General features: G+C 67.8%; 47 protein-coding genes and 2 pseudogenes (2 of these 49 only partly in view). 13 read left to right on the top strand and 36 right to left on the bottom strand.

Annotation, left to right across the window (positions count from 1 at the left end; translation table 11 throughout):
• On the bottom strand, window positions 1–1,167 hold the 5' portion of the coding sequence (locus JCM7685_RS16105) for a putative DNA modification/repair radical SAM protein (RefSeq protein WP_074969702.1). 66 nt of this gene lie to the left of the window's left edge; only the first 1,167 of its 1,233 coding nucleotides appear in the window; the start codon lies at window positions 1,165–1,167; its stop codon lies beyond the left edge, outside the window.
• 127 nt (window positions 1,168–1,294) lie between these two features.
• Between JCM7685_RS16105 and JCM7685_RS16100 the strand changes: the two genes are divergently transcribed.
• The 3 genes and pseudogenes from JCM7685_RS16100 to JCM7685_RS20415 all read left to right on the top strand — a co-directional run bounded on the left by JCM7685_RS16100 (window position 1,295) and on the right by JCM7685_RS20415 (window position 2,209).
• Window positions 1,295–1,777, top strand: coding sequence for a pyridoxamine 5'-phosphate oxidase family protein (locus JCM7685_RS16100; protein ID WP_074969629.1), 483 nt, complete (start codon window positions 1,295–1,297; stop codon window positions 1,775–1,777).
• A 79-nt stretch (window positions 1,778–1,856) separates the two neighbouring features.
• Window positions 1,857–2,000 (top strand): annotated as a pseudogene (locus JCM7685_RS20840) (hypothetical protein); the annotation flags it as partial.
• Window positions 2,001–2,056: 56 nt separating this feature from the next.
• Window positions 2,057–2,209 (top strand): hypothetical protein, encoded by a 153-nt coding sequence (locus JCM7685_RS20415; RefSeq protein ID WP_231964729.1) that lies wholly within the window; start codon window positions 2,057–2,059, stop codon window positions 2,207–2,209.
• 183 nt (window positions 2,210–2,392) lie between these two features.
• On the opposite strand, the gene JCM7685_RS16090 is transcribed toward JCM7685_RS20415, so the two are convergent.
• From JCM7685_RS16090 to JCM7685_RS16080, 3 genes are all read right to left on the bottom strand, one after another.
• Window positions 2,393–3,649 (bottom strand): glycerate kinase type-2 family protein, encoded by a 1,257-nt coding sequence (locus JCM7685_RS16090; RefSeq protein ID WP_100526142.1) that lies wholly within the window; start codon window positions 3,647–3,649, stop codon window positions 2,393–2,395.
• Window positions 3,646–4,620 (bottom strand): HpcH/HpaI aldolase/citrate lyase family protein, encoded by a 975-nt coding sequence (locus JCM7685_RS16085; protein ID WP_074971151.1) that lies wholly within the window; start codon window positions 4,618–4,620, stop codon window positions 3,646–3,648. The genes JCM7685_RS16090 and JCM7685_RS16085 overlap by 4 nt, the downstream gene beginning before the upstream one ends.
• 108 nt (window positions 4,621–4,728) lie before the next feature.
• Complete coding sequence (locus JCM7685_RS16080) at window positions 4,729–5,373, bottom strand: response regulator transcription factor (RefSeq protein ID WP_074971153.1); 645 nt, start codon at window positions 5,371–5,373, stop codon at window positions 4,729–4,731.
• A gap of 188 nt (window positions 5,374–5,561) precedes the next feature.
• On the opposite strand from JCM7685_RS16080, the gene JCM7685_RS16075 reads away from it, so the two are divergent.
• From JCM7685_RS16075 to JCM7685_RS16045, 7 genes are all read left to right on the top strand, one after another.
• Window positions 5,562–6,809: an aminotransferase class V-fold PLP-dependent enzyme gene (locus tag JCM7685_RS16075; RefSeq protein WP_074971149.1), complete on the top strand. Its 1,248-nt coding sequence runs from the start codon at window positions 5,562–5,564 to the stop codon at window positions 6,807–6,809.
• A 27-nt stretch (window positions 6,810–6,836) separates the two neighbouring features.
• Entirely contained in the window at window positions 6,837–8,033 is a 1,197-nt protein-coding gene (locus JCM7685_RS16070) for a malate--CoA ligase subunit beta (RefSeq protein WP_074971147.1), read from the top strand.
• Entirely contained in the window at window positions 8,033–8,914 is an 882-nt protein-coding gene (sucD, locus tag JCM7685_RS16065) for a succinate--CoA ligase subunit alpha (protein WP_074971145.1), read from the top strand. The genes JCM7685_RS16070 and sucD overlap by 1 nt, the downstream gene beginning before the upstream one ends.
• Window positions 8,915–8,926: 12 nt before the next feature.
• Entirely contained in the window at window positions 8,927–9,898 is a 972-nt protein-coding gene (locus JCM7685_RS16060) for a 2-hydroxyacid dehydrogenase (RefSeq protein WP_074971143.1), read from the top strand.
• Window positions 9,898–12,564 carry a phosphoenolpyruvate carboxylase gene (locus tag JCM7685_RS16055; RefSeq protein WP_074971141.1) on the top strand — a complete coding sequence of 889 codons (2,667 nt, stop codon included), beginning with the start codon at window positions 9,898–9,900 and terminating at the stop codon, window positions 12,562–12,564. Before JCM7685_RS16060 ends, JCM7685_RS16055 begins: the two co-directional genes overlap by 1 nt.
• 13 nt (window positions 12,565–12,577) lie before the next feature.
• Window positions 12,578–13,870: a serine hydroxymethyltransferase gene (gene glyA / locus JCM7685_RS16050; RefSeq protein ID WP_100526141.1), complete on the top strand. Its 1,293-nt coding sequence runs from the start codon at window positions 12,578–12,580 to the stop codon at window positions 13,868–13,870.
• Between the two features lie 224 nt (window positions 13,871–14,094).
• A complete protein-coding gene (locus JCM7685_RS16045) occupies window positions 14,095–15,486 on the top strand; it encodes an ammonium transporter (protein ID WP_231964728.1) in 1,392 nt (463 codons plus the stop codon).
• 37 nt (window positions 15,487–15,523) lie between these two features.
• Here JCM7685_RS16045 and JCM7685_RS16040 read toward each other — a convergent pair whose 3' ends face one another.
• The 7 genes and pseudogenes from JCM7685_RS16040 to JCM7685_RS16010 form a co-directional block, all read right to left on the bottom strand.
• Entirely contained in the window at window positions 15,524–16,168 is a 645-nt protein-coding gene (locus JCM7685_RS16040) for a helix-turn-helix domain-containing protein (protein WP_074971297.1), read from the bottom strand.
• Between the two features lie 110 nt (window positions 16,169–16,278).
• Window positions 16,279–17,162 (bottom strand): annotated as a pseudogene (purU, locus tag JCM7685_RS16035) (formyltetrahydrofolate deformylase).
• A gap of 131 nt (window positions 17,163–17,293) precedes the next feature.
• Window positions 17,294–18,193 carry a bifunctional methylenetetrahydrofolate dehydrogenase/methenyltetrahydrofolate cyclohydrolase FolD gene (gene folD / locus JCM7685_RS16030; RefSeq protein ID WP_100526140.1) on the bottom strand — a complete coding sequence of 300 codons (900 nt, stop codon included), beginning with the start codon at window positions 18,191–18,193 and terminating at the stop codon, window positions 17,294–17,296.
• The gene (locus tag JCM7685_RS16025) at window positions 18,190–18,738 is read right to left on the bottom strand and encodes a sarcosine oxidase subunit gamma (RefSeq protein ID WP_074970156.1); all 549 of its coding nucleotides are present in this window, start codon (window positions 18,736–18,738) and stop codon (window positions 18,190–18,192) included. The genes folD and JCM7685_RS16025 overlap by 4 nt, the downstream gene beginning before the upstream one ends.
• Window positions 18,731–21,661 carry a sarcosine oxidase subunit alpha family protein gene (locus JCM7685_RS16020; protein ID WP_083412918.1) on the bottom strand — a complete coding sequence of 977 codons (2,931 nt, stop codon included), beginning with the start codon at window positions 21,659–21,661 and terminating at the stop codon, window positions 18,731–18,733. The genes JCM7685_RS16025 and JCM7685_RS16020 overlap by 8 nt, the downstream gene beginning before the upstream one ends.
• Window positions 21,658–21,951 carry a sarcosine oxidase subunit delta gene (locus JCM7685_RS16015; protein ID WP_062563803.1) on the bottom strand — a complete coding sequence of 98 codons (294 nt, stop codon included), beginning with the start codon at window positions 21,949–21,951 and terminating at the stop codon, window positions 21,658–21,660. Before JCM7685_RS16015 ends, JCM7685_RS16020 begins: the two co-directional genes overlap by 4 nt.
• Window positions 21,952–21,961: 10 nt before the next feature.
• The gene (locus tag JCM7685_RS16010) at window positions 21,962–23,212 is read right to left on the bottom strand and encodes a sarcosine oxidase subunit beta family protein (RefSeq protein ID WP_074970154.1); all 1,251 of its coding nucleotides are present in this window, start codon (window positions 23,210–23,212) and stop codon (window positions 21,962–21,964) included.
• 128 nt (window positions 23,213–23,340) lie between these two features.
• Here JCM7685_RS16010 and JCM7685_RS16005 point away from each other — a divergent pair, with 128 nt between their 5' ends.
• Window positions 23,341–24,309, top strand: coding sequence for a GlxA family transcriptional regulator (locus JCM7685_RS16005; RefSeq protein ID WP_074970152.1), 969 nt, complete (start codon window positions 23,341–23,343; stop codon window positions 24,307–24,309).
• Here the strand turns inward: JCM7685_RS16005 and JCM7685_RS16000 are convergent.
• From JCM7685_RS16000 to JCM7685_RS15970, 7 genes are all read right to left on the bottom strand, one after another.
• A complete protein-coding gene (locus JCM7685_RS16000; RefSeq protein WP_074970150.1) occupies window positions 24,297–25,340 on the bottom strand; it encodes a heme-dependent oxidative N-demethylase family protein in 1,044 nt (347 codons plus the stop codon). The genes JCM7685_RS16005 and JCM7685_RS16000 overlap by 13 nt on opposite strands.
• A 9-nt stretch (window positions 25,341–25,349) precedes the next feature.
• Window positions 25,350–26,279, bottom strand: coding sequence for a PDR/VanB family oxidoreductase (locus JCM7685_RS15995; protein ID WP_074970148.1), 930 nt, complete (start codon window positions 26,277–26,279; stop codon window positions 25,350–25,352).
• A complete protein-coding gene (locus tag JCM7685_RS15990) occupies window positions 26,279–26,878 on the bottom strand; it encodes a dimethylamine monooxygenase subunit DmmA family protein (RefSeq protein ID WP_074970146.1) in 600 nt (199 codons plus the stop codon). Before JCM7685_RS15990 ends, JCM7685_RS15995 begins: the two co-directional genes overlap by 1 nt.
• A gap of 74 nt (window positions 26,879–26,952) precedes the next feature.
• Window positions 26,953–28,092 (bottom strand): aminomethyltransferase family protein, encoded by a 1,140-nt coding sequence (locus tag JCM7685_RS15985; RefSeq protein ID WP_074970144.1) that lies wholly within the window; start codon window positions 28,090–28,092, stop codon window positions 26,953–26,955.
• A 63-nt stretch (window positions 28,093–28,155) separates the two neighbouring features.
• Entirely contained in the window at window positions 28,156–29,967 is a 1,812-nt protein-coding gene (locus JCM7685_RS15980) for an APC family permease (RefSeq protein ID WP_211657852.1), read from the bottom strand.
• Between the two features lie 277 nt (window positions 29,968–30,244).
• Window positions 30,245–32,608, bottom strand: coding sequence for a DUF1989 domain-containing protein (locus tag JCM7685_RS15975; protein WP_074970142.1), 2,364 nt, complete (start codon window positions 32,606–32,608; stop codon window positions 30,245–30,247).
• Window positions 32,609–32,668: 60 nt separating this feature from the next.
• Window positions 32,669–34,009 carry an NAD(P)-binding domain-containing protein gene (locus tag JCM7685_RS15970; RefSeq protein WP_074970140.1) on the bottom strand — a complete coding sequence of 447 codons (1,341 nt, stop codon included), beginning with the start codon at window positions 34,007–34,009 and terminating at the stop codon, window positions 32,669–32,671.
• 165 nt (window positions 34,010–34,174) lie between these two features.
• On the opposite strand from JCM7685_RS15970, the gene JCM7685_RS15965 reads away from it, so the two are divergent.
• Entirely contained in the window at window positions 34,175–35,458 is a 1,284-nt protein-coding gene (locus JCM7685_RS15965) for an ABC transporter substrate-binding protein (RefSeq protein ID WP_170848969.1), read from the top strand.
• Here JCM7685_RS15965 and JCM7685_RS15960 read toward each other — a convergent pair.
• The 18 genes from JCM7685_RS15960 to JCM7685_RS15875 all read right to left on the bottom strand — a co-directional run bounded on the left by JCM7685_RS15960 (window position 35,442) and on the right by JCM7685_RS15875 (window position 54,784).
• Complete coding sequence (locus JCM7685_RS15960; protein ID WP_074970137.1) at window positions 35,442–36,089, bottom strand: FadR/GntR family transcriptional regulator; 648 nt, start codon at window positions 36,087–36,089, stop codon at window positions 35,442–35,444. The two genes, JCM7685_RS15965 and JCM7685_RS15960, sit on opposite strands and share 17 nt — an antisense overlap.
• Before the next feature lie 185 nt (window positions 36,090–36,274).
• Window positions 36,275–37,579, bottom strand: coding sequence for a type III glutamate--ammonia ligase (gene glnT, locus JCM7685_RS15955; protein WP_074970135.1), 1,305 nt, complete (start codon window positions 37,577–37,579; stop codon window positions 36,275–36,277).
• Window positions 37,580–37,646: 67 nt separating this feature from the next.
• Complete coding sequence (locus JCM7685_RS15950) at window positions 37,647–38,972, bottom strand: FMN-binding glutamate synthase family protein (RefSeq protein WP_074970133.1); 1,326 nt, start codon at window positions 38,970–38,972, stop codon at window positions 37,647–37,649.
• Between the two features lie 11 nt (window positions 38,973–38,983).
• Window positions 38,984–39,667 carry a GltB/FmdC/FwdC-like GXGXG domain-containing protein gene (locus JCM7685_RS15945; RefSeq protein WP_074970131.1) on the bottom strand — a complete coding sequence of 228 codons (684 nt, stop codon included), beginning with the start codon at window positions 39,665–39,667 and terminating at the stop codon, window positions 38,984–38,986.
• Between the two features lies 1 nt (window position 39,668).
• On the bottom strand, window positions 39,669–40,556 hold the full coding sequence (locus tag JCM7685_RS15940) for a class II glutamine amidotransferase (protein ID WP_074970129.1): 888 nt from the start codon (window positions 40,554–40,556) through the stop codon (window positions 39,669–39,671).
• A gap of 309 nt (window positions 40,557–40,865) precedes the next feature.
• The gene (locus JCM7685_RS15935) at window positions 40,866–41,774 is read right to left on the bottom strand and encodes an RDD family protein (protein ID WP_083412916.1); all 909 of its coding nucleotides are present in this window, start codon (window positions 41,772–41,774) and stop codon (window positions 40,866–40,868) included.
• On the bottom strand, window positions 41,771–42,805 hold the full coding sequence (locus JCM7685_RS15930; RefSeq protein ID WP_074970127.1) for a stage II sporulation protein M: 1,035 nt from the start codon (window positions 42,803–42,805) through the stop codon (window positions 41,771–41,773). Before JCM7685_RS15930 ends, JCM7685_RS15935 begins: the two co-directional genes overlap by 4 nt.
• A complete protein-coding gene (locus JCM7685_RS15925; protein WP_074970125.1) occupies window positions 42,802–44,106 on the bottom strand; it encodes a DUF58 domain-containing protein in 1,305 nt (434 codons plus the stop codon). Before JCM7685_RS15925 ends, JCM7685_RS15930 begins: the two co-directional genes overlap by 4 nt.
• The gene (locus JCM7685_RS15920; RefSeq protein ID WP_074970123.1) at window positions 44,106–45,056 is read right to left on the bottom strand and encodes an AAA family ATPase; all 951 of its coding nucleotides are present in this window, start codon (window positions 45,054–45,056) and stop codon (window positions 44,106–44,108) included. Before JCM7685_RS15920 ends, JCM7685_RS15925 begins: the two co-directional genes overlap by 1 nt.
• Window positions 45,025–46,350: a hypothetical protein gene (locus tag JCM7685_RS15915; protein ID WP_074970121.1), complete on the bottom strand. Its 1,326-nt coding sequence runs from the start codon at window positions 46,348–46,350 to the stop codon at window positions 45,025–45,027. The genes JCM7685_RS15920 and JCM7685_RS15915 overlap by 32 nt, the downstream gene beginning before the upstream one ends.
• A complete protein-coding gene (locus tag JCM7685_RS15910; RefSeq protein WP_074970119.1) occupies window positions 46,343–47,089 on the bottom strand; it encodes a hypothetical protein in 747 nt (248 codons plus the stop codon). The genes JCM7685_RS15915 and JCM7685_RS15910 overlap by 8 nt, the downstream gene beginning before the upstream one ends.
• Window positions 47,082–47,522 (bottom strand): DUF805 domain-containing protein, encoded by a 441-nt coding sequence (locus JCM7685_RS15905; protein WP_074970117.1) that lies wholly within the window; start codon window positions 47,520–47,522, stop codon window positions 47,082–47,084. Before JCM7685_RS15905 ends, JCM7685_RS15910 begins: the two co-directional genes overlap by 8 nt.
• A 154-nt stretch (window positions 47,523–47,676) precedes the next feature.
• Complete coding sequence (locus JCM7685_RS15900) at window positions 47,677–49,200, bottom strand: phospholipase D-like domain-containing protein (protein WP_074970115.1); 1,524 nt, start codon at window positions 49,198–49,200, stop codon at window positions 47,677–47,679.
• A gap of 699 nt (window positions 49,201–49,899) precedes the next feature.
• Window positions 49,900–50,697, bottom strand: a complete 798-nt coding sequence (locus JCM7685_RS15895; protein ID WP_074970113.1) for a pyrroline-5-carboxylate reductase family protein — start codon at window positions 50,695–50,697, stop codon at window positions 49,900–49,902.
• Window positions 50,694–51,737: a quaternary amine ABC transporter ATP-binding protein gene (locus tag JCM7685_RS15890; protein ID WP_074970111.1), complete on the bottom strand. Its 1,044-nt coding sequence runs from the start codon at window positions 51,735–51,737 to the stop codon at window positions 50,694–50,696. The genes JCM7685_RS15895 and JCM7685_RS15890 overlap by 4 nt, the downstream gene beginning before the upstream one ends.
• Window positions 51,730–52,617, bottom strand: coding sequence for an ABC transporter permease (locus tag JCM7685_RS15885; RefSeq protein WP_074970108.1), 888 nt, complete (start codon window positions 52,615–52,617; stop codon window positions 51,730–51,732). The genes JCM7685_RS15890 and JCM7685_RS15885 overlap by 8 nt, the downstream gene beginning before the upstream one ends.
• Window positions 52,618–52,690: 73 nt before the next feature.
• Window positions 52,691–53,692: an ABC transporter substrate-binding protein gene (locus JCM7685_RS15880; RefSeq protein ID WP_074970107.1), complete on the bottom strand. Its 1,002-nt coding sequence runs from the start codon at window positions 53,690–53,692 to the stop codon at window positions 52,691–52,693.
• A 453-nt stretch (window positions 53,693–54,145) separates the two neighbouring features.
• Window positions 54,146–54,784, bottom strand: coding sequence for a TetR/AcrR family transcriptional regulator (locus tag JCM7685_RS15875; protein WP_074970105.1), 639 nt, complete (start codon window positions 54,782–54,784; stop codon window positions 54,146–54,148).
• Between the two features lie 144 nt (window positions 54,785–54,928).
• On the opposite strand from JCM7685_RS15875, the gene hpbA reads away from it, so the two are divergent.
• Window positions 54,929–56,098 carry the 5' portion of an N-methyl-L-proline N-demethylase HpbA gene (gene hpbA / locus JCM7685_RS15870; RefSeq protein WP_074970103.1) on the top strand. It continues 867 nt past the right edge of the window, so 1,170 of the gene's 2,037 nt are visible here — the first part of the coding sequence; its start codon is at window positions 54,929–54,931; the stop codon falls past the right edge of the window.

The following is a 56,098-nucleotide window of genomic DNA, read 5'->3' as shown; positions in this document are numbered from 1 at the left end:
CGCGCCGGGCGACCAGCCGGGGACCATGATGAAGGGCCGGGCCTTCCTGACCAGCGCCCCCATCCACGCCAGGTCCTCGACCCGCAGCGCCCGGTCCCGCCGCGCGGCCAGGATGCGCTCGACGATGCGGATGCCGAAGCCCGGCACCCGCAGCAGCATCTCGCGCGGGGCGGCGTTCACCGCGACCGGGAACAGCGCGCGGTTCTGCAGCGCCCAGGCCAGTTTCGGATCCAGTTGCAGGTCCAGGTGTCCGCCCGGCGCGGCGGTGCCGATGTCCTCGGCCGTGAAGCCATAGAAGCGAAGCAGCCAGTCGGCCTGATACAGCCGGTGTTCGCGCATCAGCGGCGGCTTGACCAGCGGCAGCGCGGCCGAGGCGTCGGGGATCGGGCTGAAGCCGGAATAATAGACCCGCCGCAGCCGATAGCCGCTGTAAAGCCGGCTGGCGCTGTCCAGGATCGCCACGTCGTCCGCGCCATCCGCGCCGACGATCATCTGCGTGCTTTGGCCCGCCGGGGCAAAGCGCGGGGGCTTGCGGCCGGTATGGGTCCGGTCGCCGGCCGCCTCGGTCTCCAGCCGCACCTGCGCCATGGCGGTGCGGATGGTCTGCGGCCGCTTTTCGGGGGCAAGGCGGCGCAGGCTGGCGTCCTGCGGCAGCTCGACGTTGATCGACAGCCGGTCGGCATGAAGCCCCGCTTCGCGGATCAGTTCGGGCGACGCCTCGGGGATGGTCTTGAGGTGGATATAGCCGTGAAAGCCGTGGTCCTGCCGCAGGCTGCGGGCGATGCGGACCATCTCGGCCATGGTCTGGTCGGCCGAGCGGACGATGCCCGAGGACAGAAACAGCCCCTCGATATAGTTGCGGCGATAGAATTCCAGCGTCAGCGAGACCACCTCCTCGGGCGTGAACCGTGCCCGCTCGACGTTGGAGGAGACACGGTTGATGCAATAGGCGCAGTCGAAGATGCAGAAATTCGTCAGCAATATCTTCAGCAGCGAGATGCAGCGCCCGTCCGGCGTATAGGCGTGGCAGATGCCGCTGCCCCCCGACGAGCCCAGCCCGCCCCGGCGCGCATCCCGGCGTTGCCCGCCGCTCGATGCGCAGGAGGCGTCGTATTTCGCGGCGTCCGCCAGGATGGCGAGCTTGTCTTGCAAGATGCGTGGGGCCATGCCGCCAGCTTCCATGTTCCCATTTTGTTCGTCAAGCGTGTCGCCGCGTCGCTAAACAAATGCTAAATCCGCGCCAAGGAACCGCCGCCTTCGCCGCCCGTTGAGCCGGCAACGAAAGGAGGTCGCGATGACCGATCACGAAGAACAGGCCGACCGGTTCTGGGACCGGCTGGAAAAGGTGAATTCCGGCATGCTGGGCCTGGTCGAGGCGCCGCGGCTGGTGCCGATGTCGCATTATGCCGACCGCGAAGGCCGCGCACTGTGGTTCATCACCGCCAAGGGCACCGATCTGGTCCAGGCGGTGGCGGGCGGCGGGAAACCGGCACTGCATGCGGTCGCTGACGAATCCGGCGGGCTGTTCGCGCGGCTGGACGGCACGCTGGCGCTGTCCGACGACCGCGCAAAGCTGGACGAGCTGTGGAACTCCGTCGCCTCGGCCTGGTTCGAGGAAGGCAAGCAGGACCCGGACTTGCAGCTGATGCGGCTGGACCTGGCCGGGGCCGAGATCTGGCTGACCGGCGGCAGCATGCGCTTCCTCTACGAGATCGCGAAGTCCAAGGTCACCGGCGCCAAGCCCGACATGGGCGAGCATTTCGCGCTGAGTTTCTAGCCCGCGCCCTCGTCGCCGCACCGGCCACAGGTCGGCGGCTGCAGGCGGCGGCCGTGTAAACAGGGCCCGCGCCGATGCGCTGGCCGATAAACTGTTGCCGCAGGTGGCGGCGCGGCTGGGCATCCGGCCCGACCTGTCGCGCACGGTGCGGGCCGCCGGTGCCAGCTACGGCCGGCTGGCCGCCGCGACGGTGGCCGCGCGCCGCCCGGACGCTTTCGGCAACGTGCTGTCCATGCCGGGGCCGTTCTGGTGGGCGCCCAAGGGGGTCGCCCGCGACGCATGCCTTGGGTCGTGCAGCAGGTCGCCCGACGCGAGCGGCTGCCGATCCGCTTGTTTCTGGCCGCCGGCCTGTGCGAGACCGGGCGCTGCGACTTGGCGGGCATCCTGGAAGCGTCGCGTATCCTGCGCGACATGCTGCGCATCAAGGGCTAGGCGGCGGACTGGCGCAAATATGCCGGCGGCCACGACGACTGGGTGGGGCGCGGCACCTTCGCCGACGGCATGATCGCGCTCTTCGGCGAGTATGGCGGTTTTCGCCGCGACGGGAATGATCCGCTTCGGCATTGCGCCGGCGGGCCGGGAAGCACCCCGGGCCGTCGGTGCAATGCCGGGCGATCAGTTCAGCAGCATCACCTGGACATCGGCGACATTGGTGCCGGTGGCGCCGGTCAGCAGCAGGTCGCCGGCGGCAGCCAGCGCCGCGTGGCTGTCGTTGTTGGCCAGCAGCGCTTGCATGTCCTGCCCCGCGGCCGCGATCCGGGCCATGGTGCCGCCGTCGACCAGCCCGCCGGCCGCATCGGTGGGGCCGTCGCGGCCGTCGGTACCGCCGCTGAGGAAGGTCCAGTCGCCGCTCCAGTCGCGCATGGCCTCGGCCAAGCGCAAAGCCAGCTCCTGGTTGCGGCCGCCCTTGCCGGTGCCGCGCAGGGTCACCGTCGTCTCGCCGCCGAAGATCAGCGCGGTCGGGCGGTCGGCCGGGGCCTCGCGCGCGGCGCGCACGATCTCTGCCGCGGCATCCGCCACGTCGCCGACCAGCCGATCCGAGACGATCCGCGCCGTCCAGCCGGGGGCAACCGCATCGCGCATCGCCTGCAGCGATTGCTCGTTGCTGCCGATCAGATGGTTTTCGGCCGCCGGAAGCGGCGCGGCGGTTTCGGGCGTTTCCAGCAATGTCCGCACCGCGGCAGGCAGTTGCTCCAGCAGCCCGTGCCGCGTCAGCAGCGCCAGCGCATCCTGCCGCGTCCCCAGCGGCGGTGTGGTCGGGCCCGAGGCCACCGCGCCCAATTCGTTGCCGATCACGTCCGACAGGATCAGACCGGTCACCGGGGCAGGGGCGGCATGGCGCAGGAAGCCGCCGCCCTTCAGTTCCGAAAGCTGCTGGCGGACCAGGTTCATCGCGGTGATGTCGAGGCCGCTGGCCAGCAGCAGCCGGTTCACCGCCTGCTTGTCGGCCAGGGTCAGCGGTGCCCGTGGTGCCGGGATCAGCGCCGAGCCGCCGCCCGAGATCAGCGCCAGCACCCGGTCCGCGGCGCCGGCCGCGTCCAGCAGCGCCAGGATCTCGCGGCCGGCCTGCAGGCCGGATTCGCTGGGCACCGGGTGGCTGGCGGTCAGGACCCGGGCGCCGGGAACGGTGGTCTCGTTGCCCTCATGCGTCACCGCCAGCGCGGTGACGGGGCCGCGGACATGTTCCCTGGCCTCGGCCAGCATGGCTGGTGCGGCCTTGCCGACGGCGATCAGTGTGCTGTGGCCCGCCACCCCGGGATCGGGGTGGCGCTCGAAATGCCGACGCACGGCCAGGGCCGGGTCGGCGGCGGTGACGGCGGCGGCGTAAAGCCGCCCCGCCAGCGCCCGCATCTCGGCAAGGCCGACGCTCACGCCGCGATCTGCCGGGCTTTGGCGACCAGCACCTCGGCCTGGCGGATCGAGGCATAGTCGATCAGCCGGCCGTCCAGCGACACCGCGCCCTTGCCCTCGGCCTCGGCCTTGGCCATGGCGTCGAGGATGCGCTGTGCGCGCTCGACCTCGGCGGCCGAGGGGCTCATCACCTCGTTCGCCAGCGCGATCTGGCTGGGGTGGATCGCCCATTTGCCCTCGCAGCCCAGCACCGCGGCGCGATAGGCGGCCGCCTTGTAGCCATCGGGATCCGAGAAGTCGCCGAAGGGGCCGTCCACCGGCCGCAGCCCGTTGGCGCGGGCCGCCACCACCATGCGCGACAGCGCGTAATGCCACATGTCGCCCCAATGGACCTGGCGCGAGCCGTCGGCCAGCTTGTCGGTCAGCACCGAGTAATGCTCGTTCACGCCGCCGATCACCGTGGTGCGGGCGCGGGTCGAGGCGGCGTAATCGGCGACGCCGAAATGCAGGCTCTCGTTGCGTTTCGAGGCCGCGGCGATCTCGTTGATGTTCTGCATCCCCAGCGCGGTCTCGATGATATGCTCGAAGCCGATGCGCTTTTTATAGCCCTTGGCGTCCTCGATCTGGGTCACCAGCATGTCGACGGCATAGACGTCGGCGGCGGTGCCGACCTTCGGGATCATGATCAGGTCCAGCCGCTCGCCGGCCTGTTCGACCACGTCGACGACGTCGCGATACATGTAATGGGTGTCGAGCCCGTTGATTCGCAGCGACATGGTCTTCTTGCCCCAGTCGAGCTCGTTCAGGGCCTTGATGATGTTCTTGCGCGCCTGCGGCTTTTCGTCCGGCGCCACCGCGTCCTCGAGGTCGAGGAACACGACGTCTGCATCGGATTGTGCAGCCTTTTCAAACATGTTCGGCTGGCTGCCGGGAACCGCCAACTCGCTGCGGTTCAGACGAGCCGGGGCGGGGTCGATGGGAAAGAAACTCATGGCAAGATGCCTCCTATCCGGGTAAAGTTCGCGCAAAGGAAAGAATATTTCTATTTCCTGTCAAGAAATAAAATTTCTGACAAGGAGAAAAGTCCTAGACGACGTCTCCTATCCCCGCGCATTCCCCCCCTGTTGCTGCGAGTAGAAAAAGGCGATCGCCTGAGCCCGGCTTTTCACCGCCAGCTTGTCATAAAGGTTCGACAAATGGAACTTCACCGTATTGGGGGAAATTCCCAGCTCTTTTGACATTTCGCGGTTGGTCATGCCTCGGGCCAGGGCGGACAGCATGTCGGTCTCGCGCCGGGACAGCGAATGCAGCGGGTTCCTTTGCAATTCGCGCACGTCGAGAAAGGGAAACACCATCCGCCCGGCGGCGACGGCGACGCAGGTGTCCAGCAGCGCCTCGACCGGTCCATGGCGCGAGACGAAGCCCGCCGCGCCCGCGCCCATGGCCGAGATGTGGCCCTGGCTGGATTCGCGGGCATAGACGATGATGCGGGGCGCGTCCTCCTGTTCGCGCAGCTGTTCCATCAGCCGGGCGCCGCCCATTTCCGGCAGGTCCCAGTCGACGATGCCGACCCGGGCGGGCACGCGGCGGGCGGTGGTCAGGAAGCCCTCGGCGGTGGCGGATGTCGCCAGCAGCGAGAACCGCGCGTCGCGCTCGAACACCTCGGACATGGCGGACAGGACCAGCGGATTGCTGTCGGCCAGAATCACCGGAATTGCGGTTTCGGTGCTGCGCACGGTCCGCATCGGCCGGTCCAGACCCGAACCGGCGCCCTGGGGCGGCAAATGCTGGCCCATATTCTTCCTCCCTATACATTCGGGTAGGTTTTGCCCCGCCCGAATGGATACCTCAATGCAGCATAATCTTACGTTGTGAGACATGTCCAGAACATGTTTCGTTCCGTTAAACAAACTTGCACTGAAGGAAATTGCGCATGACCGAAGCGACGATCTTTCCGCAGCTGGAAATCCCCAACACATTGGCAGCAGGCCCGGGACCCGGCAATACCGACCCGCGCGTGCTGCAGCGCTTTGCCAGCGCCGGGGTGGCGGACCACATGCAGCCCGATGTCCTGCGGGGCATGATCGAGGCCAAGCTGATGCTGCGCGAGGTGATGGGGACCAAGAACGTCTACACCTTCGGCGTCGCCGGCACCGGCTGGAGCGGGCTCGACGTCCTGTTCAGCGCCGTCCAGCCCGGCGACAAGGTGGTGGCCTTCGTCAACGGCACCTTCTCGGGCATCGACGGGCTGACGCTGCGCATGAAGGCCGCCACGGCCGAGGAACTGGCGGCATCGCCGCTGGACCCGAAACCGGCCTCGGTCGTCGTGGTCAACGTGCCGCACGGCCAATCCGTCACCGGCGAGATCGTCGAGGCGGCGCTGGCCGAGCACAAGCCGAAATGGGCGATGATGGCGCATTGGGAAACCGGTTCGGGCCGCATCAACGACATCCAGGGCTTCTCGGAAGCCTGCCAGAAGCATGACGTGATGGGCCTGATCGACGCGGTGTCGTCGCTGGGGGTCGAGGACTTCCGCATCGACGACTATCCGGGCGTGGCCGGCTGGGCCTCGTGCCCGCAGAAGGGCATCTGCTGCCTGCCGCTGACCTATGCGCCGGTGTCGTTCAACGACCGCTATATCGACAGCCTGCGCAAGACCGGCACCCGGACCTTTGTCCATCACCCGATCCTCGAAGCCCGGCACTGGGGCATCATCGACGGCAAGGACGTGGAAAAGGGCACCTATCACCGCACCCACAGCGCCTATGCCGTCGCCGCCTTCCACGAGGCGCTGCGCATCCTGCTGCAACAGACGGTCGCCGGCCGCGCCAAGTCTTATGCGTTCCACGAGGCGGCGCTGCGCGATGCCGTCACCGCCATGGGCTGCGAGGTCACCTCGAACATGACCTCGCTGGTGGTGCTGAACCTGCCCGGCGCGCTGGCGGGCCGCGAGGCCGAGCTGGTGCAGGCCTGCCGCGCCAAGGGCTTCGGCATCTGGCCGACGCTGTCCGAGCCGGTCCAGGTCCGCATCGGCATCCTGAACCTGCTGAACCAGCAGTCGATCACCGACATCGTCACCCGCTTCGCCCAGGCCCTGAAGGACTTCGGCGCCGAGGTCGACACCGACGCGGTCCTGAAGAACCTGCAGAAACACTACGACACCGCGGTTGCCGCCGAATAAGGCCGTAACGGGGAGGGAGGAGAACTTATGGATATCCACGAATATCAGGCCAAGGAACTGCTCAGCAAGTTCGGGGTGGGCATTCCCACCGGCGCATTGGCCTATAGCCCGGAACAGGCTGCCTACCGGGCGCGCGAGATGGGCGGTGACCGCTGGGTGGTCAAGGCCCAGGTCCATGCCGGCGGCCGCGGCAAGGCCGGCGGCGTCAAGGTCTGCAGCAGCGACAGCGAAATCCAGGACGTGACCGAGAACATGTTCGGTCAGAAGCTGGTGACGCATCAGACCGGGCCCGAGGGCAAGGGCATCTACCGCGTCTATGTCGAGGCCGCGGTGCCGATTCTGCGCGAGATCTATCTGGGCTTCGTCCTGGACCGCGCCAGCCAGCGGGTGATGATCGTCGCCTCGGGCGAGGGGGGGATGGAGATCGAGGAGATCTCGGCCGACAAGCCCGACAGCATCGTCCGCGCCGCGATCGAACCGGCGGTCGGCCTGCGCGAATTCCAGGCCCGCGAGATCGCCTTCGCGCTTGGCATCAAGCCGGCGCTGATCCAGCAGATGGTGCGCACGCTGATGGGCTGCTACCGCGCCTTCCGCGACCTCGATGCGACCATGGTGGAAATCAACCCGCTGGTGGTGACCTCGGACGACCGCATCCTGGCGCTGGACGCCAAGATGACCTTCGACAACAACGCCCTGTTCCGGCACCCGCAGATCAGCGAGCTGCGCGACAAGTCGCAAGAGGACCCGCGCGAATCCCGCGCCGCCGACCGCGGCCTGTCCTATGTCGGGCTGGAGGGCAACATCGGCTGCATCGTGAACGGCGCCGGCCTAGCCATGGCGACCATGGACACGATCAAGCTGGCCGGTGGCGAGCCCGCGAACTTCCTCGACATCGGCGGCGGCGCCACGCCCGAGCGGGTGTCCAAGGCCTTCCGCCTGGTGCTGTCGGACAAGAACGTGCAGGCGATCCTGGTCAACATCTTCGCCGGTATCAACCGCTGCGACTGGGTGGCCGAGGGCGTCGTCAAGGCGCTGCGCGACGATCCGGTGGACGTGCCGGTCATCGTCCGCCTGGCCGGCACCAATGTCGAAGAGGGGCAAAAGATCCTGGCCCAGTCCGGCCTGCCCCTGATCCGCGCCACCACCCTGATGGAGGCCGCCGAACGCGCCGTCGCCGCATGGCAGGCCGACGTCAAGAAGAACTCGAACCTGAGGGCCGTCTGATGAGCATTTTTCTGGATCGCGAAACCCGCGTCATCGTTCAGGGCATCACCGGCAAGATGGCCCGCTTCCACACCAAGGAGATGATCGACTACGGCACCAATGTCGTGGGCGGCGTCGTGCCCGGCAAGGGCGGCGAGACCTGCGAGGGCGTGCCGGTCTTCAACACCGTCAAGGAAGCGGTCGAGGCGACCGGGGCTCAGGCCTCGCTGGTCTTCGTGCCGCCGCCGGCTGCCGCCGACAGCATCATGGAGGCCGCGGACGCCGGCATCAACTACTGCGTCTGCATCACCGACGGCATCCCGGCCCAGGACATGATCCGCGTCAAGCGCTACATGTACCGCTATCCGAAAGAGCGCCGCATGATCCTGACCGGCCCGAACTGCGCCGGCACCATCAGCCCCGGCAAGGCCATGCTGGGGATCATGCCCGGCCACATCTATATGCAGGGCCATATCGGAATCATCGGCCGCTCGGGCACGCTGGGCTATGAGGCGGCGGCGCAGCTGAAAGAGCTGGGGCTGGGGGTCTCGACCTCGGTCGGCATCGGCGGCGACCCGATCAACGGCTCGTCCTTCCGCGACGTGCTGGAGCATTTCCAGAACGACGACGACACCCATGCCATCTGCCTGATCGGCGAGATCGGCGGGCCGCAGGAAGCCGAGGCCGCCGACTACATCCGCGAGCATGTGACCAAGCCGGTCGTGGCCTATATCGCCGGCCTGACCGCGCCCAAGGGCCGCACCATGGGCCATGCCGGCGCGATCATCTCGGCCTTCGGGGAAAGCGCTTCGGAAAAGGTCGAGATCCTGTCGGCGGCCGGCATCACCATGGCCGAAAACCCGGCGGTGATCGGCCAGACCATCGCCCGCGTCCTGCAGTAAACGGAGGCACAGATGGTGAAACCTCGGGTTCTTGTCACGCGCCGCTGGCCCGCAGCGGTCGAGGCGCGGCTGTCCGAACAGTTCGACGCACAGCTGAATCTTTCCGACAAGCCGCTGGCACCCGAGGATCTGCGGGCAGCATTGCGGAAATACGACGCAATCCTGCCCACCGTCACCGACAAGATCGGCGCGCCCGCGCTGGAGGTGGACAAGCCGCAAACGCGGATTCTGGCCAACTACGGCGTGGGCTACAGCCACATCGACCTGGAACAGGCGGGGCGGCAAGGCATCGTCGTGACCAATACCCCCGACGTGCTCAGCGAATGCACCGCCGACCTGGCGATGACGCTGATGCTGATGGTGGCCCGCCGCGCCGGCGAGGGCGAGCGCGAGCTGCGCGCCGGCCGCTGGACCGGCTGGCGGCCGACGCATCTGGTCGGCACCAAGGTCACCGGCAAGACGCTGGGCATCGTCGGCTATGGCCGCATCGGCCAGGAAATGGCCAAGCGCGCGCATCACGGCTTCGGGATGCGCATCCTGGCCTACAACCTGCACCCGGTCGCGCCCGAGGTCCTGGCCCGCTGCGACGCCACCCAGGTCGACAGCATCGACGAACTGCTGCCGCAATGCGATTTCGTGTCGCTGCACTGCCCGGGGGGCGAGGCCAACCGCCACCTGATCAACGCGCACCGGCTGAACCTGATGCGGCCGAACGCCTATCTGATCAACACCGCCCGCGGCGAGGTCATCGACGAGATGGCGCTGTCGCATGCGCTGTCCTTCGAATCCATCGGCGGCGCCGCGCTGGACGTCTTCGACGGAGAGCCGAACATCAATCCCACGCTGAAGAACAGCGGCCGGCTGGTGATGCTGCCGCATCTGGGCAGCGCCACCCGCGAGGCGCGCGAGGCGATGGGCTTCCGCGTCCTGGACAATCTCGAGGACTTCTTTGCAGGACGCGACCCCCGCGACAGGGTGAACTGATGCAGGGGCTTCATCGCATCGGGCCGCGCCCGTCGGACGAGACCGTGGACGCCTATGCCGAAAGGCTGCGGTCCGAACTGCGGGAATTGTGGGGCAATGTCATCGACCGCCGCGCGCCGGGGATCCTGCCGCTGCTCTCGGGCGAGACGGTCGCGCTGCCGCAGGGCGCGGATGCCACCGCCTGCCTGCAGGCGCTGAACATCTGGTTCCAGCTGCTGAAGATCATCGACGAAAACGTCGCCACCCGCGCCCGCCGCATGGTCGAGACCCGCGAGGGACCCGCCGCCGTGGAAGGCAGTTTCGCCCGGGTGCTGGCGCATAGCCCGCAGATGCCGCCGGAAAGTTTCTGGCGCAACGTGCAGGACCTCAACGTCGGCCCGACGCTGACGGCGCATCCGACCGAGGCCAAGCGCGTCACCGTGCTGGAAATCCACCGCCGCATCTATCGCGGGCTGGTCGCGCTGGAAACCGACCGCTGGACGCCGCGCGAAAGGGCGCAGCTCTTCGCCGATCTGGAAAGCGAGATCGACCTCTTGTGGCTGACCGGCGAATTGCGCCGCCAGCGTCCGACCCCGGTCGACGAAATTGAATGGGGCCTGCAGTTCTTCCGCGACAGCCTGTTCGATGCGGTGCCGAACATGGTGCGCCGCTTCCGCGACGCGGTCGGCCCGGAATACGGCAGCGCCGAAGAGGCCGGGCCGCTCTTGCGGTTCCACTCCTGGATCGGCGGCGACCGCGACGGCAATCCGCATGTCACCACCGAAACCACCCGCACCGCGCTGGAACTGGGCCGCGCGGCGGCGCTGGACCGCTGCCGGCAGGGCCTGGACCTGGCCGCACGGCAGCTCAGCATCAGCAGCGCCATCGCGCAGCTGCCCGACGAGGCGCGCGCGCTGCTGAAGGCGGTGATCGACGCCGCCCCGCCGCCCGAGGGCCAGCAGCACCGCAATCCCGGCGAGCTGTTCCGCCAGGCGATCAGCGCCATCGGACGCCGCATCGCCGCGACCGCGGCGGGCGCCGGCCCGGCCTATGCGCATGTGCGCGACTATATCGCCGAGCTGCGGCGGGTCGAGGACGCGCTGATGGCGATCGACGCCGACGGGCTGGCCGAACGGCTGATCCGGCCGCTGCGCTGGCAGGCCGAGGTCTTCGGCTTCCGTACGGTGACGCTGGACGTGCGGCAGAATTCCTCGGTCACCACCCGGGCGCTGGCCTCGATCTGGGGACCCGAAACGCCGGAATACGGCACGCCGGAATGGTCGCAGCGCCTGCGGGCCGAGATCGTGCAGGAAGAGCTGCCGGCCCTGGACCCGGCCGCGCTTTCGGCCGAGACGGTCGAATTGCTCAGCCTGCTGGACCTGATGCGGACCACCCGCTTCGGCGTCGACCCGCTGGGCATCGGCCCGTTCATCCTGTCGATGACCCGGTCCTGCGACGACCTCCTGGGCGTGTTCCTGCTGGCGCGCTATGCCGGCTTCGGCCCGGAACGGCTGGACCTGCGCGTCGTGCCGCTGTTCGAGACCATCGGCGACCTGCGGGCCGCCCCGGTGATCCTCGACGAGCTGTTGCGGGTGCCCGTCGCCCGCCGCAGCCTGGAGATCGAGGGTCGCCGCATCGAGATCATGCTGGGCTATTCCGACAGCAACAAGGACGGCGGCTTCCTTTGCGCCAGCCGCGAGCTGGAAAAGGCGCAGCGCAGCATCACCCGCGTGCTGGCCGGTCACGGTCTGCAGCCGATCTTCTTCCACGGCCGGGGCGGCTCGGTCAGCCGCGGGCAGGCGCCCACCGAACGCGCCATCGCCGCCCAGCCCGCCGGCACCATCAACGGCCGGCTGCGCACCACCGAACAGGGCGAGGTGGTGTCCTCGAAATACGCCAACCGCGGCACCGCGCAATATGAGCTTGAGCTCTTGGCCTCGTCGGTCATGGCGCAGTCGCTGGCCACGGCGGTCGAGCCGGTGCGCCCCGAGTTCAACGATACGCTCGAAGCGCTGTCGGATCTCAGCTGCACCACCTATCGCGGGCTGCTGAATCGGCCGGGCTTCATCGACTATTTCAACCAGGCCAGCCCGGTCGAGGAATTGACCATGCTGAAGATGGGCTCGCGCCCGGCCCGCCGCTTCGGCGCGCAAAGCCTGGACGACCTGCGCGCGATCCCCTGGGTCTTTGCCTGGTCGCAGAACCGGCACCTGATCTCGGGCTGGTACGGCTTCGGCTCGGCCATCGCCACCTTCCGCCGCTTCCACCGGGCCGAGGGCGACAAGCTCTTGCGCCGCATGGTCCAGGACTCCGGCGTCTTCCGCCTGATCGTGGACGAGACCGAGAAATCGCTGTTCCACGCCGACATGGCGGTGGCGGCGCAATACCGGGCGCTGGTCGGCGACGGCGCGGTGGGCGACGACATCTTCGGCCGCATCCGCCAGGAATACGAGGACAGCTGCGCCGCGGTGACGTTCCTGAACGGCGGCAGCCCGATCGGCGCGCGCTTCCCGATCATGGCGACCCGCTTCGACCGGGTTCGGGCCGACCTGGACCGCGTGCACGACCTGCAGATCCGGCTGCTGCGCGACAACCGCGACAATCGCGACCAGACCGGACAGGGCGTCCCCGTTGCGCTGATGCAGACGATGAATTGCATTTCCGCCGCGCTCGGCTGGACAGGATGAGGAGAGAGACAGCATGAACGAACAGAATCGGACCGGCTTTTTCACCGAGGCACTTGACAGCCGCGACCCCGATATTTTCGGTGCGATCCGGCAGGAGCTTGGCCGCCAGCGCGAGGAGATCGAGCTGATCGCGTCCGAGAACATCGTCTCGAAGGCGGTGCTCGAGGCGCAGGGCTCGGTCCTGACCAACAAATACGCCGAAGGCTACCCCGGCAAGCGCTACTACGGCGGCTGCCAGTATGTCGACATCGTCGAGGACCTGGCCATCGAGCGCGCCAAAGAGCTCTTCGACTGCGGCTTCGCCAACGTGCAGCCGAACTCGGGCAGCCAGATGAACCAGGCCGTGTTCCTGGCGCTTTTGCAGCCGGGCGACACCTTCATGGGGCTCGACCTCAATTCGGGCGGCCACCTGACCCACGGCTCGCCGGTCAACATGTCGGGCAAGTGGTTCAACGTCGTCAGCTACGGCGTGCGCCAGCAGGACCAGCTCCTGGACATGGAGGACGTCCGCAAGAAGGCGCATGAGCACAAGCCCAAGCTGATCGTCGCCGGCGGCACCGCCTATTCCCGGATCTGGGACTGGGCCGAGTTCCGCAAGATCGCCGACGAGGTCGGGGCCTATCTGATGGTCGACATGGCCCATATCGCGGGCCTGGTCGCCGGCGGCCAGCATCCCTCGCCGCTGCCGCATGCCCATGTCGTGACCACGACCACGCACAAATCCCTGCGCGGCCCGCGCGGCGGCATGGTGCTGACCAACGACGAGGCCATCGCCAAAAAGATCAACGCGGCGGTGTTCCCCGGCCTGCAGGGCGGCCCGTTGATGCATGTGATCGCGGCCAAGGCGGTGGCCTTCGGCGAGGCGCTGCGCCCGGGCTTCAAGGATTACGCCGCGCAGGTGGTGAAGAACGCCCAGGCCATGGCCGACGAGCTGATGAAGGGCGGCATCGACATCGTTTCGGGCGGCACCGACAACCACCTGTGCCTGGCGGACCTGCGTCCGAAGGGCGTGACCGGCAAGGCGACCGAGGCGGCGCTGGGTCGGGCGCACATCACCTGCAACAAGAACGGCGTGCCCTTCGACCCGGAAAAGCCCTTCGTGACCTCGGGCATCCGCCTGGGTGCGCCGGCGGGCACGACGCGGGGCTTCGGCGAGGCCGAGTTCCGCCAGATCGCGCGCTGGATCGTCGAGGTGGTCGACGGGCTGGCGGCGAACGGCGAGGACGGCAATGCCGCGGTCGAGGCCAAGGTGAAGGCCGAGGTCGAGGCGCTCTGCGCCAAGTTCCCGCTCTACAGCGGCATGTGATCGCGCCTGCCCACGGCAGGACGCACCATAACGCCGGCCCCCAAAGGGGCCGGCGTTTCGCGTCGAGGCCGGCCGCAGATTGCCCTGGGAAAGGGCAGCGTGGCGCGCTGAAAGGCAGAGCGGCGCTATTCTTTCCAGGACCGCAAATTCATCGGCAGGAAACTTTCCCATCGCGCCCGCACGCCCATCATGGGGCAACGCACATTGCCATGATGGGAATCGCCATGACACTGAAGAAATCCCTGCCGGCGGCTCTGCCCGTCGCCCTGCTTCCCGCCCTTGCCCGCGCGCAGGAGGTCGCGCCCGCGCCGAGCGCCGGGGACACCGCCTTCGTCGCCACCTGTGCGCTGGTGGTGATGCTGATGATGTTGCCCGGGCTCGGGCTGTTCTATGCCGGCATGGCGCGGTCGAAGAACGTGCTGTCGGTGCTGACGCATATTTTCGCTTCGGTCGCGCTGATCGCGGTGCTGTGGATGGCATACGGCTATTCGCTCAGCTTCGACGAGGGCGGGCTGAACGCGGTGATCGGCGGGACGGGCAAACTGTTCCTGGCCGGAGTCACGCCGGACAGCATGGTCGGCACCATCCCCGAATACCTCTATGTGCTGTTCATGCTGATGTTCGCGGCGATCACGCCCCCGATCATCGTCGGTGCCTTTGCCGAGCGGATGAAATTCGCCGCCGTGCTGGTGTTCATGGCGGTCTGGCTGACGATCAACTATGTCCCGATGGCACATATGGCCTGGGGCGGCGGCTGGGTCTTCGACATCGGCGTGCAGGACTTCGCCGGCGGCAATGTCGTGCACCTGAACGCCGGGATGGCGGCGCTGGTCTGCGCGCTGGTGCTGGGGCCGCGCCGGGGCTACGGCACCACGATGATGGCGCCGCACAACATGACCATGACCTATACCGGCGGCGCCATGCTCTGGGTCGGCTGGCTGGCCTTCTGCGGCGGCTGCGCGCTGGCGGCGAACGGGTTCTCGGCGCTGGTGATGCTGAACACCATGCTGGGCGGCGCCGGCGGTGCGCTTGGCTGGATGGCGGCGGAATGGCTGCATCGCGGCCGGGCCAGCACCTTCGGCCTGCTTTCGGGCGCCATCGGCGGGCTGGTCGCGATCACCCCGGCTTGCGGCTTCGTCGGACCGGCCGGGGCGGTGGCGGTGGGCTTCCTGACCGCGCCGGCCTGCGTCTTCGCTGTCGAGGGGGTCAAGCGCCGCTTCGGCTATGACGACAGTTTCGACGTCTTCGGCGTGCATGGCGTCGGCGCGGCGGTCGGCGGCGTGCTGACGGTGGTCTTCGCCTCGCCGGTGCTGGGCGGCCTCGGCTACCCCGAGGGCCGCAGCCTGATGACCCAGATGCTGCCGCAGCTGGCGATCATGGGCTTCAGCATCCTGGTGTCGCTGGCCACCACCTGGATCGCGCTGAAGATCGCCGGCGCCCTGGTCGGGTTGCGCGTCGACGAAGAGGCCGAGTTCGACGGACTCGACACCTCGGAACACGGCGAGGTCGGCTATCGGCTGGGCGACGGCACCTATGCCGGCGCGGCGGTGCAGGCCGGACCCGTGGGCCATGCCGCGCCCGTGCCGGCCGGCGCCGCGGCCAGGACCGCCGGCTAGGGGGCCCTCAGGCCGGGGCCGGGCAGTGCGCCCGGCCTCACTTGCTCTGCGGATAGGTGATGATCGACAGATAGCGCGCCGGCAATTCGTTCAGCTCGACCGGTCCGTGCGGCGCATCGGCGTCGAACAGCAGCGTATCGCCCGGCTCCAGCCGATAAGCCTGGTCGGCGTGGCGATAGGTGACGACGCCCTCGAGCATGTAGAGCAGCTCGATCCCCTCGTGCTGGAAGGTCTGGAAGCGGTCGCTCTCGGTCGTCAGCACGATCATGTAGGGTTCGACCACCACCCCCGAGTTGTTCGAGCCGATATGGCCCAGCAGGTGATACTGGTGCCCGGCGCGGGTGCCCGCGCGCTCGATCTCGACGCCCTGGCCGGATTTGACATGCATGGCCCCGCGCGGCTCGGCATAGCTCGAGAACAGCTGGATCAGCGGCACGCGCAAGGCATTGGCCAGCGCCTGCAGGGTGCCCAGCGACGACGAGATCACCCCGTTCTCGATCTTGGACAGCATGCCGACCGACAGCCCGGTCTGCGCCGCCAGGTCGGCCCCGGTCATGCGCTGCCGCTTGCGCAATTCGCGCACCGCCCGACCGATGGCCACCTCGAGGTTCTTTTCCGAAATGTCGCGCAGGGCATGAGGGTCCTGCGACAGCTTCATCTGGCTGACCGATTTCCTGGCCATCTCCGACCTAGTCCCTTTCCTGCGAGGAAAGCCGGACTCTGCTGAGGATTGCGCCGAATTGCAATCCTCAGCTTCCGAATGACTGGTCCCTGTGCCGGAAAAGTTTCTTTTCACCCCATGCGCTCGGAGGCGTAGGAGCCCGGGGAGGGGGGAAGACGACGGTCTTGTTGCCGTTGAGGAAGACGCGGCGGTGGATATGGGCGTGGATGGCGCGGGCCAGGACCTGGCTTTCCACGTCGCGGCCCAGCGAGACGTAGTCCTCGGGCGACTGGGCGTGGGTGACGCGGATGATGTCCTGCTCGATGATCGGGCCCTCGTCCAGGTCGGCGGTCACGTAATGGCTGGTGGCGCCGATCAGCTTCACACCGCGCTCGAAGGCCTGCTTGTAGGGGTTGGCGCCCTTGAACGACGGCAGGAACGAGTGGTGGATGTTGATGATCCGCCCCGACATCTCCTTGCACATCTGGTCCGACAGAACCTGCATGTAGCGCGCCAGCACGATCAGCTCGGCGCCGCTGTCGCGCACGATGCGCAGCTGCTCGGCCTCGGCCTGGGGCTTGTTCTCCTTGGTGACCTTGATGCAATGGAACGGCAGGTCGTGGTTCACCACCACCTTCTGATAGTCCATGTGGTTGCTGATCACCGCCACGATGTCGATCGGCAGCGCGCCGATGCGCCAGCGGTACAGCAGGTCGTTCAGGCAGTGGCCGAAGCGGCTGACCATGATCACGACCTTCATCTTCTCGGTCTCGTCATGGAAGGACGAGACCATGTCGAAGCTTTCCGAGATCTCGGCGAAGTCCCGGCGCAGCTCCTCCAGCCCCACGCCCTCTTCGGAGAGGAAGCTGACGCGCATGAAGAACTGGTCGTTCTCCATGTCGTCGAACTGGCTGGAATCGGTGATGTTGCAGCCCTTCTCGGCCAGATAGCCCGAGATGGCGGCGACGATGCCGCGCTTGGTGGCGCAGGCGACGGTCAGGCAGTATTTGGTCATTGCTTTCTCCACTGTCCCGGGCACCGGGCCCGGCTTCTTTTGTGCACAAATATCCCGGGGGAACGCGGCTGCGGCCCCATCGAGGGGCCGCAGCCGCGTGGGGGCGGAGCCCCCGGGCCCCCCGGCAGGTCTCAGGCGACGGTTTCCTCGGTGCCCACCAGCTCGGGGTCGGGCAGGCCGTTGGCCCGGCAGCAGGCGGTCAGCGTATTGGCCAGCAGGCAGGCGATGGTCATCGGCCCGACGCCGCCCGGCACCGGGGTGATGGCACCGGCGACCTGGGCGGCGCTGTCGTAGTCGACATCGCCGACCAGCCGGGTCTTGCCGCCTTCCTCGATGCGGTTGATGCCGACGTCGATCACCGTGGCGCCGGGCTTGACCCAGTCGCCGGGGATCATCCGCGGCCGGCCGACGGCGGCGACCAGGATGTCGGCGCCGCGGCAGACCGCGGCCAGGTCCTTGGTGCGGCTGTGCGCGATGGTGACGGTGCAGCTTTCCTTCAGCAGCAGTTGCGCCATCGGCTTGCCGACGATGTTCGAGCGTCCCACGACCACCGCGTTCAGCCCCGCCAGATCGCCCAGCCGGTCCTTGAGCATCAGCAGGCAGCCCAGCGGCGTGCAGGGCACCATGCTCTTCTGCCCGGTGCCCAAGAGGCCGACGTTCAGGATGTGGAACCCGTCCACGTCCTTCTGGGGGTCGATGGCGTTGATGACCGCCTCGGCGTCCATGTGGCCGGGCAGCGGCAGCTGCACCAGGATGCCGTGCACGGCCGGGTCGGCATTGAGCCTGGCGACCAGCGCCAGCAGTTCCTCTTGCGAGACAGAGGCGTCGAGCTTGTGCTCGAAGCTTTCCATGCCGGCCTCGCGGGTCTGGATGCCCTTGTTCCTGACATAGACCTGGCTCGCCGGATCCTCGCCCACCAGAACCACCGCAAGCCCGGGAACGATCCCCCGCGCCTTCAGCTCCGAAACCGAAGCCGCAACACGGCCCCGAACCCCAGACGAAAACAACTTCCCGTCAATGATATCGCTCATGCCATTTCCTCTTGGCGTTCGGCGGCCTCGACCAAGGCGTGCCAGATGGTGCCGGCGGCCGAGCGCATGCCCAGCAGCGCAAGCCGGTCCGCCGCGCGGCGGATGACGAAGACGCTCATGTGGTGAAACCCGGTGCGGGTGGCCGCGCCGGGTCCGAAGCGCGCCGGATCGACGTTGACCAGCTTCGACAGCAGCGCCAGCAGCGCGGGCTCGGGCGCCTGGATCTCGAAGGCGACGAAACCGTCGGTCTGCTCGGTCACCGAGCAGCCGGGCGCGGCGAGAAGCGCCGCCACGTCCTCGGCGGCGCGGCCCGGGAATTCGACCATCCACTGGTCCGGCCCGGTCCAGAAGGCGGCGATGCCGCCGCCCTCGGCCCAGCCGCCAGGGCCGGGCAGGGCCAGGCCCAGGTCGGGCGCGGTGCCGCCCCGGCGCAGGGCCAGCGAGGCCAGGCCCAGCTCGGCGTTCTCGGTCAGGGTCACGGCCCCGATCCGGCGGGATTGCGGCACCGCCGCGCCCAGGGCGCAGATTGGCGTGAGATCAGTCACGAAGGCGTCCTCCTTCGGGGTCAACGAAATGGGCCGAGACCACGCGCAGGCGCACGGACTGACCTTGCAGCGGGTTGGCGGCGACGACCACCTGGCCCATGCGGGCGGCGCCGTTCACCAGATAGCCCAGCCCGATGCCGCTGCCGACATGGGGCGAGAAGCAGGCCGAAGTGATCCAGCCCTGGTCGTTCCAGGTGTCCTGGACCGCGCCCTCGGCAAAGAGATGCGCGCCGGCGACCACGGGATCCGAGGCGTTGACCGGCTGGAAACCGACCAGCACCCGCTGATCCGCCACCATGCCCTCGCGCCGCGACAGCACCGCGCCGATCGAGTCCTTCTTGGTCGAGACCATCTTGCCCATGCCCAGCATCTGCGCGGTGGTCTGGCCGTTCAGCTCGTTGCCGGCGGCGTGGCCTTTCTCGATGCGCAGCACCCCGAGCGCCTCGGTGCCGTAGGGGGTCGCGCCCAGGTCGGCCCCCTGCTGCATCATCCGCTGCATCAGCGCATTGCCATAGCGCGCCGGCACCGCGATCTCATAGGCCAGTTCGCCCGAGAAGCTGATGCGGAACAGCCGCGCCCGCAGACCGCCGCAAACCGTCAGGTTGGCGCAGGCCATGAAGGGGAAGGCCTCGTTCGACAGGTCGAACCCGTCCACGACGCGTTCCAGCAGCTTGCGCGCATTCGGACCCGCGACCGACATCTGTGCCCAGGCGTCGGTGGTCGAGATCAGCTGCACGTCCAGCTCGGGCCAGAGGCATTGCCGGCAGAACTCCATATGGCGATAGATGGTGCCGGCGTTGGCGGTGGTGGTGGTCACCACATACTGGTCCTCGGCCAGCCGGGCGCAGGTGCCGTCGTCCCAGGCGAAGCCGTCCTCGCGCAGCATCAGCCCATAGCGGACCATGCCGACCTTCAGCGACTTCATCGCATTGGCATAGACCCTGTCCAGGAACTCGCCGGCATCGGCGCCCTGCACGTCGACCTTGCCCAGCGTGGTCACGTCGCAGATGCCGACGCCCGCGCGGGTGGCCAGGACTTCGCGGTCCACGGTCTGGCGCCACTCGGTCTCGCCCTTGCGGGGGAAGTATTGCGCCCGCATCCATTGCCCGACCTCGACGAAGACCGCGCCCTGCGATTTCGCCCATTCATGCGTGGGCGTCAGCCGGCGGGGACGGAAATGCGCGCCGGTGTCGCCGCCGCCCAGGGCCGACATCGCGACCGGCGTATAGGGCGGGCGGAAGATGGTGGTGCCGGTCTGGTTGATCGACTGGCCGGTCAGCTCGGCCATCACGGCAAGCGCGGTCACGTTCGCGGTCTTGCCCTGGTCGGTCGCCATCCCGAGCGTGGTCCAGCGCTTCAGATGCTCGACCGGGCGCAGGTTTTCCACATAGGCCAGCTTCACGTCCTTGACGGTCACGTCGTTCTGGAAATCGACCCAGGCGCGGCCCTTGCCGGGCACATGCCACAGGGGTTGCAGGTTCAGCCCCGCGTCCTCGCCCCGCGGCAGGTCGGGCAGATGCGCCGAGATGCCGATGTCGGCCAGCGCCGCCACCGCCGCCTGGGCCCCCGAGGCCAGCGCCTGCGCGGTCGAGCCCTTGCCGGCTGCGGCGCCGGCGATGGACAGGCCCGCGACATTGCCGTCCTCGGCCAGGAAGGCCTGCGCGGCCTCGTTCCAGACCGGCCGGCCGCGATGGTGCGAGGCGATGTGCAGGTTCGGGTTCCAGCCGCCCGAGACGCCGAGCGCGCCGCAGTCGATCCATTCCGCGCGGCCGTTCTGCGTCACCTCGATCTTGGTCAGGCCCAGCCGGCCCTTGCTGTCGGTGACACGGCCGCCGGCGATGGTGCGGTAGCTGCCCAGCGACTGGCCGCCGCTGCGCGAATCCACCACCGCCGCGATCTCGACCCCCTTGGCGGCCAGGTCCTGCGCGGTGCGGTGGCCGTCGTCGTTGTTGGTAAAGATCGCGACCCGCTTGGCCGGGCTGACCGCCCAGCGGTTGGCATAGGCCCGCATCGCGCCCGACAGCATCACGCCGGGCCGGTCGTTGTTGGCGAAGGGGATGTGGCGCTCGGTCGCGCCGGCGGCCAGGATCGCGCGTTTCGAGGTGATGCGCCACAGCGTCTGCCGCACCCGGTTGCCCGGGGTGGGCAGGTGGTCCGAGATGCGTTCCAGCGCGCCATAGATGCCGTGGTCGAAGGCGCCCCAGACCGTGGTGCGGCGCATGACGCGCAGGTTCGGCAGGCTGGCGAACTCGGCCTCGACCTCGGCGATCCATTCGGCCGCCGGCCGGTCCAGCGGCGCGCTTTCCGACAGCAACCGGCCACCCAGGCGGAAATCCTCGTCCGCCAGGATGACCTGCGCCCCGGCCCGCGCCGCGGTCAGCGCCGCCGCGATCCCGGCCGCGCCGCCGCCGATCACCAGCAGGTCGCAATGCAGGAAGCCCGAGTCATAGGCATCGGGATCGGCCTGCATCGACAGGCTGCCCAGCCCCGCCGCGCGGCGGATCGCCGGCTCGTAGAATTTTTCCCAGAAGGCGCGCGGCCACATGAAGGTCTTGTAATAGAACCCCGCCGCGAAGAAGGGCGACAGCAGGTCGTTCACCGCCAGCAGGTCGAAGCCCAGCGAGCCGACGTGGTTCTGGCTGCGGGCGTCCAGCCCCTCGAACAGCTCGATCACCGGGGCGCGGGTGTTCGGCTCCTGCCGGTTGCCCTGGCGCAGTTCGACAAGCGCGTTCGGCTCTTCCGAGCCGGCCGAGAAGACGCCGCGCGGGCGGTGATACTTGAAGCCGCGGCCCATCAGCCGGACATCGTTGGCGAGCAGGGCCGAGGCCAGCGTGTCGCCGGCATGACCGGTATAGGACTTGCCGTCGAAGGTGAAGTTCAGGCTGCGGTTGCGGTCGATCAGACCGCCGGAAAGCCGGGTCATGCCGCACCGCCTTTCGCCATCGCCAGCTTCACGTCGCGGGCCAGTTCGGCGCCCAGGATCTCGTGCGTGACGGTGTTGCGGGTGACGACCAGCCAGCTGCGGTCGCCCTGTTCGTGGAACCACAGCTCGCGGTGGACGCCGGCCGGGTTGTCGCGCAGGTGCTGGTATTCATAGAAGCGCTGCGGCGCGTCGGCGGCCATGCCGTCGGGACGCTCCAGCAGGGTGGCATCGCCGAGATACGAGAACTCTTCCGAGTCGCGCAGGCCAAGCAGGGGATGGGGGATCAGCATGTCATGGCCCTCAATGCAGATTGGGCGTGGCGCCCATGCCTTTTTCGTCGATGGGATAGCCGCGCGCGAACCGGTCCAGCCGATAGGCCTTGGCGGTGTCGTGCGGCGTGTCGGTGGCCAGAAGATGCGCGAAGGCATAGCCGCTGGCGGGCGTGGCCTTGAAGCCGCCGTAGCACCAGCCGGCATTCAGATACAGGCCCTCGACAGGCGTCTTGTCGATGATGGGCGAGCCGTCCATGGACATGTCCATGATGCCGCCCCAGACCCGCAGCAGCCGCGCCCGGCCGATGGCCGGCATCAGGGCCATGCCGCCCTGGGCCACGTCCTCGATCACCGCCATGTTGCCGCGTTGGGCATAGGAGTTGTAGCCGTCGATGTCGCCGCCGAAGACCAACCCGCCCTTGTCGGACTGGCTGACGTAGAAATGCCCGGCGCCGAAGGTGATGACGCCGTCGATGGTCGGCTTCAGCCCCTCGGAGACGAAGGCTTGCAGCACGTGGCTTTCGATCGGCAGGCGCATGCCCGCCTGGGCCATGACCCGGCCCGACGAGCCCGCCACCGCCACGCCGACCTTGCCGGCGGCGATATAGCCGCGCGAGGTCTCGACGCCGCGGATCTTGCCGCCCTCGATGCGGAAGCCGGTGACTTCGCAGTTCTGGATCAGGTCCACGCCGGCCAGGTCGGCGCCGCGGGCATAGCCCCAGGCGACGCCGTCGTGGCGCGCCGTCCCGGCCCGGCGCTGCAGCAGCCCACCCTTGATCGGGAAGCGCGCATTGTCGAAGTTCAGCCAGGGATACATGCGCCGCACGCCTTCGCGGTCCAAGAGTTCCGCATCGGCCCCGGCGAAGATCATGGCGTTGCCGCGGCGGCGGAAGGCGTCGCGCTGCGCGTCGGTGTGGCACAGGTTCAGGATGCCGCGCTGGCTGACCATGGCGTTGAAGTTGAATTCCTGCTCCAGGTTCTCCCAGAGCTTCATCGAGAATTCATAGAACGGCTCGTTGCCCGGCAGCATGTAGTTCGAGCGGATGATGGTGGTGTTGCGCCCGATGTTGCCCGAGCCGAGCCAGCTTTTCTCAAGCACCGCGATGCGGGCCTTCTTGAAGGTGGTGGCCAGGTAATAGGCCGTTGCGAGGCCATGCCCTCCGCCGCCCACGATGACATAGTCATAAGCGGGCTGGGGATCGGGATTGCGCCAGATCGGCTTCCAGCCCTTATGGCCCGTCAGGGCCTCCTTGATGACGCGAAAACCCGAATATCTCACGGTGTCAGCACTCCGATTCGTCTTTCCTCACAGGAAAGATACGCTGGATTTTGCGCCACATTTGTCTTGGAAGGACAAATTATTGCCTTTACGGGACAGTGACGATAATTTTGTGGCAAGAGGACCCCATGCAAGACGAACCGCTGCGAATCGGCTTCATCCTGACGCCGGAATATTCCCTGATGTCGCTGACCGCGGCGGTCGAACCGCTGCGGGCCGCGAACCAGCTGGCAGGCCGGACGCTGTATCGGCCCAGCTATCATTCGGTGCCGGGGGGCTTTGCCGCCTCGACCTCGGGCGGCGGGTTCGACACCGCCACCCTGCCCGAGCCCGCGGGCCTGGACCTGGCGCTGGTCGTCGCCGGCGGCAACCCGCTGCGCTATGACGACCCGGCGCTGGCGCGGGGGCTGCGGGCGCTGCAGGCGCGCAAGGTCCGGCTGGGCGGCATCTCGGGCGGGGCCGCGATCCTGGCGCGGCTGGGGCTGATGGAGGGCCGGCGCTTCACCCTGCACTGGGCCCATATCGATGCACTGGCCGAGCATCGGCCGGACCTGCTGATCGAGCGCGCGCTCTACGTCATCGACCGCGACCGCTACAGCTGCGCCGGCGGGGTCGCGGCGCTGGACATGATGTGCGCGCTGATCGCCCGCGACCATGGCGCGGGTTTCGCCCGGCAGGTCGCCGAATGGTTCATCCACCCGCGCGCCCGCAATGCCGACGAACCCCAGCAATCCCCGGTTGCCGAACGCTTCGACCTGCGCCACCCTCTGCTGGCCCAGGCCGTGGACCTGATGTTCAGCCACCTGGCCGACCCGCTCTCGCCCGAGCAGATCGCGGCGCAGGTCGGCTGCAGCCCGCGGCAGTTGCAGAGGTTGTTCAACGATCAACTGGGGTCCTCGATGATGGAATTCTATCGCGAGATGCGGTTGCGCAAGGCGGATGAGCTGGTTCAGCAGACGGCGCTGTCCATGCTGGACGTGGCGCTGGTGACGGGGTTCGCCAGCGCCGCCCATTTCTCGCGGTCCTATGCGGCGCGGTTCGGGATGCCCCCGACGCGCCGCAGGCAGGCCGCCCGGCGGCGGGATCAGTCCGGGTAGATGCCGGGCGAGGTCGGGGCGCCGTCGTCGAATTTCGACAGGTATTCGACGATCAGCGGCTTGTTGACCAGGAAACCCTTGTAGGTCGCCAGGTCGTCCGGCACGTCGCGGATCACCCGATGCAGCCGGCGGCCCCATTTCGGCACCGTCACGATGTCCTGCAGCGCGCAGAGATAGCAGCGGATCGGGAACAGCAGCCCGTTCGAGCGCGGCAACCGGAAGAAGGTCTGCAACTCGACGCGCAGGAACTGCTTCTCGCCCACGTTTTCCGGCGTCAGCGTCCGCTTTTCCGGGCCCCATTCGGGATAGGTCTCGGGGCTGGTGTCCAGGCGCGGGTTCACGGTCATGGTCCAGTTCAGCCGGCGCGCCGGGCTGTCCTGCTGGACGTTCAGCAGGAATTTCAGCGCGCGCTGGAAGATCCCCATCTCGGCCGCGCGCGGCACCGGCGCGTGCCATTCGAAGAAGTTCATGCCGATGTCGAAATCCAGGCTCCAGTCGGCCTGCGAGGTCACCATGCCGGCATCCATCCACAGGTTGTTCTCGCGCTGGTCCAGCACGGCGAAATCGCCCTGGGTCTGGCGGGTGATGTATTCCAGCGGCCCATAGGGCAGGGTGCTTTCGTCAAGAAAGGTAAACGTGTCGTCGATGCCCAGCGGCTTGTTCACCCAGCGCCAGCGGTCGCCGTCGCGGTGCAGCTCGAACAGGTCCGGGTAATCCTCGGATTTCGAGACCATGATCAGTTCCAGCACGTCCCAGCCCGCAAGCGTCATGTGCGGCAGCGACTGGCAGCGGCCGGGGTCGCGGGACAGGGTGATGGCACGATCCTCCATCTCGGACACATAGTGTTCGTCCACGTCGAAACGGCTCTGGAACACGCTGTGGTCGGGGCCGGCGGCGCGATGCGGCTCCATATTGACCGAATACATGTATTCGTCGCGGTCGAAGGGGAAGGGAAAGCGGCGGATCGCGGCGGGCGAATTGTGATAGCTGTAGTCGCCGCGGAAGGTTTCCTTGTTGAAGGAAATGGTCATCGGGTCCTCCTATCGGTCGATGGTCAGAAGCTTGCCCCGGAAACGCGAGACGCAGGGCATGATCTTGCGATCCCGCTCCTCGGGTTCCAGCCAGTGGTCGTGGTGGTCGATGGTGCCGTCGCAGGCGACCACATCGGTTTCGCATTGCCCGCAGGCGCCGCCCCGGCACAGCCAGGGCGCGTCGATGCCGGCGTTTTCAAGGGCTTCCAGCAGGCTTTCATGCGCGCCGACGGTCAGGGTGCGGTGGGAGCGCGCGCAATGCACCTCGAAGGGCTCGCCGGGGGCGGGGGCCAGGAATTCCTCGGAATGCAGCGCATCCCTGGGCCAGCCCAGCGAGGCGGCGCTGTCCAGCACCGTGGTGATCATCCGGTCCGAGGCGCAGACGTAAAGATGCGTGCCCAGCGGCTGCGAGGACAGCAGCGCGTCCAGGTCCAGGCGCGAGCCCTCGGCGCTGACATGGGCATGGACGCCCTCGGGCAGCAGCGGCAGCGCGGCCAGCTCGTCGCGCTCGCGCACGGCGTAATGCAGCTCGTAGGCGGCGCCCAGCCGGGTCAGTTCGCGGATCTGGGCCAGGAAGGGGGTGATGCCGACGCCCCCGGCGATCAGCAGGTGCTTGCGGGCCATCAGGTTCAGCCCGAACAGGTTCACCGGATTGCCGATGTTCATCACCATGCCCGGCTGCGCCTGCTCGTGCATGAACAGCGAGCCGCCCCGGCCCTGGTCCTCGCGCTGCACGGCGATTTCGTAGCCCGAGCCGTCCTCGGGGTCCGAGATCAGCGAATAGGCGTTGCGGCGCAGGATGTCGCCGTCCTGCATCTCGACCATGACATGGGCGCCGCCGGAAAACAGCGGCAGCCGCGCGCCCTCGGGATGTTCGAAGCGGAAGCGGGTGATCCGGGGCGAAAGCGCTTCCTTGGCAGTCAGTTTCAGCGGTTGCATTACAGGCGGATCTCCACGGGTTCGGGCACGTCGCCGGGGGTTTCGGCGTCGATGCAGACGCCTTGGAAGGCCCCCAGCCGGCGCGAGAAATGGTCGCGCACATACAGCGCGCGGCCGCAGCCGGGACAGGTATAGGGGTCCACGGTCACGTCCTCGGCGATGGTCTTGCAATGGACGCATTGCATCCGGCGCGCGGCGGTGCCGCGATGCTCGCCCTGGATGGCGCCCAGCGGCAGGCCGGCGGCCAGAAGCTGCGCCTGCGCCTGTCCGATCAGCCCCTCGGAGCCGGCGAGAAAGGCTTGCAGCCCCATCTCGGCCCGGGCCAGGACCTGGCCCAGGGCGGGGGATAGCGCGGCGGTCGAGGCGATCTCGACCAGGCTGGCCGGATTCAGCGCGCGCAGCGCCGGGGCCATCGAAAACCCGTCCTGCACATGCAGCACGGTGGCCTTGGGCATCAGCTCCGGCGCCTTTTCGGCAAGGGCGACCAGCGCCGCCGCGCCCGCGTCATCGACGATCATCACGGCGCTGCGGCAGGGACGCGGTTCCAGCGGCGCATAGACCGGACGGCTGGTATAGGGGGTTGTCGGCGGCGAAGTCATTCCGTTGGTCCCTGGCAGGTTCAGCTAAGGTGCGGGGGCGGTCGGCCGCCCCCGGGTTGCTTGCGGCGCGCGCGTCAGCCCTTGGCGGTGCGGCGCTTCTTGTCCGGGTCGAAGAAGGGCATCGGCGCCGTGGTGGCCGCGATCTCGCCATGGGTGGCGCAGTTCACGGTCAGCTTGGTGCCCTCGTTCGCGCAATCGACCGGCAGGCGGGCGATGGCGACGTTCCACTTGTTCAGCGGCGAATACATGGCCTGCGTGACCACGCCGACCTGCTTGCCGTCGCGCATCACCGGGGCGCCGTTGCCGGGCACCTTGTCGCCTTCCAGCTTCAGGCCCCAGATCTTGAAGCGCTCCTTGCCCTTCAGCCGATAGTGCTCGTCCGCGCCGCGGAAGCCGGTCTTGCCGGGCGAGACGGTGAAGTCCAGCCCCAGTTCCCACAGCGTATCCCCGCCCGGCTGGTCGTCGAACGGATAGGCGTCCGAGTTGTCGTAGGGATAGAACAGCAGGTAGCTTTCGGTCCGCAGCAGGTCCAGCGTGGTGAAGCGGCAGGGGATGATGCCCATCTCCTTGCCCTCTTCCAGGATGCGGTCCCAGACCTCGCCGGCGTCCTGGCCGCGCACGAAGATCTCGTAGCCGCGCTCGCCGGTGTAGCCGGTGCGCGAGATCATCACCGGCTTGCCGAAAAGCGAGGTCTGCATATGCGCGAAATAGGGCAGGTCGCGGATGCCGGGCACATGCTTTGCCAGATAGTCGACGGCCAGCGGGCCCTGCAGCGACAGGTCGTGCAGGTTGTCGTCGGTGCGCATCGCCACGTCGCGGCCGTTGGTATAGGCGGCCAGCTGCTCATGGCCGGCGCCGGCGCCGTGGACCACCATGAAGGCGTTCGGCCCGGTGCGATAGATCACGCAGTCGTCGATGAACTTGCCGCCGTCGTTCAGCATGCAGGCATAGACCGAGCGGCCCGGCATCAGCTTTTCCACGTTGCGCGTGGTGGCGCGCTCGATCACATGGCTGGCGGCCGAGCCGACCAGGTGCAGCTTCTTCAGGCCCGAGACATCCATCAACCCGGCTTTGGTGCGGATCGCCATGTATTCGGTATCCGGGTCGCCCGAGGTATAGGACCAGGCGGTGCCCATGCCGTTCCAGTCCTCGAGCTGGGAGCCCAGGGCGCGGTGGCGGTCGGCGAGCATCGAGAAACGCCAGGAATTCGTCATGTCTTCTCTCCAGTTTTCAGTCGTTTGCGGCGGGACCGGCAGACGGTCCCGCCGGGTTTCGGATCATTCGGGCAGCTGGAAGAACCAGTTGCTGAACAGCACCACGCAGGCGCCCGCGATCAGTGCCAGATAGGGCAGGATGCCGGCGCGGCGCGGGCCCAGGTCGCCATGGTCGGTCAGGCCCAGGTCCTCCATCGCCTCGCGCGGGAAATGGCCCTTGTCCTGGACATAATGGCGGAACCAGAACACCGGCAGGATGAAGCTGGCGAAGATCAGCCCCGACCACAGCGCGCCGGAATAGCCCCAGACCTTGGCGCCGGCGCCCAGGAACATGGCGTTGACGAAGGCCAGGCAGGTGTTCAGCCCGATCAGGAAGGTCGGCGCCTTCCACGGCCGTTTCAGGTGCGGGCTGTCGATGCGGTGGATCCAGCCGGCGTTCAGGTTCATGAAGTTGAAGGTCAGGTAGCCCACGTTCGAGATGGCGAGGACGTAGAAATAGCCCGTCGCGTCCGAGGCCAGCGCCAGCAGGAAGACGTTGAAGCCCAGGTCGGTCCACATCGCGTTGGTGGGTGCGCCATGTTCGTTCACATGGCCCAGGAAGCGCGGCAGCCAGCCGTCGCGCGAGCCCTGGTAGAGCGTACGCGAAGAGCCAGCCATGGCGGTCATGATGGCCAGGAACAGCGCCAGGATCATCAGGATCACCAGGATCTGGGTGATGACCGCCCCGCCCTTGACCAGCCCGGCCAGGGCCGCGCCGACGCCGGTGCCGTCCACGATCTCGGGCGCCAGCATCCCTTCATGGCCCAGCACGCCCTGGAAGGCGAAGGGGATCAGGAAGAAGAAGACGATGCACAGCAGGCCCGAGAAGAAGATGGCCTTGAAGGTGTCGGTCTCGGGGTTCTTGAACTCGGCGGTATAGCAGACCGCGGTCTCGAAACCGTAGGTGGACCAGGCGGCGATGTACATCGCGCCCAGGAACAGGGTCCAGCCGCCGATGTTCCAGGCCCCGTCCAGCGGCGAATAGGCGGCCGCCGGCGGCACGATGCCGGTGACGTTCATGCTGTTGATCGAGCCGTTCAGCAGCGGCACCAGCCCGACCAGCAGCAGCGGCACCAGCACGATGATCGCCATGACGCGCTGCGCCTTGGCGGTCGACGAGATGCCCCGATGCTGGATCGCGAAGATGATCAGCATCAGGATCACGCCGATGACGAAGGTGGCGTTGAAATGCAGCGTGCCGAGGCCCGGGATCTTCAGCGCCAGGGCTTCCCAGGTGCGGAAGGCGGGCGTCAGCGCGGCCACGCCGTCGGCCTGGGCCACGGCCTGGATCGCCGCGTCCGTGGCGGTGCCGGGATTGGCGGCGATATAGTCGATCACCGCCTGCGTCTGCGCGGTGTAACTGGCGATATTCGCCGTCACCCACTCCATCACCGGCTGGCTGCTGGCCAGCGGGATCGGGAACAGCGAGTTCAGGATATAGCCGGCGGCGATAGCGCAGCCCAAGGACAGCACCGGCGACCAGGCGAACCAGTTGCACCAGACCGACAGCGGCGCGATCAGCTTGGAATAGCGCAGCCAGGCCGTGGCGCCATAGACCGAGGCCCCGCCCGACTTGTTGCCGAACATGCCCGCCATCTCGGCATAGGTGAAGCTTTGCAGGAAGCCCATGCACATGGACAGCATCCAGACGACGAAGGCCGCCTTGCCGGCGACGCCCGCGATGCCCCCGATCGAGAACAGCACCAGCGGCGGCACGCCCGCCGCCACCCAGAAAGCGCCGCGCCAGTCAAGCGTGCGATGCAGCGATCCCTGCCTGACTGCCCCGTCTGCCGCGTCCGTCCCGGCCAGCGAACTGGACGTTGAGTGTTCAACCATTGTCGCATTTCCCTCTTGGACAAGCCGTCCTCGGACCCCGATGCTGTCCTGGCGGGACTGGCTTGGGTTTGACCTCGCCGGGGCACCTCCCATGCCCCGGCGAAAGAGTGCGGGTCCGGCAGAACAACCCAGGGCGATTCCCTTCCCGATGCCGGGAACGGCCTGTCCTGGTGCCGGTCGCCAACCACGCGCGGGGCGTGATGTTTCGGCGCCGGCCGACGTCGTGGCGACGTCTGGCTGCAATCATGTCGAACCTCCCTGTGATGGCGCCGCGGTTTCAGGACCGCGGTCGTTCTTTCTTCGGGTCGTAATGCGGGAAGGCGGTGATGCGCGCGGGCAGGCGCTTCTGCTGCCCGTCGAGCTTGCCGACCTCGATTTCAGTGCCCTCGTCCGCATGGGTCACGTCCACGCGGGCCAGGGCGATCTGCTTGTCCAGAAGCGGCGACCACATGGCCGAGGTGATCTCTCCGATCTGCGCCCGGCCGATATGCAGGCAATCGCCGTGATGCGCCGGGATGCGGCTGTCGATCTCGATCCCCACCAGCTTCCAGCGCGGGCTCTCCTTGCGCCGGATCAGCGCCTCGCGGCCGACGAAGTCGTCGGTCTTGGTCTTCAGCGGCACGGTGAAGCCGACGCCGGCCTCGAACGGGTCGGTCTGGTCGGTGAACTCGTAATCGGCGAAGACCAGCCCGGCCTCGATGCGCAACAGGTCCAGCGCCGCCAGGCCCATCGGCCTGATGCCATGGGGCGCGCCGGCTTCGGCCACGGCGGCAAAGACCTCGGCCCCGTCCTTCGGGTGGCAGAAGATCTCATAGCCCAGCTCGCCGGTGTAGCCGGTGCGCGAAACCACGACCGGGGCGCCGTTCGGGCCGCCCGTCCGGCCGACGGTCCAGCGGAACCAGCCCAGCTCCGGGATCGCGGTCTGGTGCGGCGCGGTCCAGATCGCCGCGTTCATCACCTCGCGGCTTTTCGGCCCCTGGACGGCCAGGTTGTGCAGCTGGTCGGTCGAGGAGCGGATCATCACGTTCAGCCCCAGCGCCTCGGCCTGCTCGCGCATCCATTCGCCGCCGTAATCGGTGCCGCCGATCCAGCGGAAGCGGTCCGGCCCCATGCGGAACAACGTGCCGTCGTCGATCATGCCGCCATGCGGATAGCACATCGAGGAATAGACCACCTGGCCCACGCCCAGCTTCTTGACGTCGCGGGTCAGCACCCATTGCATCAGCGCCTCGCTGTCCGGGCCGGTGACCTCGAACTTGCGCAGCGCCGACAGGTCCATGACCGCCACGCCGGTCCGGCAGGCGCGGTATTCCTCTTCGGGCGAGGAATTTGGGAAGGTGTTCGGCAGCCAGAACCCCTTGTATTCGATGAAGTCGCGGGTCAGCGCGGCGAAACTGTCGTGGAAGGCGGTCTGGCGGGTCATGATCGGCTCTGATTCTGGCAGCGGCCGCCAGGCGACGGCACGCTGGAAGCGTTCGCTGGCGGCATAGCTGCGGACGTGGATGTCCGAGAGATGCCAGCCATTGGCGGCGGTGGTGTCGTCGGGGCAGGCGGAGCTGACGCAGACCACGTCGGTCAACGCCCGCAGCAGAACGTAATCGCCCGGCCGCGACCAGGGCTCGTCCGTCATCAGGACGCCATGGTCGTCGATCCAGGTGTTGAAGAAGAAATTCGCCGCCATCCAGCCCTTGCGCGGATCGACGCCGTATTCAGCCAGCGCACCGTTGAAATTGTCCGAGCAGTTGGCATGGCCGGGATAGCCGATGTCGTCGTAATATTTCGACGAGCAGGCCATGGCAAAGGCGTCGTGGCGGCCGCAGGTGTCCTGCACCACCTCGATCAGCGGCTCCATGTCCTGGTCGAAATATTTCGCATGCAGGCCGGGCATGGCGTAGCTGTGGCCCAGGATGGTGCGGGTCGTGGTGACGTCCAGCGGGTTCTGGACGCCGCGATCCAGCTTGCGGGCGTCGAAACACTGGAAATCCGTGCACTGCCGGCCATCCACGTCCAGGATCTGGATATATTCGCCGGCCCGGACCAGATAGGCCTGGGCCGTGGCGGATTTCACCCGGATGTCCAGGATCGGATCGGCCAGCGGGTCGGGCAGCTCGAACCCCTGCTTGGCGCGAGGGCTCGCGCGGTCGATCAGCAGCGTCAGCGGCGTGGCGGTGGCGCCGGTCTCGGGGTCCATCGGATCGGCGGGCGCGGCCACGATCAGCCAGCCCGCATCCAAGGCGGTGAATTCGGCGCTGTCGCCGGCGGGGCTGGCCTCGCCGAACAGCGTGATGGCGCAGGGGCGCGACAGGTCGATGCCCCGGGCGGCGATCCCGCGCGCCAGCCGGGCCAGGCTTTCCTCGCCCGAGGACAGGGCGCGGCGCAGCCCGTGCGGCTCCTCGCCGGCCGGGCCCAGCAGGCCGGGGCGGGCGGTCATGTCCACGGCGACCAGTTCCGCGCGCTGACCGCCCTCGGCGTTGACGATGGTGACGCGGTCGTTCCGGGCCAGCGGCACCAGCAGTGCGCCGCCGCCCGCGACGGTATGGCGTTCGCGTGCGGGCGCGTGCCCCACGGCCGAAGCGACCCGCAACCCGCTGGGTCGGGGCGGCCCGGGCCGGATCAGAGTGGGATAGGTGATGGTGCTCATGCGAGCCTCCATTGCCGAAAAAAGACGGGGCGGTGACGAACACCGCCCCAGTCGGGGGGGTCAGTTCTGGAGATAGACTTCCATCGAGTCGTCCAGCGCGTCTTTCCAGGGCGTATGGTGCACCGGCGCCATGGTGCCGGTGATGACCGAGCGATAGCAGTGGTTGCGGAAGGCCATGATGTCGACGGCCTTGTGATGCTTCCATTCGTAGAAGGCCGCGCAGGCGCCATCGACGTCGAAGCTGGGATAGTCGGTCTCGGCGATCAGCTCCTTTACATAGTCGCCCTGATACTTGATCGCGTATTTCACGTCGTCGCTGGCTTCCTCGCGGGCCTCGCGCTCGGCCACGTCAGCCAGCAGCACCTGCTTGTCCTGCGGCACCTCGATGCGGCCCATGATGATGTCGCGCACATACCAGGCCTGGGCGTCGAACATGTTGAAGGTGAACCACTGGTCCTGCATGCCGACATAGAACATGCGCGGGTTGTGGGCATAGACCACGCCCTTGTAGAGGTCCGCCGTCGCCAGCCGGTTCGCCGTCTTCAGCCGCAGATCGTCCGGCAGGAACGGGAAATAGTGCTTGTAGCCGGTGCAGAGGATGATGGCGATCGTGCGGCTCGATCCGTCGCTGAAGAACACGGTCTTGCCCTCGACCCGCACCATGGCCGGCTTTTCTTCCCAGTTGTCGGGCCATTTGAAGCCCATCGGCGCCGAGCGATAGCAGGAAGTCACCGATTTCGCGCCGTATTTCCAGCATTGCGAGCCGATGTCCTCGGCCGAATAGCTGGAGCCGACGATGAGCACGTCCTGGCCCTCGAACTCGCGGGCGTCGCGGAAGTCGTGGGCATGGGTGATGCGGCCGTAGAACTGGTCGAAGCCCGGATATTCCGGCACGTTCGGCGACGAGAAATGCCCCGAGGCGACGATGACGTGGTCGAACCGCTCCTTGTAGACATGATCCTTTTTCATGTCGTGCACGGTGACGGTGAAGTCGTTGGCGTCGGCGTCGAACTCGATCCAGCGGATCACCGAGTTGAAGCGGATCCAGTCGCGGACCCCGGCCTTCAGCACCCGGCCCTCGATATAGTCGAACATCACGGCGCGCGGCGGATAGGATGCGATCTGCTTGCCGAAATGCTCCTCGAAGGAATAGTCGGCGAACTCGAGCCCCTCCTTGGGACCGTTGGTCCAGAGATAGCGATACATCGAGCCATGCACCGGCTCGCCGTGCTCGTCGGTGCCGGTGCGCCAAGTGTAGTTCCACAGCCCGCCCCAGTTCGACTGTTTCTCGAAGCAGACGATCTCGGGGATTTCGGCGCCCTTGCGGGCGGCGGATTGGAAGGCCCGTAACTGGGCAAGCCCGGAAGGGCCAGCGCCGATGACGGCGACTCGCTTTGTCATTGTCTTGCTCCCTGCGGTCCGGACCAATTTATGGTTCCGTTTTATTTGGCATGAACCAATTAGAGAGATTGGTTCCTCGTTGGTCAAGAATTTTTATTGTGAAGAAGAACGCTTCTTTGAAATTTTGCCGAAGTCGGCAAGGATCCGGGCAGATAGGGGATGAACATGAGCATATCTTTGGCACAGCGGCTGGCGATGGCCGGCAGCCTGCCGCGAAATCTGCATCACGCCGCCACGCCGGTGCGAATCGGCTTTCTCGCCCCTCTCAGCGGGCCGTCGGCGCCCTGGGGCAAGCCGGGGCTGGAGGGCTGCCTGATCTGGGCGGACTGGGTGAACGAACAGGGCGGGCTGATCGTCGGGCCGCGCCGGCGCCGGGTCGAGATCCTGGCCCGCGACGCCGCCATCAGCCCGGTCGAGACGCGGGTGGCGGCGATGGAGCTGGTCGAGCGGGCGGGCGCGCAGGTGATCCTGACCCTGGGCGGGGATTCGCTGGCGCCGGCGCTGCCCTGGCTGATGGCGCATCGCGTGCTGACGACGACGCTGCTGCCCTTCGACCTGTCGCCCGAGACGCCCAGCCTGATCGCCCCGGCCGAGGTGCATCCGATCTATGTGGTGACGGGGGTGGAGTGGCTGGCCGCGACCCGGCCCGAGCTGAAGCGCGTGGCCATGTGCGGCCAGGAGGACATGCTGGGTCAGCCCGGGCTTGCCAGCTATCGGGCCGCGTTCAAGGCGGAAGACATGCAGATCCTCCGCGAACTGCGCTATCCGCGCGATGCCTGCGACGCCGAGGCCATGGTCGCCGCCATGCTGCAGGACGATCCCCAGGTGCTGTGCTGGGGCTCGTCCGAACCGCATATGGTCCATGCCCTGACCGAGGCCGCCTTCCACGCCGGTTTCCGCGGTCCGATCCTGTCGGCGACCGGGGACAACTACAGCCGGCTAGTGGCGCGCACCTCACTGGATTTCATGGAGGATTTCATCTTCCACTTCCCCGATTTCGACGATCCGGCGCTGGCCGGCACCGCCTTCTTCTTTCGCCAGCCCGCCGCCTTTCATGCCGCCTATCAGCAGCGTTTCCCGGGCCATTGGTCGGCGGTCAGCTGGGAATATGCCGCGGCGCTGGACCTGTGGCAGCAGGCGGTCGAGATCGCCGGCACCACCGAGCCGCTGACCGTGCTGGATTCGATGAAGCGGGGCGGGCAGATGATGCAGGTCTTCGGCCCCGCGCGCTGGTATGGCGAGGCGCTGTTCGGCATCGACAACGCCCTGATCGGCAGCTGGCCGGTGGTGCGGGTCATGCAGGGCGTCGCGCGGATCGCCGGCTTCGGCTCGGTCCTGGATTGGCTGGACCGGCACGAGGCGCTGCTGTTGCGCGAAATGGAGGCGCAGGGGCTGCTGTGGCAGCAGCGGGCCGAATTGCGCGGCCGCGACCTCAGTTCTCCTGCATGAGCAGGCGCTGTTCCTCGATCAGCATTTGCTGGACCAGCTCGGTCGCCTCGGCGATGTCGCGGCCGACCAGCGCGTTCAGCAGCGCGGCATGGACCTGGCGCTGGTAGGCCATGCGCTCGGGCGTGGTCAGCCGCCGCAGCATGGCGGCGCGATGGCGCTGGCGGCGCGCCTTCACCACCAGGTTGTAGCAGGCGATCAGCAGCGGATTGCAGGTTCCTTCGGCCAGTTTCTGCTGGAAATCCTCTTCGCAGCGGGTGAACTGCGCCGGGTCCGAGGTGGCGCGCATTTCGTCCAGAATGCGGGCCAGGGCCTCAATGCCGGCCGAGGACATGTGCAGAACGGCCAGCCGCGCGATCTCGGGTTCCATGATGCCGCGCATCACATGCAGGTGCAGCGGCCCGGTGGCGGCGGCGACGGGAACGGCATTGTCCCAATGCTCGGGTTCGGCGACATAGGAGCCGGCGCCGGCGCGGCGGGTGATCAGCCCGCGCTGCTCCAGGATGTCCAGCGCCTCGCGCAGGGTATTGCGCGCGACCTGCAGGCTGGCGGCAAGCTGGCGCTCGGAGGGAAGCCGGCTGCCCCGCGGGTATTCCCCCGCCGCCAGCCGCGCACTGAGCGCATCCACCACCATCTGCACCGTGGAACCAAGCCCGGTCTTGCTGGGCGTGGAGGGTTGCGATGATTGGGGGAGCGATGACAAAATGCAGACTCCGGTTTCAATACGCCAGTTGTAGCGTGTCGATCCGGGGTCTGCTAGTCCAAAAGGGAACCAATTGAGCCAATTCTGCCTCACCGTGGCAAAGTGGACCGCGTGGTTCAGATGTCCAGGGTGTGATCCCGCTCCCATTGGGTCAGGTGCGAGGCATAGGCGTTCCACTCTTTCATCTTCATTTCGATGAAGGATGCCGAGAACTCCTCGCCAAGCGCCGCCTTCAACTCGGTATTCTGGTCAAAGGCGCGGATGGCGTCCAGCAGGTTCAGCGGCAGCTTGGGCGCGTCCTTCACCATATGGCCGTCGGCATACATGTCGATGTCCAGCCGCTTGCCGGGATCGCATTTGTGGCGGATGCCGTCCAGGCCGGCGGCCATGATCACGGCATGCAGCAGGTAGGGGTTCGAGGCTCCGTCCGGCAGGCGCAGTTCGATCCGGCCCTTGCCCGGCACGCGGACCAGGTGGGTGCGGTTGTCGCCCGACCAGGTGACCGAGTTCGGCGCCCAGGTCGCCCCCGACGAGCTGCGCGGCGCGTTGATGCGCTTGTAGCTGTTGATGGTCGGGTTGGTGATCGCGGCCAGCGCCGAGGCGTGCTTCATGATGCCGCCCAGGAAGTGGTGGCCGACCTCGGACAGGCCCAGCTCGTCGTTGCCGTCGTAGAAGGCATTGGTCTTGCCGTCCAGGCTCCAGCCCGAGATATGGGCGTGCATGCCCGAGCCGGTCAGCTCCAGGAACGGCTTCGGCATGAAGGTCACGCGCAGCCCGTGCTTTTCGGCCACCGACTTCATCATGAACTTGAAGAAGGCCAGCTTGTCGGCCGTCGCCAGCGAGTCGTCGTATTTCCAGTTCATCTCGAACTGGCCGTTCGCGTCCTCGTGGTCGCTCTGGTAGGGTTCCCAGCCCAGTTCGATCATGTAGTCGCTGACTTCCGAGATGACGTCATAGCGGCGCATGATCGCCTGCTGGTCGTAGCAGGGCTTGGCGGCGGTGTCGCGGGTGTCGGCGATGCGGTCGCCTTCGGGCGTCAGGAAGAAGAATTCCGGCTCGACCCCGGTCTTGATCCGCAGGCCTTCCTTTTCCATCTCGGCGATCACGTTGCGCAGCACGTTGCGCGGCGCCTGCGGCAGCGGGCTGTCATACATCGCGGGGTTGGCCGCGACCCAGGCCACCTCGGGCTTCCAGGGCAGCTGAATGACGGTGTCCGCATCCGGCATGCCCAGCATGTCCGGATGGGCGGGGGTCAGCACGAAACCGCCCGCGAAACCTGCGAAACCGGCACCGCCGGAAACGACATTGTTGATCATGTAGGTCGGCACCAGCTTGGCGCGCTGCGCCCCCACCAGGTCGGTGTAGGACACCATGAAATACTTGACGCCTTTTTCCCGGGCGAATTCGGCAAGATCGGTCATTTGGATTGGTCCCTGTTGAATTACGGAAAAGCCGGGGCGGGGTGCATGCCCCGCCCTTCTGGTCTTGTCAGAAGCCGCTCTGACCAGGGATCCAGTTGGTCCCCGCCAGAGGCACGCCGGCCATGGCGGCCGCCTCCAGCGTCAGGGCGCACAGATCCTCGGGCTCCAGGTTGTGGACGTGGCTCTTGCCGCAGGCTCGGGCGATGGTCTGGCATTCCAGCGTCAGGACCGCAAGGAAGTTGCGCAGTTTCCGCGCCGCCGTCACCGGGTCCAGGCGCTTCATCAGCTCGGGGTCCTGGGTGGTGATGCCGGCCGGGTCCTTGCCCTCGTGCCAGTCGTCATAGGCGTCGGCGGTGGTGCCGAGCTCGGCATAGGCGTCGCCCCATTTCGGGTCGTTCTCGCCCAGGGCGATCAGCGCCGCGGTGCCGATGGCGACCGCATCGGCGCCAAGCGCCAGCGCCTTGGCCACGTCCGCGCCCGAGCGGATGCCGCCCGAGACCACCAGCTGCACCTTGCGATGCATGCCCAGGTCCTGCAGCGCCTTCACCGCGGGACGGATGCAGGCCAGCGTCGGTTGGCCGACATGTTCGATGAACACGTCCTGGGTCGCGGCGGTGCCGCCCTGCATGCCGTCCAGCACGACCACGTCCGCGCCCGCCTTGACCGCCAGCGCGGTGTCGTAATAGGGGCGGGCGCCGCCGATCTTGATGTAGATCGGTTTTTCCCAGTTGGTGATCTCGCGGATCTCCAGGATCTTGATCTCCAGGTCGTCCGGGCCGGTCCAGTCGGGGTGGCGGCAGGCGGAACGCTGGTCGATGCCGATGGGCAGGTTGCGCATCTTGGCCACGCGCTCGGTGATCTTCTGGCCCAGCAGCATGCCGCCGCCGCCCGGTTTCGCACCCTGGCCGACCACGATTTCAATCGCATCGGCGCGGCGCAGGTCGTCGGGGTTCATGCCGTAGCGCGAGGGCAGATACTGATAGACCAGCTTCTCGGAATGGCCGCGTTCCTCGTTGGTCATGCCGCCGTCGCCGGTGGTGGTCGAGGTGCCGGCCATGGTGGCGCCGCGGCCCAGGGCCTCTTTCGCCGGGCCCGACAGCGCGCCGAAGGACATGCCGGCGATGGTGACCGGGATCTTCAGCTCGATCGGCTTCTTGGCGAAGCGGGTGCCGAGCGTCACCGAGGTGTCGCAGCGCTCGCGATAGCCTTCCAGCGGATAGCGGCTGATCGAGGCGCCCAGGAACAGCAGGTCGTCGAAGCTGGGGACCTTGCGCTTGGCGCCGCCGCCGCGGATGTCATAGATGCCGGTGTCGGCGGCGCGGCGGATTTCCGAGTTGATGCTGGGCGAATAGGTATAGCTCTCGCGCGGCAGGGTTTGGGGGGTCTTGTCCATGATGTCCCTCATCAATAGGCACCAGCGTGATCGACGTTGAAGTTGTAGAGCTTGCGGGCCGAACCGTAGCGCTTGAATTCCTCGGGCTTGGCATCGGCGCCGGAACGCTCGAGCAGGTCCTTCAGGATCTCGATATGCTCGGGGCGCATCTCTTTCTCGATGCAATCCGCGCCCAGCGACTTGACCGAGCCGCGCACGAACATCCGCGCCTCGTAAAGCGAGTCGCCAAGCGCGTCGCCGGCATCGCCCAGCACCACCAGGTTGCCCGACTGCGCCATGAAGGCCGACATGTGGCCGACATTGCCGAAGACGACGATGTTGATGCCCTTCATCGAGATGCCGCAGCGGCTGGAGGCGTTGCCCTTGATGACCAGAAGGCCGCCATTGCCGGTGGCGCCGGCATATTGGCTGGCATCGCCGTCGATGATGACGGTGCCCGACATCATGTTCTCGGCCACGCCCGGACCGGCCGAGCCCTTGACCTTCACGGTGGCCTGCTTGTTCATGCCGGCGCAGTAATAGCCGGTCGAACCCTTGACGGTCACCTCGATCGGCGCGTCCAGGCCGACGGCGATGGCATGGGCGCCCTTCGGGTTCTCGATCACCCATTCGGTCTGGTTGGTCTGGGCGGCCTGCGCTTGCAGGGCCTGGTTCAGCTCGCGGAGCGGGGTGGTGGAAAGGTCGATAGTCTGCATGTCAGCGTTCCCAGAAATAGACGGTGGCAGGCTCGGGCTCCCAGACGCGGGCGTTTTCGATGCCGGGAAGGTTGGCCAGGGCGCGGTATTCGCTGCCGAAGGCCACATAGTCGTCGGTTTCCGCCATGACGGCGGGCTTGCAGGCGATCGGGTCGCGCACGACGCCGAAGCCGTTCTTGGTGCCGACGACGAAGGTGAAGAACCCGTCCAGGTCGTCCAGCGTGCCTTCCAGCGCCTGGCCCAGGTTGGCGCCCTCGGCCAGCCGCGACGAGATGTAGCAGGCGGCGACCTCGGTGTCGTTCTGGGTCTGCGGCTTGAAGCCCTTCTCGGTCAGGATGCGGCGCATCTGGTTGTGGTTCGAGAGCGAGCCGTTATGCACCAGGCACTGGTCGTCCCCGGTCGAAAACGGGTGCGCGCCCAGCGTGGTCACGGCGCTTTCGGTGGCCATGCGGGTGTGGCCGATGCCGTGGCTGCCGGCCATGTCGCGCACGTGGAAGCGGGCGGCCACGTCCTTGGGCAGGCCGACTTCCTTGAAGATCTCCATCGAATGACCGGCGCCCATGACGCGGATGCCCTTTTCGGCCATGAAGGCGCGGGCCTGGGCCTCGCTGCCCTCGGGCAGGGTCAGCACGGCGTGGGTGTCGATCACGCGGATGCTGACGGGACCGTCCAGCGCCAGCGACAGCGCGCTGTCGAGCCCGTGGAAGGTTTCCTCGGGCGTGTCCGACTGGATGGTCATCTTCAGTTTGTTGCTGTCGTCACCATAGATCGCGATCCCGGCGCTGTCGGGGCCGCGGTCGGTCATGGTGATCAGCATGTCTGTCAACAGGTCCCCAAGTTTGGGGTGCAGTTCCTCGTTCTTCAGGAACAGGCCAACGATGCCGCACATGTTCTCTACTCCATTCTGGTCCATGGAAGGCTCTGAAGAAATTTATTCACTGGAATGCCTCTTTCTTCAAGAGAAACTTTCTCGCTGGGAGAAATGTTTTCCTGACGGGAATTCCGTGCCAAAAAATCCAGCAGTTTCATGGATCTTCGGGCAGGCCGCGGAGCGAGCGTCCGGCAGATGATAGCGCGCAGGGGCCGAGACGCACCGAAATTTTTCCGACGGATGCAAGATCGTTCAGCTGCGGCATTGAGTCGCTGCATCGCAGCACGGTCCCGGGCGGCGCGCGACGGCGGCGCGCCGGGGCCGCGGTCAGCGGTCGCCGGGGTAGAACTTGTCCTCGCGGCTGTCGCCGAACAGGTGCCGGCTTTCCAGGAATTCGCGCTGGTCGCGATAGAAATCCATCAGGAAATCCCATTCCCGCGCCGGCGGCACCGCCTCGTCATAACCGATGCGGCGGCGGATGGTCTGGGCGATGGTGCCGACCTTCTCGCGCGCCTCTGCCGATTTCGGCGGCACGCGCAGGATCTCTTCGAGCACCTGCAGCTCGTAGCGGCCATAGACGTCCAGATGGGCGGCGGTGAACTCATAGCCGCGCCGGGTCTCGACCGTGGAAAGATCGGGCAGCAGCGCGGCGCGCGGCGTGTCGACGACGATGGTGTCCGCCAGCATGTCGCCCAGCCGCTGCTTGCGGCGGTTCAGGACCGGCACGAACAGCACGCCGATGAACCAGGCCAGCAGCAGCAGGTTCAGCACCCCCCTGGTGTCGGCGGCGCCGAAGATGGTGGCGATGGGCAGAAAGACCTCGACCTCTTTCATCAGGTTGCGCGCGACGATCTGGTGCGGGGTCAGGCGGCGGCCATCCAGGCTGACCACCCGGATGCCGACGATGCGCTTGCCCAGGGTGCGGCCGTTCCAGACCAGCTCGGCCAGCGCGTAATAGGGCACGCGGATGAAGAAGCTGGCCAGCGCGAAGAAGGCGGCCAGCGCCGTCCAGGTCAGCGCGCCGGCCCAAAGCAGCGCCAGCAGCAGCAGGAAGGCGCCGCCATAGGTCAGCAGGATGTCGAGCAGCTGCGCCCCGAAGCGGCTGCCGAGGCTGGCTATGGTGAAGGCGATGGGCACGCCCTCGGGCGGGACCTGCTGCCATTGCCGGCGCAGGGCGGCGGGCCGGGGCGGGCGCCGGTTGCCGGGCGCGGCCGGGGCGGCGGCGGCGCGGCTCATGCCGGCACCGCGGCGGGGCGGGGATCGCGGCCGCAGAGCGTCAGCCACGCCAGCCAGCCCAGGCCCAGCCCCCAGCCGATCGCCAGCCGCAGCGGGGTCGAGGTGACCAGCTGGCGCAGGAAGCCCTCGATCAGCGCGGCGACGACCAGCATCAGCCCGGCCAGCAGCATCAGCTTGACCGCATCGCGGCCGCGGTCGCGCAGCGCGGCGCGGCGCGGCTGCCGGCCGGGCAGCAGCAGCGCCAGCCCCAGCTGCGCCCCGCCGGCGCAGGCCAGGCAGATCGCCGCGATCTCGGTCACGCCATGGATCGACAGCCAGCCCGCGACCTCGTAGCCCAGCCCCTTGCCGGCGAAGACCGAGGTGAAGCCGCCCAGCACCAGCCCGTTGTAGAAGGTCAGCACGAAGCTGGGTGCGCAAAGGAAGATGCCAAGCGCGAAGGTCAGGATCGCGACCTGGGTGTTGTTGGAAAACAGGAACGAGGCAAAGGCGGTCATGCCGTCCTGCCCCTGGCCGGCGCCGTCGAACAGGGTCGTGCGCAGGTAGTCGGCCGAGGCTTCCGGCGTGCGGCCGTCGGCCAGGCCGGCGGGCACGAAGCTGTAGAACCAGCTGGGGTCCTGACGCACCAGCACCCAGCCCAGCACCGCGCCCAGCAGCATGGCCAGAAAGCCGATGGCCAGCGCCGGCAGGCAGCGCCGCACCGCCTGCGGGATGCCTTGGCGCAGCAGCTGCGAGAACAGCCCGCGCAGGCTTTCCTGCGGCGCATAGACCGCCAGATAGGCCCGCGCGCAAAGCGCCTCCAGATAGGTCAGCAGCGCCTTGTCCATCGAGATCGCCCGCGCCACCGACAGCGAATTCATCGCCTGGCGATAGAGGCTGGCCAGTTCCAGCGCCTGGTCGTAGCTCAGCGCCCGCGCACCGCCGCGCTCGGTCCGGTGCAGCAGCTGCTCCAGCCGGCGCCAGCCCGGCTCGCGCTCGGCGCGGAAGCGGGCCGAGCGGATGGCGTCCGGGGGCAAGGGGGCGGCGGCGGTCATATCAGCTCCTTGGCCTTGATCTCGATATAGCGCGACAGCAGGGCGGGGGTCAGCGCGCCGGGGCTGGCGTCCAGGCACAGGATCCCCAGCCGGTTCAGCTTGTCCAGCACCGCCTGCCGCTCGGCCAGGATCTGGTTCGCGGCGACGGCGCGGGCGATGGCGTCAAGCCCGTCCTCGGCCGGGCGGGTCAGCGCCAGCAGGGCCGGGTCGCGCAGCGCGACGTAAAGGATCAGGTGCTGGCGCTGCATGACGGCCAGGTTCTCGACCAGCAGCTCGGCGGTGGTGCTGTCCACGAAATCGGAAAACACCATCACCAGCGAGCGGCGCTTGAGCTTGCCGTTCAGCGTCGTCAGCCCCAGCGTGTGGTTGCTTTCCACCGCCTGCTGCTCCAGCCCGACGCAGGCGCCCTGGATGCGGCCGAAGGCGGCGCGGCCGGGGCGCGGCGGCAGGAACGGCTGCGGGCGGGCGGCGAAGCTGTAGAAGCCGACGTTGTCGCCCCCCAGCCCCGCCGCCCAGGCCAGGGCCAGGCTGGCGTTGATGGCATGGTCCAGCTTGCTGAGGTCGCCCAGCCGCTCGGCCATCAGGTGGCCGGTGTCCAGGCACAGGATGATCTGGTGGTTGCGCTCGGCCCGGGTTTCGCGGGCGACCATGGCGCGGGCGCGCGCCGAGCGTTTCCAGTCGATGCTGCGCGGGTCCATGCCGGGGGTGAAGTCGCGCAGCTGGTGGAACTCGGACCCCTCGCCGCGGGTCCGCATCAGCCGGGCCCCGTCCAGAAGCGGCAGCATCTGCGCCTGGATCGCGCCCGACAGGACGGGGCGGATATTGGGCAGGCAGGCGATGGTCAGGTCCAGCGGGCGGTTGCCGATGATCTCGAACAGCCGCAGCCGCGAGGGATAGCGCAGCGACAGCCGGGTGACGCGGCGCGGGCCGCGCTGGCGCAGCAGCAGCGGCAGGTCCAGCGCCAGCGCCTGGCCCGCGGCGGAGATGCCCATGGCGGGCGGGCTGTCGATGCCGGCGTCGTGGGTCAGCACCAGGTCCAGCACCGGCGGCAGCCGCGGCCGGGCCGAAAGCTGCAGGTGCAGCGCGACCTCGGTCCCGGAAAAGCCGCTGGCCGGCGCCTCGGCCAGGACCTGGATGCGGCGCGCGGGCAGCGACAGCAGCGCGTCCAGCCCCGCGACCGCGACCAGCGCGCCCCAGATCAGCAGCAGCGCCGGCGCGTGGCCGGGGCCGGCGGCGATGCGCAGCACGCTGGCCGCCAGCAGCACCAGCACCAGCGCGATCAGGCGCGGCGAAGGCCGCATCAGCGCGGCGCGTCCTGGCGGTTCAGGATCGCGGTCAGCACCTCGTCGGGGCTGCGGCCGTCGATCTCGGCGGTGGGGCCCAGGACGATGCGATGGCGCATGGCCGGCAGGAACAGCGCCTGCACGTCGTCGGGCAGGGCATAGTCGCGCCCGTCCAGCGCCGCCCGCGCCCGCACCGCCGCCGCCAGCGCCGCGGCCGCCCGGGTCGAGACCCCGTGCAGCAGCTCGGCATCGCTGCGGGTGGCGCGGGTCAGGTCGACGATATAGCCGACGATGCTGTCGTCCAGCCGGATCGCATCGACCAGCGCATGGCCCTGGCGCAACGCCTCGCGCGTCATCACCGCGGCCAGCGGCGCCGCGCCCTCGCCCACCGGGCGCAGGGTGCCGCGGCCCAGGATGGCGATCTCGGCCGCGCGGTCGGGGAAATCGACGACCAGCTTGAACAGGAAGCGATCCAGCTGCGCCTCGGGCAGCGGATAGGTGCCGTGCTGCTCGATCGGGTTCTGGGTGGCGATGACGAAGAACTCGGCGCCCAGCGGATGGGTCTTGTCGTCGATCGTCACTTCGCGCTCGTTCATGGCCTGCAGCAGGGCGGACTGGGTCTTGGGCGGGGCGCGGTTGATCTCGTCCGCCAGCAGGATGTCGGTGAAGATCGGGCCGCGCGTCAGCCGGAATTCGTTGGTCTGGAAGTTGAACAGGCTGACCCCCAGCACGTCGCCCGGCATCAGGTCGGGGGTGAACTGCACCCGGCCGAAGTCCAGCGTCGTCACCTGCGACAGGCATTGCGCCAGCAGGGTCTTGGCGGTGCCGGGCGGGCCTTCCAGCAGGCAGTGGCCGCGCGCGAACAGCGCGATCAGCAGGTGGTCGATCAGCGCGTCCTGCCCGGCGATGACCTTGCGGATCTCGCCGCGCAGCGCGTCAGCGAGGCTTTGGAACTCGGTCAGGGTCATGGCCATGGGTCAGGGTCTCCAGAAGGCTGCGATAGGTGTGAAGCGTGCGGGCCAGCTCGGCCGACGGCATGTGCGGCGCGCGGGTGGTCAGTGCCTCGGCGGCCTGGCGCAACGCCTCGGCCGCGGCAGGGTCGCGCCGGGCCAGATGCGCGAACAGCCGCGCCTGCCCGGCCTGCGCGGCACCGGGGCCGAAGGTCTGGCGGGCGCGCTGCGCCAGATCGGCGCGGACATAGTCGGCGACCATGCGGCCGTCGTGGCCCGAAAGCCGCAGCAGCCGCGCCTTGGTGGCGATGGCGGCGGATTTCGACTGCTCGGCTGGTGTGGCATCGGCTGCACCCAGCGGGCCGAAACGCACCGCGCCGCGCCAGAAGGCGACGCCCAGCACGATCAGCATCATCGCCCAGAGCGCGTCGAAGGGCGGATCGAAGAAACGCGCGAAAGCCTCGGCGTCGCGCTGGTAGTCGCGGCGCTGCTCGTCCTCGGCGGCCTCGTCCCAGACATTGATGTAGCTGGCATCGTAGGGGTCCAGATAGACTGGCCGGGTGTTGCCGTTCAGGATCTTGCGCAGCAGTGCCGCCGCCGCCTTGCCGTTCCGGGCCAGCGGCAGGCCGTGGTTGTTCATCAGGTCGGGGTCCGCGAGGACATAGAGCGGCGGCATGTCGGGATGTTCGCAGCCCAGCACCAGCGCGCCGCCGGCAAAGTCCAGCAGGCTGCGGCAGCCCTCGGGCAGGTGGTCCGGGTCCAGCACCTGCGGCTGGAACAGCGCGATCCGGCCCCAGGCACTGTCCTCGCTGCGAAAGCCGTCGCCGGGGCGCAGCAGCCGGGCGCCGGAGCGGCCCAGCACCTGCTCCAGCAGCGTCGGGTAGCGCGATTGCGGGATCAGCGCCGAGCGGTGCAGCACCTTGCGCGCGAAACTGCCGGCGACCCATTTCGGCAGGATCACCAGCGTCGACATCTCGTCGTATTTGGACAGCAGGTTGCCCAGATCGGTGTCGATCAGGGTGCCGGAATAGAACTGGTCGCGCGGACTGCCGCCGGTCCGCATCGGCCGCGTCAGGTCGATGTCGTGCAGCGGCAGGATCCGCAGCGCCAGGGTCTCGACCTGGGGCGACAGCCGCGGGTTGGCCTGTTCGGCGGCGATGCCCTGGCTGTCGAGCCAGGGCGCCAGCAGTGCAAAGCCCACGGCCGAGCCGTCGATCCGCCGCTCTTCGGCGTTGCGGCCGGTCAGGAACAGCAGCGCCAGCCCGCCCAGCACCAGAAGGCCGACGATCAGCAGCGGCAGGCGGCTACGCATCGGCCGGCCCTTCCCGCATCAGCACCCGCCGGCCGGTGTCCAGCGCGGCGGCGAAATCGGCATCCGCGACCGCCCGACCGCCGTAATGCGCCAGCTCGGTCGCGCGCAGCAGTCGGCCCAGGGCCGTGCGGTGGCGCCAGCCGGAGGGCAGGCGGCGGAAGGCGTCGCGCTCGGTATCGGCGCGGGCGAAGCGGGTGTCGCTGTCCTGACCGGCGGCCAGCAGGCAGTGATGCAGCAGCCGCACCAGGGCGGCGCGGCGGTCGGGCATGGCCGCGATCTGCGCCAGCAGGGTCTGCGGGTCGGCCGTGCCGTCGCCGGGCTCGACCGCCCAGCCCGCCGGAGCGGCGGGGCGCGGCCGGTCGGGGCGCGGGGCAGGGGCCAGCAGCGCGCCGGCGCCGCCGAAGCGCAGCCACAGCAGCAGCCCGACCGCCAGCGCCGCCAGCACGGCGATGGCCGGGACCGAGCCCGGCAGCGGCGGTTCCGCCGGGCGCACCGTCCCCTGCGGGCGCAGTTCGATGGCCGGCCCGTCGGCCAGGTCGCCTTCGATGGCGCCGGCATAGGTCACTTCGGTCTCGATCCCGCGGATCCGGGCCTGGGCGCGCAGCGTCCGGGCATCCTCGGCCAGGGGCGGGTCCAGCGGCTCGGTCACCCGGAAGCCCTGCTGCTGCGCATGGGCGGGAATGGCGGCCGCCGCCAGCAGAACGGCGGCGCAGCCGGCGCGGATCAGGTTCTCAGGCAAAGACTTCGGCGCTGTTCCGCGGGTTCAGCGGGTCCGGGCCGAAATTGTTGTCGCCCGGGGTGCCGCGCAGGATGGTGATGATCAGCGCGGCGATGCTGGCCAGAAAGCCGAGATAGGGGACGGCGCCGACGACGATGGTGGCCAAGTACCACCAACCCGACAGGTTGCGGTCGTGGAAGCGGCGCACGGTGACCGAGATCATCGGCAGGGCGACCACCAGATAGAATAGGCCGATCAGGCCGAAGAAGATCCAGGACAGCGTCGACGGCTCGCCCGTGCTGAAATTGAGGGTGGCGACGCCCAGCCCGACCACGACGACCGAGACCAGCGTGGTGAACAGGATGAACCACCAGTATTCGGACCGCGGAGCCCGCCCCGAGAACGTCACGTATTTTTCCTGCATGCAAATGCGGACGGCTTCTTTGAAACCCATATCTCAATTCCTTATCAAACCGAATTTCATGGCGAATATACCGCCCTTCCCCCGGGTCGCAATCGCGCAGAGGCGCGCATGTCGCGAAATTCCGTGTAAAATTATTGGATAAGACGCCCGGACCTGCCGGGGCGGACGGCCCCGGCTTGTCGCGTCACTCGGGCGGCCGGGACTTGCCGCGGCGGTGGCGTGCCCACAGCCATGCCCCCGCCGCCAGCGCCGCGCCGCCCAGCATGACATGGCGCGAGGTGATGCCCAGCCGCGCCTGGGCGCTGCGGCGATAGCGCGGGTCGAAAAAGCGGGTATCGGCCAGAACGCTGCCCAGCAGGCTTTCCTTGCGCGGGCGGATCGGGCGCAGACCGCGGCCTTGCGGGCGGTTCAGCGCGTCGATGGCGGCGGTGACGCTGCCTTCCTCGGCGATACGCCGCGCGACCTCGGCCGGGTCGCGGCCCAGATGCTCGGCCAGCAGGCCGTCGCGCAAGGCACGGACGGCGTCGCGGTCGCGGCGGTCCTCGGCCAGCAGCGCCACGTCGCATTCGGTGTCGAAGCCCATCGAGCGGCGGTCGATATTGCCCGAGCCCACCCGCAGCAGCCGGTCGTCGATGATCGAGACCTTGGCATGGACATAGATGTCCTCGCCCGCCGCATTGACCGGATGGAGGATGCGGAAGCGGTCGTGCCGGTCCAGCGCCCGCAGCTGCCGGATCATGCGGCTGCGGGTGACATGCATGGCCTCGTCCTCGATCATGCCCTGGGCGGCGCGGGGATTTATCACCACCACGTCGGGTCCGTCGGGCCGGGCCAACTGCCGGCCGATGGCCGCCGTGATGCTGTCGGCGGCGAAATACTGGGATTCCAGATAGATGCAGTCGCGCGCGGCGGCGATGCTGTCGAGATAGAGCCGCTCGATCTCGGCCACGGCGGCGCGGTCGGATTCGGGCGGCTCGGTCCGGGCGATGGCGATGCGGGCGTCGCGAAAACCCACCGGCACGCTGCCCGGCCAGCGGTCGGCGCCGGGGCGGAAGTCCTCGTCCATTTCGGCGTCCTGGGCGCGGGACCAGCGCGCCCGGCCCAGCCGGCTGAGCGCCGCGGCGGCGGGGCCGGACATGACGGTGGTGACATCGTGCCAGGGCTGGGCGATCTCGCCATCCGCCTGCCGGCGGCAAAGGTCGCCGGGGCTGTGGTCGCGGGTGTCCCAGCGCCCGGCGGTCACATCAATGCCGCCGCAAAAGGCCAGGGAATCGTCGATGGCGACGATCTTCTGGTGGTGACAGGCGCCGATGGGATGGCGGCCGTCGAAGGCCAGGTGGATCTGTTCCGGCGACAGCACCTTGATCCGCACCGCCGGCAGCATGCCGCCGGGCGCGATCAGGGCGCCGCCGCTCCATTTCAGCAGGTAGATGTCGAGCCCGGGGCATCGGTCCACAAGCGCATCGAGGAAGGGGCCGATCCGGTTCGGCAGGCCGTCCGGAGCATCGCCTTCGGCATCGCTTTCGCCGGGCAGCATCTCGATCTCGAAATCGAAGTCCCAGCCGATCAGGATCACCAGCCGCTGCGCCTTGAGCAGCGATTCCCGCAGCGCCCGGAAATAATCGGCGCCGTCGACGATGACCGAAAAGCGCTCGGCCGTTTCGACCCGCCAGCAGTTGCGGCCGGGTTGGAATGCGGGATGCTGCATCTGCGCTTGTCCTTGCTGACGGCGTTGCATGCCGAACCGCCAGCCTGCGCGCCCGGTTCCCGCCGGATCATCGGTGGCGTCGCGGCCTTTTCGCTGCGTCCGCGCTGTCGCCCACGCGAGCGGGAATGGAGCCGGTCCCGGGCGGACGGAGGGCGGTGAGGCGAGTTCTGCCTGCGAGGGGTGGAGACCGTGTCGAAACGCACCGTCATGGCAGCGCGGCGAGGGACTGCTCAAGAAGTTCATGCGGCGACGCGGGACTCTGGGCCAGAAACCGAGAAATCCCCTTCAATTCGGCCGGACACATCCAACGGGCCGATCTTCAACGATTCCAGCACGATTTCTGCACCCTATCAGAATCCTTTTCGCGGCTTGGTAAAAGGCTCCTGAAAAATCATTCTGGGCCCGACCGGGATCGGCTGGAAAACAGGGCTTGCGAACGATCCGAGGATGAACTTCCCGCTTTCTGTCCAGTGTGCCGCGTTGCGGAGAGCTTTCAGCAGCCGGTCAATGTCTCGCGGGGTGAGCGGGTCAGACGTGCAGGGTCTCTCGGCCCGAAGAAATCGCCGCCCATGCCCGGCTTCGCATTGCCGCCTGAAGGCTGCGGGTTGGCGTTGCCCGCGCTTTTGCCGCTTTGTCCGGGGGGACGGGTTTGTGCCGCCAACTGCGGCGCTGTGGATCCCATCCGTCAACGCCGCAGGATCAGCCCTCGCTGTTTCGATCCGACGCCATGTGCCGAGCCTTCTCGGTCGCGGCGGCGAGGGCGGCCTCGATGGCTCGGCTGAAGCCCGCCGCTTCGGCCGCGTCGAGCCCCGCCGCGGTGGTGCCGCGATAATCGCGATAGGCGGAGACCAGCGCCTGCGCCTCGGCGATGCGGCCCTCCAGCAGCCGGGCGCCGCCGACCACGGCGGCCTCGGCCGCGCGCCAGGCGATGGCGTCGGGGATGCCCCGCGCCCGCATGAACGCGGCCATCGCCACGGCCATCAGCGCCGGATAGGCCGCGCCCGAGCCGGGCAGGGCGGTCATCAGGTCGATCTGGGCCTCATCCGCCAGCTCGTCGGTGGTGCCGATGGCGCCCAGCAGCCGCCGCACGACCTCGCGGTCTGCTGCCGTCACCGCCTCGGACGCCCAAAAGGGCGAATAGGAGGCGCCGATTTCTGCCGCGGCATTGGGCATGGCCCGCACGATCCGGCCGCCGCAACCGGAAAGCGCGGCCGCGTCGACGCCGGCCATGAAGGACAGCACCAGCCGCCCCTCGGCCCGCAGTGCCAGCCCGGGCCAGTCCTCGGGGCGCACCGAGACCACGATCACGTCGCTCTGCGCCGCCAGATCGGCGGTGTCCCGCGCCCAGACCACATCGGCATGGCCGTGATAGTCGGGGCGCGGCCCGCTGCGGTTCGACAGCACCAGGTCGCGCGGGCTGACGATCCCGCGCGACAACAGCCCGGCGCCAAGCGCCGAGCCCAACCAGCCGGTGGCACCGACAAGCCCGATCTTCATGCGGTCGCAGCCGCGCTTCCGGTATAGGCGTTGATGGCGTTCTGGAACGGGATGATCCCGACCGGCTGCCCGTCCGGGTCCTGAACCTGCAGGGCCTGCAACCGGCTGGCGGCCATGCGCTGAAGCGCCTCGGCGATGCTGGCATCGGCGGCGATGCTGGCCTCGGGCAGCGGCTCGGAGCCCTGATGCGCCACCATGACCGCGCCCACCTTCAGCACCTTGCCCCGGTCGACATGCTGGACGAAATTGGCGACATAATCGTCGGCCGGGCGCATGACGATGTCCTGCGCCGTGCCCTGCTGGATCACCGAACCGTCGCGCAGAAGCGCGATGCGGTCGCCGATGCGCAAGGCCTCGTCCAGGTCGTGGGTGATGAAGACGATGGTCTTGCGGACCTCCTGCTGCAGGTCCAGCAGCACCGTCTGCATGTCGTAGCGGATCAGCGGGTCCAGCGCCGAATAGGCCTCGTCCATCAGGAGGATCGGGGCGTCGTTGGCCAGGGCGCGGGCCAGGCCGACGCGCTGCTGCATGCCCCCCGACAGCTGGCTGGGATAGCTCTTCTCGAAGCCCTTGAGGCCGACCCGCTCGATCCAGCGCATGGCGGTGCGATAGCGCTCGGCCTCGGACATGCCCTGCACTTCGAGCCCGTAGGCGGTATTGTCCAGCACGGTGCGATGCGGCAGCAGGCCGAACTTCTGGAACACCATCGCGGTCTTGAGGCGGCGGAACGCGCGCAGATCGTCCCTGGACATCTCGACGACGTTGCGGCCCTCGATGACGATCTCGCCCGCCGTGGGCTCGATCAGCCGGTTGATGTGGCGGATCAGCGTCGATTTCCCGGAACCCGACAGCCCCATGATCACCTGGATGCTGCCCGGCGCGATCGAGATGTTGATGTCGCGCAGGCCCAGCACATGGTGGTGCTTCGCCTGCAGCTCGGCCTTGGACATGCCGGCGCGGACGGCGGCGACATGGGTCTCGGGATTGGGGCCGAAGATCTTGTAGAGATTGCGGATCTCGATGCCGATGGGATCAGTCATGGCTGGCCTCGTGATGCTTTTGCAGCCGCTTGCCCCAGGCCTGGCTGATGCGGTCGAACAGGATGGCGATGCCGACGATGGCGAAGCCGTTGAACAGCCCCAGCGTGAAATACTGGTTGTTGATGGCGCGCAGCACCGGCTGGCCCAGCCCCTGCACCCCGATCATCGAGGCGATCACCACCATGGCCAGCGCCATCATGATGGTCTGGTTGATGCCGGCCATGATGGTGGGCAGCGCCAGCGGCAGCTCGGCCTTGACCAGCTTCTGCCAGGCCGAGGAGCCGAAGGCGTCCGCGGCTTCCAGCACCTCGCGGTCGACCTGGCGGATGCCGAGGTTGGTCAGGCGGATCATCGGCGGCAGCGCATAGATCACCACGGCGATCAGCCCCGGCACCCGGCCGATGCCCAGAAGCATGACCACCGGGATCAGGTAGACGAAGCTCGGCATGGTCTGCATCACGTCGAGGATCGGGTTCAGCACCGACTGCACCCGCTGCGAGCGCGACATCAGGATGCCCAGCGGCAGGCCGATGGCGATGGAGATCAGGGTCGAGGCCAGGATCATCGACACCGTTTTCATCGTGTCGTTCCACATGCCGAACATGCCGATCAGCGCCAGCACCAGCACGCTGGAGATCACCACGCGCATGCTGCGGCTGGCCCCCCAGGCAAGAACCGCGACGACCAGAAGGACGATGGGCCAGGGGGCGTTGGTCAGCAGCTTTTCGGACCAGCTCAGCAGGTGCTGGAGCGGGCTGAAGAAGCCTTCGATCATGTCGCCGTAGCTGCGGGTGAAGTTGCGGAAACCGTCGTCGATGACCCGCTTGAGGTCGCGCAGATGCGCGTCGTCGATCTGGGGGAATGAGGTAAACCAAGACATGGCTATGCCGTCCACCGTATTGGAGGGGAAAGGGGCGGGCAGCCCGAAGGCCGCCCGGCACAGGGTCGGTCGATCAGAGCGCGCCCTTGATCTTTTCCGCCGCCTCGGGTGAGACCCACTGCGTCCACATCTCTTCATGCGTGCGCAGGAATTCCTTGGCGCCGTCTTCGCCGGTCGCCTGGTTGTCGGTCATCCAGGCCATCATCTTGTTGACCGTGTCGTTGCCCCAGCTGCGCTTGGTCAGATAGTCGATGACGCCCGCATCGGCCTCGTCGGCGAATTTCTTCGAGACCAGGGTAAAGACGTTGTCCACCGGGAAGGCGTTCGGCTTGGGATCGGGACAATCCGCGACCGAGGTGCAGCGCTTCCATTCGTCCATGTCGTTCGGCATGCCGAAATCGACCGCGACCATGTCGTATTTGCCCAGCATCGAGGTCGGCGCCCAGTAGAAGCCCAGCCACGGCCCCTTCTGCTCATAGGCCTTGGCCATCGAGCCGTCCAGGCCGGCGGCCGAGCCGGTATCGACCAGGGTGAAGCCCTTGCCCTCGATGTCGAAGGCCTTGGCCAGCTGCGTGGTCACCACCGTGCCGCCCCAGCCCGCCGGGCCGTTGTAGACGGCGCCCTTGCTGCTGTCCTCGGGCGCCGGGAACAGTTCGGGATGGGCCAGGATCTCTTCGATCTTGTTCAGGTTCGGGTGCTCGTCCAGCATGTAGCGCGGGATGAACCAGCCCTGCTGGCCGCCGTCCGACAGCGAGCGGGCCAGTTCGACGATCTTGCCGTCCGCCTTTCCGGCGGCGACGATCTCGGGCATCAGGTCCACCCAGGCCTCGGGCACGATCTCGGGCTGGCCCTTTTCGATCAGCGAGGTGATGCTGGGGACGGTGTCGCCGACGACGATATCGGCGTTGCAGCCATAACCCTGGTTCAGGATGAACTGGTCGAGATTGGCCATCAGCTCGGCGCTTTGCCAGTTCATGCTGGCGATGGTCAGGTCGCCGCAATCGGCCGAGGCGGCCCCGGCCAGCGCCATGAAGGGCAGGGCGAAGGCGGTGCCGAGGAGGTAGGATCTTTTCATGTTTTCGTTTCCCTGTCGCGACATTGATCACGGCTGCCCGGCCCGTCGCAGGAGGCCGGGTGGCTGATTTGGGTCAGGATGGGTTTCCTGCCGGCTTCTGCCCCGGGACGCGGCCGCGCGCGGCGGCGGCATCCGGGGCAATTCTGATCGGGGACGAGGCTGCCGCCGCGCCGGCGAAAGCAGGGATGCCGCCATGGTCGTCCGTCCGGGACGGCGTGGCAGGGGCGCATCGGGGTGCTGTCGGGGCCGGTTCGGGCAATGGCGTGCCTGTGTTGAAGAAGATCGGCCGGCTGCTGCGGGCTGCCGATGCGTCATCTTCCCAGCCGGACCGCCTGCCGGATGCAAAAATAACGACATAACATGACAAAATAGCGGCATCCTGCCTGGCGTGGGCTTGGTCGAAGGCGGCGCCGGTCCGGCCCGCGGCCCTGCGGGTAGCGGCTGCCGCAGCCCTCATGATGCCGGCCGGGGCGGCGGAATCAGGCGCGCGTTGAAGCGGGCGATCTCGCGCGGCTCGGGGCGGGCGCCGGTATAGATCTCGACATAGGTCGGGATGCGCGCCATGCGCGTCTGCAGCTCTTCGCGCGCCTGCATCGAGATGTAGCCCAGCTGCGTCAGGTAGATGGTGCGTGCCCGCACATCCGACTCGGCCGGGTCGTGGCCCCAGCCCACCAGCATCTCGATCAGCGCCCGCAGCCGGGCCGCGTCCGCCGTCTCGATCCGCTCGGCCACCCTGCGATCCTGCAGCGCCCAGCTGCGCACCGCGAATTCCAGCCGCGCGTCGAAGGTTCCCGACAGGAAGCAGGCCAGCACGTTCAGCATCGCCTCGGTCTGGGTTTCGGCATATTCCCGCGTCGCTGCGACCAGCGGCCTGGTCGTGTGTTCCTCCCAGCCGTCGATCAGCGCGCTCAGCAGCGCCTCGCGATCCTCGAAGAACCAATAAAAGCTGGTGCGCGACAGGTTCAGCTGCCGGGCCAGGGGCAGGATCTTGACCGCCTCGATGCCGCTGTCGATCAGTGCCCGATAGCCGGCCTCAAGCCAGCCCTCGCGGGATCCGCGCCATCCGGTTTCGGAAGCAGCTTGGTTTTCCATATCTTTTCATAAGCGCCAGGACGATTCGGCTCAAGCTGAATGTTCAGCCATGCATATGAAAAGATCAGCGATGATTTTTTTATTGACACCTGTGAACATTTCTAGCTTCTTGGCCTCGGCGACTCCACCAATCCAGGCAGATCCATGTCGAACGATCCCCTTTTGCAGCCGTTCCAGCTGAAGCACCTGACGCTGCGCAACCGCATCATGATCACCAGCCACGAGCCGGCCTATCCCGAGGACGGCATGCCCAAGGACCGCTATCGCGCCTATCACGTCGAGCGCGCCAAGGCCGGGGTGGCGCTGACCATGACCGCCGGATCGGCCTCGGTGTCGCGCGACAGCCCGCCGGTGTTCAACAACATCCTGGCCTGGAAGGACGAGGTGGTCGGCTGGATGAAGCGGCTGGCCGACGAATGCCACGACCACGGCGCGGCGGTGATGATCCAGCTGACCCACCTGGGGCGCCGCACGCGCTGGGACAAGGCCGACTGGCTGCCGGTGCTTTCGCCCGGGCATGAGCGCGAGGCGGCGCATCGCGCTTTCCCGAAGAAGATGGAGGACTGGGACATCGCCCGGGTGATCGGCGATTATGTCGATGCGGCCGAGCGCATGAAGGCAGCGGGGCTCGACGGGATCGAGATCCAGGCCTACGGCCATCTGATGGACCAGTTCTGGTCGCCGCTGACCAATGACCTGGACGGGCCCTATGGCGGCAGCCTGGACAACCGGCTGCGCTTCACCTTCGACGTCCTGCGCGGCATCCGCGACCGCTGCGGCGAGGATTTCATCCTGGGCGTGCGCTATACCGGCGACGAGGACTTGCCGGGCGGGCTGACCGCCGCGGACGGGATCGAGATCTCGCGCCGGCTCAAGGACAGCGGGCTGGTGGATTTCCTGAACGTGGTCAAGGGCCATATCGACACCGACGCCGGGCTGACCGACGTGATCCCGGTGCAGGGGATGCGCAACGCCCCGCATCTGGAGTTCGCCGGCGCGATCCGCAAGGCCACGGATTTCCCGACCTTCCACGCGGCCAAGATCCCCGACGTGCCGACCGCGCGCCACGCCATTGCGGCGGGTTTGCTGGACATGGTCGGCATGACCCGCGCCCACATGGCCGACCCGCATCTGGTCCGCAAAGTCATCGAAGGGCGCGAGGACGACATCCGCCCCTGCGTCGGCGCCAACTACTGCCTCGACCGCATCTACCAGGGCGGCATGGCCTTCTGCCTGCACAATGCCGCGACCGGCCGCGAGCAGACCATGCCGCATGCCATCCCCGCTGCCGAAACGAAGAAGCGCATCACTATC

The organism is Paracoccus aminovorans, from assembly GCF_900005615.1.
Classification (GTDB): Bacteria; Pseudomonadota; Alphaproteobacteria; order Rhodobacterales; family Rhodobacteraceae; genus Paracoccus; species Paracoccus aminovorans.
Note: the sequence above shows the minus strand (reverse complement) of the source record. Positions and strands in the feature narration are given on the sequence as shown.

What these genes read in the sequence shown, in the direction of transcription:
- JCM7685_RS16100 (WP_074969629.1), top strand. Translation starts at nt 1,295, where the DNA reads ATGACCGATCACGAAGAACAGGCCGACCGGTTCTGGGACCGGCTGGAA.
- JCM7685_RS20415 (WP_231964729.1), top strand. Translation starts at nt 2,057, where the DNA reads ATGCCTTGGGTCGTGCAGCAGGTCGCCCGACGCGAGCGGCTGCCGATC.
- JCM7685_RS16085 (WP_074971151.1), bottom strand. Translation starts at nt 4,620, where the DNA reads ATGAGTTTCTTTCCCATCGACCCCGCCCCGGCTCGTCTGAACCGCAGC.
- JCM7685_RS16080 (WP_074971153.1), bottom strand. Translation starts at nt 5,373, where the DNA reads ATGCGGACCGTGCGCAGCACCGAAACCGCAATTCCGGTGATTCTGGCC.
- JCM7685_RS16075 (WP_074971149.1), top strand. Translation starts at nt 5,562, where the DNA reads ATGACCGAAGCGACGATCTTTCCGCAGCTGGAAATCCCCAACACATTG.
- JCM7685_RS16070 (WP_074971147.1), top strand. Translation starts at nt 6,837, where the DNA reads ATGGATATCCACGAATATCAGGCCAAGGAACTGCTCAGCAAGTTCGGG.
- sucD (WP_074971145.1), top strand. Translation starts at nt 8,033, where the DNA reads ATGAGCATTTTTCTGGATCGCGAAACCCGCGTCATCGTTCAGGGCATC.
- JCM7685_RS16060 (WP_074971143.1), top strand. Translation starts at nt 8,927, where the DNA reads ATGGTGAAACCTCGGGTTCTTGTCACGCGCCGCTGGCCCGCAGCGGTC.
- JCM7685_RS16055 (WP_074971141.1), top strand. Translation starts at nt 9,898, where the DNA reads ATGCAGGGGCTTCATCGCATCGGGCCGCGCCCGTCGGACGAGACCGTG.
- glyA (WP_100526141.1), top strand. Translation starts at nt 12,578, where the DNA reads ATGAACGAACAGAATCGGACCGGCTTTTTCACCGAGGCACTTGACAGC.
- JCM7685_RS16045 (WP_231964728.1), top strand. Translation starts at nt 14,095, where the DNA reads ATGACACTGAAGAAATCCCTGCCGGCGGCTCTGCCCGTCGCCCTGCTT.
- JCM7685_RS16040 (WP_074971297.1), bottom strand. Translation starts at nt 16,168, where the DNA reads ATGGCCAGGAAATCGGTCAGCCAGATGAAGCTGTCGCAGGACCCTCAT.
- folD (WP_100526140.1), bottom strand. Translation starts at nt 18,193, where the DNA reads ATGAGCGATATCATTGACGGGAAGTTGTTTTCGTCTGGGGTTCGGGGC.
- JCM7685_RS16020 (WP_083412918.1), bottom strand. Translation starts at nt 21,661, where the DNA reads ATGACCCGGCTTTCCGGCGGTCTGATCGACCGCAACCGCAGCCTGAAC.
- JCM7685_RS16015 (WP_062563803.1), bottom strand. Translation starts at nt 21,951, where the DNA reads ATGCTGATCCCCCATCCCCTGCTTGGCCTGCGCGACTCGGAAGAGTTC.
- JCM7685_RS16005 (WP_074970152.1), top strand. Translation starts at nt 23,341, where the DNA reads ATGCAAGACGAACCGCTGCGAATCGGCTTCATCCTGACGCCGGAATAT.
- JCM7685_RS16000 (WP_074970150.1), bottom strand. Translation starts at nt 25,340, where the DNA reads ATGACCATTTCCTTCAACAAGGAAACCTTCCGCGGCGACTACAGCTAT.
- JCM7685_RS15995 (WP_074970148.1), bottom strand. Translation starts at nt 26,279, where the DNA reads ATGCAACCGCTGAAACTGACTGCCAAGGAAGCGCTTTCGCCCCGGATC.
- JCM7685_RS15990 (WP_074970146.1), bottom strand. Translation starts at nt 26,878, where the DNA reads ATGACTTCGCCGCCGACAACCCCCTATACCAGCCGTCCGGTCTATGCG.
- JCM7685_RS15985 (WP_074970144.1), bottom strand. Translation starts at nt 28,092, where the DNA reads ATGACGAATTCCTGGCGTTTCTCGATGCTCGCCGACCGCCACCGCGCC.
- JCM7685_RS15980 (WP_211657852.1), bottom strand. Translation starts at nt 29,967, where the DNA reads ATGGTTGAACACTCAACGTCCAGTTCGCTGGCCGGGACGGACGCGGCA.
- JCM7685_RS15975 (WP_074970142.1), bottom strand. Translation starts at nt 32,608, where the DNA reads ATGAGCACCATCACCTATCCCACTCTGATCCGGCCCGGGCCGCCCCGA.
- JCM7685_RS15970 (WP_074970140.1), bottom strand. Translation starts at nt 34,009, where the DNA reads ATGACAAAGCGAGTCGCCGTCATCGGCGCTGGCCCTTCCGGGCTTGCC.
- JCM7685_RS15965 (WP_170848969.1), top strand. Translation starts at nt 34,175, where the DNA reads ATGAGCATATCTTTGGCACAGCGGCTGGCGATGGCCGGCAGCCTGCCG.
- JCM7685_RS15960 (WP_074970137.1), bottom strand. Translation starts at nt 36,089, where the DNA reads ATGGTGGTGGATGCGCTCAGTGCGCGGCTGGCGGCGGGGGAATACCCG.
- glnT (WP_074970135.1), bottom strand. Translation starts at nt 37,579, where the DNA reads ATGACCGATCTTGCCGAATTCGCCCGGGAAAAAGGCGTCAAGTATTTC.
- JCM7685_RS15950 (WP_074970133.1), bottom strand. Translation starts at nt 38,972, where the DNA reads ATGGACAAGACCCCCCAAACCCTGCCGCGCGAGAGCTATACCTATTCG.
- JCM7685_RS15945 (WP_074970131.1), bottom strand. Translation starts at nt 39,667, where the DNA reads ATGCAGACTATCGACCTTTCCACCACCCCGCTCCGCGAGCTGAACCAG.
- JCM7685_RS15940 (WP_074970129.1), bottom strand. Translation starts at nt 40,556, where the DNA reads ATGTGCGGCATCGTTGGCCTGTTCCTGAAGAACGAGGAACTGCACCCC.
- JCM7685_RS15935 (WP_083412916.1), bottom strand. Translation starts at nt 41,774, where the DNA reads ATGAGCCGCGCCGCCGCCGCCCCGGCCGCGCCCGGCAACCGGCGCCCG.
- JCM7685_RS15930 (WP_074970127.1), bottom strand. Translation starts at nt 42,805, where the DNA reads ATGACCGCCGCCGCCCCCTTGCCCCCGGACGCCATCCGCTCGGCCCGC.
- JCM7685_RS15925 (WP_074970125.1), bottom strand. Translation starts at nt 44,106, where the DNA reads ATGCGGCCTTCGCCGCGCCTGATCGCGCTGGTGCTGGTGCTGCTGGCG.
- JCM7685_RS15920 (WP_074970123.1), bottom strand. Translation starts at nt 45,056, where the DNA reads ATGACCCTGACCGAGTTCCAAAGCCTCGCTGACGCGCTGCGCGGCGAG.
- JCM7685_RS15915 (WP_074970121.1), bottom strand. Translation starts at nt 46,350, where the DNA reads ATGCGTAGCCGCCTGCCGCTGCTGATCGTCGGCCTTCTGGTGCTGGGC.
- JCM7685_RS15905 (WP_074970117.1), bottom strand. Translation starts at nt 47,522, where the DNA reads ATGGGTTTCAAAGAAGCCGTCCGCATTTGCATGCAGGAAAAATACGTG.
- JCM7685_RS15900 (WP_074970115.1), bottom strand. Translation starts at nt 49,200, where the DNA reads ATGCAGCATCCCGCATTCCAACCCGGCCGCAACTGCTGGCGGGTCGAA.
- JCM7685_RS15895 (WP_074970113.1), bottom strand. Translation starts at nt 50,697, where the DNA reads ATGAAGATCGGGCTTGTCGGTGCCACCGGCTGGTTGGGCTCGGCGCTT.
- JCM7685_RS15890 (WP_074970111.1), bottom strand. Translation starts at nt 51,737, where the DNA reads ATGACTGATCCCATCGGCATCGAGATCCGCAATCTCTACAAGATCTTC.
- JCM7685_RS15885 (WP_074970108.1), bottom strand. Translation starts at nt 52,617, where the DNA reads ATGTCTTGGTTTACCTCATTCCCCCAGATCGACGACGCGCATCTGCGC.
- JCM7685_RS15880 (WP_074970107.1), bottom strand. Translation starts at nt 53,692, where the DNA reads ATGAAAAGATCCTACCTCCTCGGCACCGCCTTCGCCCTGCCCTTCATG.
- JCM7685_RS15875 (WP_074970105.1), bottom strand. Translation starts at nt 54,784, where the DNA reads ATGGAAAACCAAGCTGCTTCCGAAACCGGATGGCGCGGATCCCGCGAG.